The following is a 56,500-nucleotide window of genomic DNA, read 5'->3' on the forward strand; positions in this document are numbered from 1 at the left end:
TGGAACCCGCTGCGCCCGAGCTGGGGCGAGCCGTACCGCAGCATCGCCTCGCGCATGCGGCAGGCGATGGACGACGCGTGGGCGAACACGCGCGACGGCGACATCGTGATGGTCGCCCACCAGGCGCCGATCTGGATCGCGCACCTCGACATCGCGGGCCGGCCGCTCTTCCACAATCCCGCGAAGCGCCGCTGCGACCTGTCGAGCATCACGAGCTTCGAGAAGCGCGGCGAGCGCTGGTTCGAGGTCGACTACCGCAACCCGGCGGCGAGTCTGCTCGACGAGGCGAAGGACGTGGGGGCCGTATGAGGTCGCTGTTCCCGGCCTCGACAGGGATCGCTCCGCGTCGCCGCGCGTACATGCGCGTCGCGGCATGCATCGCCGCCCTCGGACTCGCATTCGGAGCGACCGCCTGCAGCAGCGCCGGCGCCGACGACCTGTCGCAGCAGTGGGAGGACGGCGGCGACAAGGGCTTCATCTCGGGCGACGGATCGTCGCTGAGCATCCCGGTCTCGGAGCGCACCGAGCCCGTCGAGTTCTCGGGCGCGACGGAGGACGGCAGCACCTTCGGGACCGACGACATCGCGGGCCGTGTGACGGTGGTCAACTTCTGGTATGCGGGCTGCCCGCCGTGCCGCGCCGAGGCGCCCGATCTCGTCGAGGTGTACGACGAGTTCGCGCCGCAGGGCGTCGCGTTCGTCGGAGTGAATACGCGCGATCAGGTCGCGCAGGCGCAGCAGTTCTCGGAGCAGTTCGGCATCGAGTACCCGTCGATCATGGATGTGGCGGGCGACCGCGAGGTGCAGCGCGCCTTCGCCGGGCAGGTGCCGCTCAACGCCGTGCCGACGACGCTCGTGCTCGACGCGCAGGGCCGCGTCGCCCACCGCGTGCTCGGCCAGCTCGCCGCGGCCTCGCAGCTGCGCACCCTGGTGGAGGAGACGCTGGCGGAAACCGGCGCGGAGCAGTAATCGGTGTCGCTGCAGGAACTGATCGGTGACGGGCAACTGCTCGTCGCCTCGCTGGTCGCCATCGCGGCCGGACTGATCTCGTTCCTCTCGCCCTGCGTGCTACCGCTCGTGCCCGGCTATCTCGCCTACGTGGGGTCGACCGCGAGCGCCGAGCCCGGCGATCGCGCGGCCCGCGGCCGCGTCGTGCTCGGCGCGCTGCTCTTCGTCGGCGGCTTCACGGTCGTGCTCGTCGCGTTCCTCGCGGCCGCCGGTACGGTCGGCGTCTGGCTGCTCGAATGGGAGGGGCTCATCACCCGTCTCATGGGCGTCTTCGTGATCGTCATGGGCCTCGTGTTCATGGGGCTCTTCGGGGCGATGCAGTCGACGAAGAAGCTGCGCGTCAAGCCCCGGTTCGGGCTCGTCGGCGCGCCGTTGCTCGGCGCGGTCTTCGCGATCGGATGGACCCCGTGCATGGGGCCGACGCTCACGGTGATCATGGGGCTGAGCCTGCAGCAGGGATCGGTGCCGCGCTCCATCGCGCTCGCGCTCGCCTACTGCATCGGTCTCGGCCTGCCCTTCGTGCTCGCCGCTTTCGGCTTCGGCTGGATGACGCGCACTATGACATTCTTCAAACGGCATATCCGTGCCGTGAACCTGATCGGCGGAGTTCTGCTGATTCTCATCGGTCTCCTCATGGTGACCGGACTCTGGAGTCGGATGATGTATGCACTGCAGGCGGTGATCGGCGGATATGTCACGCCCCTCTGATTACGACGACGGCTCGGGCGCAGCCCGTCCGGTGGAATCGCCCGAACTCGGCATCGTGGGCTGGGGTCGCTGGTTCTGGCGCCAGCTCACGAGTATGCGCGTCGCACTGATCCTCCTCCTCCTCCTCGCCGTCGCGGCGATCCCCGGCTCGCTGCTGCCCCAGCGCAGCGCCGACCCGAACGGCGTGGTCCAGTACCAGCTCGACCACCCGAAGCTCTTCCCCGTGCTCGATGCGTTCCCGATCCAGGCCTTCGACGTCTACGGGTCGGTCTGGTTCTCGGCCATCTACCTGCTGCTCTTCATCTCGCTCGTGGGCTGCGTGCTGCCCCGCATCGCGCACCACTGGAAGGCCTGGCGCGGCACGCCTCCGAAGACCCCCGCGCGCCTGCAGCGCATGGCGGGTTTCACCGAGGTGCGGGTCTCGAACCCCGACGCGAGCGATGCCGATCGCGCGCAGTTCGCCGAGCAGGCGGTGCAGACCGCTGCCGGAGTGCTGAAGCGCCTGCGCTACCGGGTCGAAGTGCAGCGGGCGTCCCGCCGCGGCGTCGACGAGGTCTCGGTGTCGGCCGAGCGCGGCTACCTGCGCGAGACGGGCAATCTGCTCTTCCACGGCGCCCTGCTCGGCGTGCTCATCAGCGTCGGCATCGGCGGCGTCTTCACCTTCAACGGGCAGAAGGTACTCGTCGTCGGCGAGACGATGATCAACCAGCTGATCGACTACGACACCGTGAACTCCGGCAACTCGTTCGACACGGAGAGCCTCGACCCGTTCGCGCTGACGCTCGACGATTTCGCGGTGACCTACGTCACCCCGGACGACGGCAATGCCGCGGCCATCGGGCAGGTCGAGGACTTCACGGCCTCCGTCACGCTCACGAACCCCGACGGCTCGCAGGAGGACCGGGTGATCCGCGTGAACCACCCGCTGCGCGTGCACGGCTCGCCCATCTATCTGATCGCGAACGGCTACGCGCCCCGGGTCACCATCCGGAACGCCGAGGGCACCGTCGTCTACAGCGAGGCGATGCCGTTCATTCCTCAGGATACGAATCTGACGTCGCTCGGCGTGATCAAGGTGCCCTACGGCATCGAAACCGAAACCGGCGCAGAGACGCAGCTCGGCCTGCGCGGCTTCTTCTACCCGACGAAGGCCGAACTCGAGTCGGGGGCCTTCACCTCGAGCTACCCCGATCTCGAGAACCCGCTGCTCACCCTCGACGTCTTCATCGGCGACCTCGGCATCGACGGCGGTATTCCGCAGTCGGTCTACTCGCTCGACACCGACCAGATGGAGCAGGTCGCCGGGCGCAACGTCGAGGGCAGCAAGTCGTTGCGGCTCACGCCGGGAGACACGGTCGACCTGCCGCGGGGGCTCGGCACCATCACGCTCGACGAGGTGCCCCGCTACGCCTCGTTCGATGTCATGCGCAATCCCGCCCAGACCTGGATCCTCGTCTTCGCCCTGCTCGCGATCGGCGGGCTGCTCTGGTCGCTCTTCGTGCCCCGGCGACGCATGTGGGTGAAGGCGATCGTCACCGACGACGGAGTCGCGCTGCAGTACGCGGCGCTCGCCCGCGGCGATGACCCGAATCTCGAACGCGCCGTCGAAGAACTGATCGCGGCGCACCGAGAGACCTTGTAGCGCCTCGCCGCGACCCCGAAGGACTACGGGGAATGCAATTGGGCTGCAATTGGTCTGCATTGGCGCACGCAAAGTGACTGATGGGCATTTCTCAAGGTGATCTCATAGCAAAGCATGGGTGCGCACAGCGGGTCCGTAGGGTGCTCACGGGGTGCGAGTGTGTCTGAAAAATTACTGAAAGTCGCCGTCTGATCAGGTCTTTTAGTCGTCTCTGTGGCGCTTATCTAACACCCCGAACCTTGCGCAAATTGGGAATGCCGGGCTACCTTGGCCGCGGCCGCTGGTGCGGATTTCCCGTTTCTTGAACCGAGCGACGGTGAAACCCAACGGGGCGTCGAGTCAATCGTCGTCCCGCAGCGCCGCGACATGCACGTTCGGTCGGATTTTCAGGCCACTACTCATTAGGGGATCATCAGTGACGAAACGTCGTCCGCTCGCGCTCGGCGCGGCAGCGGCGCTCGGGCTCGGCAGCCTCGTCATCGCCGCACCGGCGATGGCTGAAGATGCGGAGCCGCAGAGCGTCGAGAACACAGCACAGGTCGCCGAGGTCGCCTCGGCCGCTGCCATCTCGACCGAGGAGCGCATCGCCAAGGCGGCTGCTCTCAACGGAGTCGACGAGAGCATCATCGCTCAGCAGGTCCAGACGGGCGAGCTGCTCGTCTCGCCCAGCGGCAGCATCGCCGAGCTCGACCAGTGGGGCCCGGCAGAGGCGGCGCAGACCGAGATCGACGCCCTCTCGGCGCCGATCCCCGGTACTCCCGCCGGCGGGTCGCTCCCGGGTGCTCCCTTTACCGTCTACCTCGACTTCGACGGCTTCGAAGTCGTCGGCACCGAGTGGAATGAACTGCCCGGCTCGCAGCCCAGCTACTCGCTCGGCGCTTCCGCGATCGACCAGCAGCGCGTCTGGGCCTCGATCGCCGAGGACTACGCACCGTTCAACGTCAACGTCACGACGGCCGACCCCGGCACGGAAGCGCTGGTGAAGAGCTCGGCGGACGACGCGAACTACGGTACGCACCTCGTCATCACCGACACCCCGGTGCCCGACTTCGCCGCCGGCTCGGCCGGCATCGCCTTCCGCGGCAGCGCGGGCTCGAGCTGGGCCGCCCCCGCATTCGTGTTCGTGGGCGCCACCAACAACGACGCCGACGGCAACGAGAATCCCGCGACCGCGATCCCCGAGGTCGTCGGCATGGCGGGTTCGCACGAGGTCGGCCACACCCTCGGCCTGCAGCACGACGGCTTCGGCTCCGAGGAGTACTACAACCCGGACGGCGGCATCTGGGGGCCCGTGATGGGCGCTCCGTACCACGCACCGCTCGTGCAGTGGTCGAACGGCGATTACAACTCGGCCACCAACACCGAAGACGACTTCTCGGTGATGACCGACCGTACCCCCGGTAACCCCGACGGCACCGGCGGCGGCGCCGTCGATGTGCTCCTGGGCTGGACCTACCCGGACGGTACCTGGTTCGAGGGCACCTCGGTGACCTACTGCGATACCAACAGTGCAGACATCGGCAACCCGCAGCCCGGCGACTACATCGTCCTCGCGAACGACGCCGGCACCTGCGACCCGGTGGGCCCCACCATCACGGCTCAGTTCGACTTCCGCGACCGCGCGACCTTCGCGGCAGACGACCACGGGAACGACGCTGCGAGCGCCACCGCCCTCGACAACTCGAACGACACCTTCGAGGCCACGGGCATCATCGGCCAGACCGGCGAGAACGACGTCTTCTCGTTCACGACCGCAGGCGGCGACGTGCTCGCCGAGGTCGCGATCGCAGAGATCAGCCCGAACCTCGACGCGAAGCTCACGCTGACCGACTCGAACGGCACGGAGATCACCTCCGACGCCCCCGAGACCGTGCTGAACGGCAATACGCTCGACGGCCTCGACGCCTCGATCCAGGGCAACCTGACCGCGGGCACCTATTACCTCACCGTCACCGGTGTCGGCCAGGGCGACCCGGCTTCGGCATCGCTGGCCGCGGCGAACGGCTACTCGAACTACGGCAGCCTCGGCAACTACACGATCAGCGGCACCGCTCCCGCATCGGACGAGACGCCCGTCGTCGACGCACCGGCCATCACGAGCCCGGTCACCGGAGCGACCGTTCCCGGCGACGTGACTTTCAGCGGCCTCGGCGCCACGGGCGCGGAGCTGACCATCGTGGTCACTGCTGCCGACGGCACCGAGTACACCGCGACCACCACGGTCAGCAATGGCCAGTGGAGCGTGCAGCTGCCCGCAGAGCTCGCTGCAGGCGACTACACCGTCGTCGCGACCCAGGTGCTCGACGGCACCGAGTCGGCCCCCTCCGACGCGGTGACCTTCACGGTCGAGGCCGAGGATGCGGCCGACGCGGCGGATGCCGGCGCGACCACCGGTGCCGACGGCACCACGGCCGCGAACGGTGCTGATGGCGGTTCGGCCGCCGGCACCGGCGCTGACGGCACCACGGCTGCGAGCGGCGCCGACGGCACTTCCGCCGCAGCCGGCGCGGCAGCTGCCGCCAACGGCACCGCAGCGACGGGCGCCACTGCGAGCGCAGATCCCGGCACCGGGGGCGGCGGCCTGGCCCACACGGGCGGCGACTACGGCTTCGGCACCATGCTCAGCCTGATCACCGTCGCACTGCTCGTCTCGGGCGGCGTGGTCGCACTCGTCGCGATCCGCCAGCGCAAGCAGCAGGAGGAGATGGCCGCCTAACCGGCAGCCACCCCGGCCCGCTTTGCGGGCGATGGATCGGAGGGGCAGGGTTCGTGTGCACGAGCCCTGCCCCTTCGCGTTCTCACAAGAACACGGCATAGCCTGAGAGTCGACCGCTCATCAGACCCACGGAACCTCACCAGAACCACCCGAAGGGCGAAGACCATGCACGAACACGACGACACCCCGCGCCGCACCTCCCGGACCGCGGCGGTCGCGCTCGGCGCGGCAGCCCTGACGGTCGCCTTCGCCGCATCCGCCGTCGGTTGCGCGCCGCAAGGGGCGGAAGACGAGCACGGCGCGCCGACATCGACAGCGGAGGCCGGCAGCGAGGCGCAGGCGGGCTCCGGCGGGGATGCCGCGGGCGCGCAGGCCGAGTCGGGCGCGGGCGCACAGGCCTCGGGCGAGGCGCAAGCGGGTACGGTCGCTCCGCGAAAGGTGCTGCCGCGCGAGATGGGCGGCCAGGAGGCCATCGATGCGCTCGGCGATCGCATCGACCGAGTCGCGAGCCGCAACGCCCTGACGGTCGATGAGCTGAAGGATCTGCTGCTGCGCGACGCGAGCGCTTCGGTCACGCCGAGCGGGGACATCGTCTACCGCGACTGAGCGCGACGCCGGTACGTGCGCCACGCCCAGAACGCGGCCGCGGTGTAGAGCACCGTCGTGACGAGACTGCCTTCGAGTCCGAAGTCGCCTCCGGTGAGCAGTGCGTTCGAGTCGGGCTCCGGGGCGTAGTCGAAGAGCGACTCGCCGACGGTCGACCCCGAGACCGCGACTCCGTAGAGACCGCCCTGGGCCCAGTTCCACACCCCGTGGAAGGCGCAGATGCCCCAGAGGCTCCCGTCGGCCAGGGTGAGCATGGTCGCGAACACCGCGAACAGCACGAGGTTGATCACGGGCATGGGCCCCATGCCCGGATTGGCGCCGTGGATGGCCGCGAACAGCAGCGCCTGGGCGATGACGGCGGCGGTGAGTCCCCAGCGCCTCGCGACGACCTGCGTCAGGTAGCCGCGCGTGACGATCTCCTCGGTCGATCCCTGCAGCAGGAACCCGCCGAGCATCAGCGCGATGAAGCCGAGCGCTGAGGCATCGAGCTCCGGTGCGCGCCAGGCGAGCGCCGCGCCGCCGAGGGCCACCGGCACGAAGACGCAGATGGTGATCATCAGCAGGGCGGTGCCGGCGCCCCGGAGGGCCTGCGCCGCGACCGGCTTCGCGCCGCAGGGAGCGGTGAAGCCCAGTGTCGAAACCGTGCGGCGCTCCTTCGCGCGCACCCAGATGAAGATCAGTGCGGCACCGAACGCGAATGAGCAGAGCGAGAGCAGCAGGTCGGCGCGGGTGCTCGGCTCGATCGCGAACACCGGCTGCTCGCCGCCGAGGCCGAATGCGATGCCCTGCGCGATCGCCCTGAGGACCGGAAGTGCGCCGGTCACGAATATCGCGGTGAGCGTGATGATGAGTCCGACCACGATGCCGGTCGGTCGTTGCGCTTCGAGCATTCCGGCGACGGGGGCGGGGAGGCTCCGAGAGGGCACCGTGCGCTGCGTCATAAGTTTGGACTCTATCCAAATTTGAGTGCGCGGCGCAAGAGCTGCGCTACGTCGGGTCGACGAGGCGCCAGGCGAACGCGGGCAGCCGCAGCTCGACAGGGATCGCAATGCCGGGCACCGTCACGCGGAGTGTGCGTTCGCGATCGTCGAGGTTCGCCGTGACGATGCGCACGTCGGCGCTGGTCGTGCGAGCGCCGACGGCCCAGAGCAGCCCGTCCGGGCTCGGCCCCGCCAGCAGCTCGCCCCCGGCGAGCGCCGCGAGCGCGGCGATGGCCTCGGCGGCGGGGGTGGGCGCACCGTCGGAGGTGCGGATGCCGCGCGGTCCCCACTCCTCGAAATAGGCGAGCCCCGCGACGCCGGGCACCGAGAGCGCCGCGGCGCTCGCGATCGTCCATGCAGCGAGTTCGGGGGCCGCCTGGCGGGCATCGACGGCCCCGGTGAACTCGGTCCCCGTGCCCTCCGCGAGGTCGTGGCGGCCCGGCGTGGGCTGCGGGCGCGTCGCGACGTTGTTGAATCGGGGGCGCAGCGCGATCGGTCCGACGCGCACCGGGAGCCCGGCCGCGTAGTCGACGGTCTGCTGCGCGATGAGGCGCTGCATCGCGACCGACTCGATGAGCTGGGCGGTGCCGAGCGCATGGAACAGCGGCGTCGTCGCGGTGACGATGCCGTCCAGGCCGTCGGGGAGGCGATGCCGTTCGCGGTTCAGCTCGGTGAAGTGCGAACGGCTTCCGCCGATGACGGGCGCCGAGACGCCGGTGCGTGCAAGCGCATCGCGCAGGCGCGCGACCAGCGGGGCGTCCGAGACGTGCAGGGACGCGCTGAAGACCGCGATGCGGGCGAGTCTGCAACCCCGCAGGCGGGAGGCAAGCTCATCGAACCCGTCGACATCGTCCGGCGAGACGACGCGCGCATCGAGGGGAACGCCGCGTGCCGCGGCCCGCTGCAGCGCGGCTGGCCAGGCACGGGTGCGCAGGTCGAGCTCGACGAGCAGCTCGCCACCGGGCGGGGCCGTCAGCTCGGGCGCGGGATCGGGGGCCTCCGAGGCGGCGACTCCGATCGTCGGGAAGACGCCACCGGCTTCGAGCGCGATCGCGGCGACCTCGGCCCGCGTCGCGACGCCCGCGGCGCTGTGCGGCCGCACGTCGACCCGCACCGTCTGCCGCACGCGCTCGCCCTCCACGAGCCGGTACGGGAACGGGAGCGCGAGCGGGCGGCTGTAGGTCTTGTACGAGGCGTCGGTCCAGTTGCGCTGATCCTCCATCTCGAAGACGTCGCCCGCGAACGCGGTGGTGATCTCGAGGCCGTCGTGCTCCCAGGTGAGGGCCGCGATGTCCCGCACCGGCTGGTGGGGCGAGATCTCGCGAGGGAACGCGGTGCGCTCGACAGAGCCATCGGCATGCCGCACGCGCAGGTCGGCGCCCGCGGCGCCGGCCGGATGCAGCACGACGAGGCCCGTGCGGTTCGTCTCGTAGTCGATCTGCGAGACGGCCTCGAACGCGACGGTGAGTGCATCGCCGTCGGTCTCGATGGTCAGCCCGCCGACGAGGTCGCTGCCGAACCCCGTCGACCGCAGGGGAAGCCGCAGGCGCCGTGCGGAGCCGCCGGACCCGTCAGGCGCGGCCGGCTCGTCGATCGGCTCGCCGAGCGTCCAGCCTGCGGTGCTCCAGTCGCCGTCGCGCACGACCGCGCGGATGCTGCGCAGCACCGAACGACCGTCGTACGCAAGGTCGGCGACTTCGTCGTCGCGCAGCTCGAGCCTCCACGGGCCGGCCGTCCAGGCGATGCCCCCGTCTTCCCAGCGCTCCCCGGTCATGGGCTCGATCCTAGAGCGTCGTCATGCCGCCGTCGACGGCGAAGAGGGACCCGGTCGCGAAGGCCCCGTCCTCCGATGCGAGGAACACCATGATGCCCTCGATGTCGGTGGGGGAGCCGGCGCGGCCGAGCGGGATGCGCCCGATGATGGCGGCCCGCGCCTCGGGGTCGTCGCTGATCGTCGTGACGAGGCTCGTCTCGGTGTAGGCCGGCACGACCGTGTTCACGCGTATGCCGCGATCGGCATACGCGGCCGCGACGGTGCGCGCGAGCCCGTGGATGCCGGCCTTCGACGCGCTGTAGGCGGTGAAGTCCCTGCCCTCGCCGTTCAGCCCGGTCGGGCTGCCCGTGAGGATGATCGAGCCGCCCCCGTGCGCGAGCATCGAGCGCGTCGCGTGCTTCACGGTCAGGAAGGTGCCGGTCAGATTGATGTCGATGGTGCGGCGCCAGACGTCGAGGTCGAGGTCGGCGGCCTCCGCGTCCTGGCCGAAGAGCTGCACTCCGGCGTTCGCGACGACGACGTCGGGGGCCCAGCCCGCCGCTTCGACCTCCGCGAACGCGGTTTCGACCGACGCCTCGTCCGAGATGTCGACGGTGACCGCGCGGGCGGTGGCGCCGATCCCTGCCGCTGCCGCTGCCGCCGCTTCGGCGTCGCGGTCGGCGATCACGACGCGCGCTCCCTCGGCGGCGAAGCGGGCCGCGACTGCGTGGCCGATGCCGGTCGCGGATCCGGTGACGAGAGCCGTCTTCCCATGCAAGCGCGCCATCACTGCTCCTTCGTGCTCGAACCGGCCGTGCTCGAACCGGCCGCGGCGCCCGAGCGGTCGATGCCGTCGAGGTGCAGCATGCGCGCCAGGTTCTTGTCGAGCTCGTCGTCGCGGAAGATCTTCTTCCAATCGTCCTTGATGATGCTCTCACGGCCGTAGTCCATGGCGATGAGGCAGGCGTCGCTGAAGGGGTTGTCGCCGCGCAGTCCGTTCGCGAGGGCGACCTGCGTGTGACCGTAGAGAATGCTGCGAGCGGCATCGGCCGGTACGCCCATGGTATTGATCGTCTCTTCGAGCGCCTCGTTGAGCAGCGCGCCGATCATGCAGGCGACCGTCTCGACGAGCGTCGGCTCGAGCTGCGCGAGCTGCTTGATGGTGACCCAGTGCACGTCGATGACGGGGGCGTAGATGGCGCGCACGGTCGTCTCGACGATAGCCTGCTTCGCGGGGTCGTCAGACTCGACGGCCGCGATCGCATCCTGCGGGGCCGCGATGCCGCCGAAGGTGTCGGCCCACTCCTCGGGCGTCTGGCGCTGCAGGAAGATCGAGGGGTGGCACGGGTGCGCGACGGCCTGGATGACGTCGTCGCGAGTGGTGAGCAGACCTGCGTAGGCGGCGGCGGGGTCGAGCGTCAGCACGATGGCGCCCGGCTGCAGCTGCGGCACGATCTCGGCCGTCACGGCGGCCAGCGCGAGGTCGGGCACCGCGAGCACGGCGATGTCGGCGTCGGCGATTGCGGCGGCGAGATCGCTGAGCGCGCGGCCGGCCTCGCGGGTGCGCTCCTGGCCGGCGGGCGAGTTCTCGACGTAGCGCACGTCGTGCGCGGTGCGCGCGAGGTTGTTCGACACGCGCATGCCCATCTTGCCGCCCGCGCCGATGACGGCGATGCGGTACTGCTCGGTGTTCTCGGTCATTGCGTGCTCCTCAGATATTCGATGGTGCGCCTCGTCCACGCCCGTTCGGCGTCGACGGTGGTGCGGGGGTCGCCCTGCCAGGGCAGCCAGTGCTCGACGATCTCGTCGATGCCGCGCTCGCGCGGGCGTACGGTGCTCAGCAGATGCGGGTAGTCGTGCAGGCCGGCGCCCATGGGGGCGCCGCTGTAGGTGAAGCCCACCCAGCCGGCCTGGCGGTCGAAGTCGAAGTCCTTGACGTGCACGTTGCCCGTGAGTGCGGCGGCGGCCTCGACGCAGCTCCGCGGCGTTTCGAGGCGGGCGACGACGTTCGCGGGGTCGAGGCAGATCGCGAGACGGTCGCTGCCGATCGATTCGATGAGCGCGACGAGGTCGGCGGTGGCGACCTGCTCGTAGGTCTCGAGCGCGAGGGTGACTCCGGCCGCCTCGTATGCGGGCAGCGCCCGGCGCAGGCGGGCCTCGGCCTCGGCGAGCGTGGGGCGCGAGCCGGGGGAGAAGAGCATGCTGCGCACGAGGCGCGCGTCGTACCGTTTGGCGAGGGCGAGGTAGCGGGCGAGGTGCTCGGGGTCGACGCCCTTGGTGCCGAGCTGGATGGTGAGCCCCAGGTCGCGGGCTGCCGCCGCGCTCTCGTCGACCTCTCGATCGGTGAAGCCGTCGAGCGGCGCGTAGTCGCAGATCTGGAAGAGCTCGACGCCGAGGCTCCGGGTGGCTTCGAACGCGCCGCGCAGGCTCAGCGGGGCGTCGACCCGGTCGGAGTGCTGCCAGAAGAACGCGTAGCTGCCGAGTCCGATCATGCGCGCTGCTCCTGTCGACGGTCGTGCCGGGTCGGGGTGATCCCTGTCGAACATTATGGCAACCGGTTGACCAATTTTCAAGACTCGCGACAGGGATCGCCGACGCGCGCCGCCCGCGCGCTAGGTTGGTCGCATGCCGCAATTCCCGAGTGACCGAAGCGCCGACCTCGTCGCGGGTCTCGCGCCGATCCCCGGCGGCAGCCCGGTCTCCGAGGTCGCTCGACGCCTGCTCGACCTCTTCACCGGCGGCGACATCCTGCCGGGCACCCGCCTGCCTCCCGAACGGCAGCTCGCCGCGACCCTCGAGGTCGGGCGGTCGGCGGTGCGCGAGGCGCTCGCGGCCCTCGAGATCATCGGCATCGTCGACGTGCGCCCCGGGTCGGGCACCTACCTGCGCGGCACCGCGAGCGAACTGCTGCCGCAGACGCTGCGCTGGGGTCTGCTGATCGGGGAGCGCAGCACCTCCGACCTGCTCGAGCTGCGGTCGGGGCTCGAGATCTACGTGGCGCGCCTCGCGGCGGGGCGCGTGGGCGCCGTTCGCAGGGGCGCCGGTGCTGTCGGTGCGGAAAGCCCTGGCGCGGGAGGCCCGGAGGACGCGCTCGCCGCGCTGCGCGACAGCCTCGCCCGCATGGAGGGCGCCGACGGGAAGCCGCAGGCGTTCGTGCGGGCCGACAACGACTTCCACCTCGCGCTCTCGGCCGCCGCGGCGAACACCGCCCTCGCCGACCTGCTGCACGTGGTGCGTTCGCTGCTGCACGTCTACGACGACCGCGCCGTGCAGGGGATCGACGCTATGACGGCGGCGGTCGCCGAGCATCGCGCCGTGCTCACCGCGATCGAGGCCGGCGACGAAGACCAGGCGGCGTCGGCTATGGCGCTGCACATGGGCACCGCCTCAGCCCGACTGCGAGATGCGGCCGCCGGGGTCGGAGGCGCGCAGAGCTGGTAAAATCTGCCGCGTGAACGCAGCGCAGATTCCCACCGACCTCGCCGACCTCCTCGAACGCCCCCTCTACGGCACCCTCGCCGTCGTCGGTCGCAAGGGAGGCGCCCAGGCGAGCCCCATGTGGTTCGAGGTCGTCGACGGCACGCTCCGCTTCACCCACACCAGCTCCCGTGAGAAGTTCAAGGCCCTGCGGCTGAACCCGTCGATGAGCTTCGTCGTCTTCGACCCCGAGTCGCCGACCCGCTACGTCGAGGTGCGCGGCGAGCTCGTCGAGTCGATCGGCGACCCGACCGGAGGCTTCTACCAGCGGCTCGCGCGCCGCTACGGCCAGACCGACCCGGCGGCGCCCGCCGACGCGGCCGACCGCGTCATCCTCGTCATGTCGATCGATCGCGTGCTCGGTCACTGAGCGCGGTCGGTGGCCGAGCCCGAGGGCTCCGCGCGGTTCGGCGAGTTCCGGGCCGGGCTCAGGCTTTCTTCACCAGCGCCGACTTGAGCAGCATGGGGCCGAACCCCGTGATCTTGCAGTCGATATCGTGCCCGTTCACGGGGGCGATCAGCCGGATGGAGCGCACTTTGGTGCCCGCCTTGATGCCCTGGGGCGACCCTTTGACCTTGATCGTGGTCGTCACGACGACGGTATCTCCATCGGCGAGGATGTTGCCCACGGCATCCTTGACGATCGGGGCGGCTTCGCCGCCCGCCCCCGAATCGGCGTCGGGGTCGGCTCTGTCGGCGGCCGACCACTCGTGGCCGCACATCGGGCAGACGAGCAGTGCTCCCAGTTCGTAGGCGTGTTCGCTGGAGCATGCGGGGCAGAGGGGGATCGAGTGAGACATGTTCGTCAGTATATTGCGATATGATGAAATCATCATGCCGTCCGGGCTCGGACCGTCGAGGGAGTGTGAGAATCGTGCTGAGCGACCCGAATCGCCCGCTCTACGAGATCAAGGCTGGGCTGTTCAAAGGGCTCGCGCATCCGATCCGCATCCGGATCCTCGAGGTGCTCTCGGCGACGGACGAGGCTTCCGTGTCGGAGATGCTCGCCGAGATCGACCTGGAATCATCGCACGTTTCGCAGCACCTCGCCGTGCTGCGCCGCAACGGCCTCGTGGAGTCGGAGCGCCGCGGCAGCCTGGTCTACTACCGCCTCGCCCATCCGCAGGTCGCGGAGCTGCTCCGCGTCGCTCGCGCTCTGCTCGGCGAAGTGCTCGAAACGGTCGAGCAGCGGCTCGTCCGGCGCGCGGAGCTGCCGGCGATCCCCATGAGCGCTGCGGCCGCCGCAGACGAGGGGTGAGCGAGGCGATGGCGGGCCGCGTGCGCAGCTCGTTCAGATCACTGCTCCCGTCGCGGGCCGACTACCGGGAGGCGCGCAGCTCGTGGAGACCTGATCTGCTCGCCGGTGTGACGGTCGGCATCGTCGCGCTGCCGCTCGCGCTCGCCTTCGGTGTCAGTTCGGGCGCAGGGGCCGAGAGCGGAATCGTCACCGCGATCATCGCCGGCATCGTGGCTGCGATCTTCGGCGGCTCCCATGTGCAGGTCTCGGGCCCGACCGGTGCCATGGTGGTCGTGCTGGCGCCCATCATCGCCTCGCACGGTGCGGGTGCGCTCGCGCTCGTATGCCTCATGGCGGGGCTCATCGTGCTCGCGGCCGGGATGCTGCGGCTCGGACGCACGGTCTCGTACATCCCCTGGCCTGTCATCGAGGGGTTCACACTCGGCATCGCGATCATCATCTTCCTGCAGCAGGTTCCGCTGGCGACAGGCACCGAACCCGGCGACAGCACGAACGCCGCGGTCGCGGCCCTGCGCTCGGTGCAGGCTTCGGCCGAGCCGAAGACCGGTTGGTCGCTGCTGCTCGTCGCCATCGTCGTGATCATCATGCTGGTGGCGCTGCGCATCCGTCCTCGTTTCCCGGGCTCGCTCGTCGCCATCGTCGTCGCCACGCTCGTCTCCGTGCTCTGCGGGCTGCCCGTCGACACCATCGGCGAACTCCCCGCGGGGCTCCCGGCGCCGGCGTTGCCGCTGCTCGACCCGGTCACGGCGACCTCGCTCCTCGGCCCGGCATGCGCCGTGGCAGCGCTGGCCGCGATCGAATCGCTGCTGTCGGCTCGGGTCGCCGAGACCATCGCCGACACCGGCCCCGTCGACGCCGACCGCGAACTCGTCGGTCAGGGGCTCGCCTCCGTCGCCGCGGGGCTCTTCGGAGGCATGCCCGCAACCGGCGCCATCGCCCGCACCGCGGTGAGCGTACGCGCTGGCGCCCGCACGCGCATCGCCGCGATCGCCCACGGCCTGCTCCTCCTGCTGGTCGTGCTGATCGGCTCGGCCGTCGTCTCCCGGATTCCGCTCGCGGCGCTCGCAGGGGTGCTGATGGTCACCGCCTGCCGCATGATCGCGCCCCGCACCGTGCGCACGATCGTGCGCGCATCGAGATCCGACGCGATCGTCTTCACGCTCACCGCCATCGTGACGGTCAGCGTCGATCTGATCTACGCCGTGCTGGTCGGGCTGCTCGTCGCGGGGTTCTTCGCCCTGCGGCAGCTGGCCCGCACGAGCGGCGTGCATCGCGAGGACCTCCCGGGCCCCGCCGTGCCGGGCGACGAGCGCATCGCCGTGTTCAGGCTCGAGGGCGCGCTCTTCTTCGGCGCGGCCGAACGCACGCTCGAACGCGTCTCGAATCTGCGCGAAGTGGAGGTCGTCATCCTGCGCATGTCCGAACTGCAGCTGCTCGATGCGACCGGGGCGCAGGTCATCACCGAGCTCATCGGCGCACTCGAGCGGCGAGGGGACACAGTGCTCATCGCAGGGATCCGCCCCGACCACAGGGGCATGGCCGAACGAGTCGGCGTGCTCTCGTCGCTGCGGCACCAGAAGCATCTCTTCGAAGAGCTGGACCCAGCGGCCGAGCACGCGCGCAGCCACATCGTGCGGTCCTCGAGACGTCGCGGATGAACGCTGAGCAGCGATCCGCCGCGGGAACGGGCCCGTGACGCAGGATAGGGTGGGGAACCGTGAGCGCATCGGGGCCTCACGAATCGTCGAAGGGGTGTCACCGTGAGCGATGCATCCGTCCAGTACGTCACCGGCAGGTTCATCCGCACCGACCTCGACTGCGTGCCCGCGCCGGAGCGCGGCGCCGACCCCGCATCGGCATGCGAGGCGATGCTCATCGAAGGCGGCCGTATCGTCGCGATCGGCTCGCGCGCAGAGATCTCGGCGCCCGCCGGTGCCGAGAAGGTCGACCTCGGCGAGGGCTGGGCGATCCCCGGCCTCATCGAACCCCATGGGCATCCGTCGGAGTCGGCGGCTCTCATGGGCGACGGCGTCATCGATATCCGCCCGGTGACGCTCGGCGGCGCAGACGAGGTGTGGGGCGCCATCCGGTCGGCGATCACAGCGCGGCCCCGCACGGCACGGGTCGTCGCGAACGGGTGGGATCCGCTGCTGCAGCTCGGCCTCGTGCCGCCGAGCATCGACGAACTCGACGCGCTCGCGGGCGACCTGCCGCTCGTGATCGTGCACAATTCGCTCCACTCCGCGTACTTCAACTCGGCCGCTGCGCGAGAGGCCGGCGTCGACCGGGGCACCCCCGACCCCGCCGGCGCCTCGTTCGCGCACGACGCCTCGGGCGAGCTCACCGGGCTGGCGCTCGAAGCCGGCGCGGTGTCGATGATCGTCGCGCCGGCGCTCGCCGCGGCCGAAGCGGAGATGCCCGAGCGCCTCGCCGCCCACCTCGCGGAGCTGCGCCGTGAACGGGGCATCACGACCATCGCCGACCTCACCTGGACGCACGACCTGCACCGTCTCGCGACCGGGATGACCGCGGCCGGGACGCTGCCCGTGCGCCTGCGCGGCTACGAGATGTCGCGCCCCGGGGCGAGCGCCTCGGTGCCGCGCGAGAACGGCGACGCGCGGTACCGGCAGGTCGGCATCAAGATCTGGTCGGACGGCTCGCCCTGGGTCGGCAACATCGCGACATCGTTCCCGTACCTCGACACTGCCGCGACCCGTGCGCTGGGCTTCGCGCCGGGGCACATCGGTCACGCGAACTACACGACCGATCAGCTCATCGACATCGGCTCGCAGTACGCGGGCGAGGGCTGGCAGTTCGCCTGCCACTCGCACGGCGATGTCGCCATCGACAGCACCCTCGACGCCTATGAAGCGCTCATTCGGCGCTTCGGCCTCACCGACCACCGCTTCAGGATCGAGCACTGCGGTCTCATGACGCCCGAGCAGTTCAGGCGGGCGGCAGACCTCGGGGCGACCGTGAGCCTGTTCGTCGACCACATCACCTATTGGGGCGACGTGATCATCGACGACCTCTTCGGCGAGCGCGGCGAGGGGTGGGCCGACGCCGGTGCCGCCTTCGCGGCGGGCCATCGCGCGACCTTCCACAACGACGGCACCGTCACCCCGTGCGAGCCGCTGCGCAACATGGCCGTCGCCGAGACGCGCGTCTCCCGCACCGGGCGGCAGCTCGGAGGCGCGGGGGCCTCGCGTCTCGACGCACTGCGGGCGCACACTTCGCACGCGGCCTGGCAGCTGCGCAGCGAGCACGAGATCGGGGCCCTCGCGCCGGGCCTGCGCGCCGATTTCGCGGTGCTCGACATCGACCCGCGCACGGCCGAGCCCGAGGCGCTCGCGAATGCGCGCGTGCTCGCGACCGCGGTGGACGGGGTGCTCGAGGGGTGAGCGGGCGGGTGCGCCGGGGCGCCGTAACCGCCGGTCAGGGCCACCGGGTCGGGGGACGAAAAACCCCCGCCGCTCTCGCGACGGGGGTGTGATCGTGCGCCCCAAGGGATTCGAACCCCTGACCTTCTGATCCGTAGTCAGATGCTCTATCCAGCTGAGCTAGGGGCGCAATGTTGATCTCTCAACTCGAAAAACTATACATGAGGCGCCTGGAAAACAAAAATCGCGCCGGAATGCCCGCGCGCGTCGCCGCCGGGAGGAGCAAGCGGGGCGGGCGCGCGGGGCGCGGAACGCATGCGGGTACCCTGGAACGCGTGTCTGAAACGATGAACGAGCACCCCGAAACTGCGTCGAGCACCGGCCTGTCCCCGGAGCTCGCGCGAGCCGAATCGCTGATCCGCGAGATCCCCGACTACCCCATCGAGGGCGTGCTGTTCCGCGACATCACCCCGCTGCTCGCCGACCATCCGGCGCTCGAGGCCACGGTCGACGCCCTGGTCGCGCCCTTCGCGGGCGAGTACGACGTCATCGCCGGGCTCGAGGCCCGCGGGTTCCTGCTCGCCAGCGCCGCCGCCTATGCGGCGGGCGTCGGCCTCATGCCGATCCGCAAGGCGGGCAAGCTCCCGCTGCCGGCGGCGCAGATCGGCTACGACCTCGAGTACGGCACCGCCGAGATCGAAGCGCACGCCGACTTTCCCCGCGGCAGCCGCGTGCTGCTCATCGACGACGTGCTCGCGACCGGCGGCACGCTCGCGGCCTCGAAGCGTCTGCTGACGGCACTCGGCTACGAGCACGCCGGCACGGCGGTGCTGTTCGAGATCGACGGGCTCGGCGGCCGCGAGGCGCTGCGCGATCCGCGTCTGCACACCGTGTTCACGAGCTGAGCGGGCGCGCTGTCATTTAGCGTCACGGGATTGGCCGCGCGTGATCGCCCGCGGGTAGTTTCGCACTCATGACGACTATCGAGACGACCACAGCCGGAAGCCTGCCGCGCACGCAGGCGCTCATCGACGCCAATCAGGCCCGCACGTTCGCCGACGACGGCTTCACGCTGCAGTCGACGCCCGAGTTCGACGCGCTCGTCGCAGAGGCCGTGCGCGACGTCGTGGAGCGCCAGCGCGAGGCAGGCATCACGCAGCCCGGCGACGGCGAGTTCGGCAAGGCGATGTCGAACGCGGTCGACTACGGAGCCTGGTGGACCTACTCGTTCCAGCGCAACTCGGGCCTCTCCGTCACCGAGCGCAACATCTTCACCCAGGAGCCCGTGCGCTCGGCCCCCGGCGACGTGCGCCTCACCTCCTTCCCCGACCGCCGCGACTGGACCCTCTTCGCCGAGGCGTACCAGGATCCCGAGAGCGGCATCAGCGTCGGCAAGAACGCGACCGCGTTCCCGACCACCACCGGTCCGATCGCGTACACCGGCCAGGAGGCCATCGCCGCAGACACCCGCAATCTCTCGGCCGCGCTGCAGAGCGGCGAGCAGGGCTTCCTCACCGCGATCGCCCCGGGTTCGGCCGCCCGCATCGAGAACGACTTCTACGCGAGCGAGCAGGAGCACATCGACGCATGGGTCGCGGCCCTCCGCGAGGAGTACCGGGCCGTGACCGACGCCGGGCTCATCCTGCAGCTCGATGACCCGTCGCTCGCCGAGAACTGGGATCAGATCAACCCCGAGCCGAGCGTCGAGGACTATCTCGCGTTCACTCAGATCCGCATCGATGCGATCAACGAGGCGATCAAGGGCCTGCCGAAGGAGCAGGTGCGCCTGCACCTGTGCTGGGGCTCGTGGCACGGCCCGCACACCACCGACGTCGAGCTGAAGCACATCCTGAAGACCGTGCTCGGCGCGAACGTCGGCCAGATCTCGTTCGAGGCCGCGAACGCGCGCCACGAGCACGAGTGGACTGTGTGGGAGGAGAATAAGAGCATCATCCCCGACGATCTGATCCTCGTTCCCGGCGTCATCGGCCACTCGACGAACCTCGTCGAGCACCCCGACCTCGTCTCGCAGCGCATCGAGCGCTTCGCGAAGATCGTCGGCCCCGAGCGCGTCATCGCCGCGACCGACTGCGGCCTCGGCGGCCGTGTGCACCCGCAGATCGCGTGGGCGAAGCTCGAGGCGCTCGGCGAGGGCGCCCGCCGCGCCGCCCAGCGCGTCTAGCTCTTTCCGCCCCTCCGCGTCGACGGGGTGCCATGCACCTCGCGACCGGAAGCAGCGGGCCCGGGGAGCGACCGGTGTCGCTTTTGCGATGGAGCTCCGTGATATTCCATCACGGGGCGAGAGCGCAACGTCGCGATGCCGGTCGCTCCCCGGGCCTGCTGCGTCTACGACTGCACCAGCGCGTGGCACCGCATTACGCGCTCCCGCCACCAGGTCTCGCGATCGGGGGCGGCGCGGTACTGCTCGATCCGTGCGGCATCGGGCTCGGGCCGCTCGACAGGGATCCCCCCGCCCATGGGCACCAACGGCTTCCGGGCGACGTCGCCCTCGAGCAGCGCGACCGTGCCGAGCCCGCAGGCCCCGGCGAGCAAGCCGTCCGGGAGCGCCGCGGCGAGACGCGCGCCCATCGCGATGCCCACGGAGGTGTCGAGCGCGCTCGAGACGACGACCGGCAGCCCCGCCTGCTCGACGATGCCGAGAGCGCGGCGGATGCCGCCGAGCGGCTGCGCCTTGATGACGAGCAGGTCGGCCGCGCCGGCGCGCGCGACCGCGAGGGGATCGCTCGCCTTGCGCACGCTCTCGTCGGCCGCGATGCGCACGCTGCCCGCGAGGCGCCCGCGCAGCTCCACCAGCTCCGCGACCGAGGCGCACGGCTGTTCCGCGTAGTCGAGGTCGAACTCCGCCAGGGCGTGCAGCGCGGCCTCCGCCTCGTCGACGGCCCAGCCGCCGTTCGCGTCGACGCGCACCTTCGCGTCGGGGCCCATCGCCGCGCGCACCGCACGCACGCGGGCGACGTCGTCGGCGAGCGACTGGCCGCGTTCGGCGACCTTCACCTTCGCGGTGCGGCAGCCGGGGAAGCGCGCGAGTATCTCGGGTACCGCGCCCGCCGCGACCGCGGGAACCGTCGCGTTCACCTCGATGCGATCGCGCAGCGCCCGGGGCTGCGCGCGCCAGCCGAAGTCGAGCGCCGCCGCGAGCCATGCCGACGCCTCGGTGTCGCCGTACTCGGGGAACGCCGAGAACTCGCTCGCGCCCTCGGGCCCTGCGAGGATCGCGGCCTCTCGCACCGAGATGCCGCGGAACCGGGTGCGCGTCGGAATCGCGACGATCTGCAGCGACGCGAGCACCTCGTCGAGGGAAGGCGCGGGAAGACGGTCGGGGAGCGGGGCGGGCATGCCACGATCATGGCACGTCGGCCTCCGGTAGGAGAGGATTGCAGCATGGAAGCAGAACCGACCGCCACCGGCGCCGACACCGATACCGGCACCGCGCAGCCGCACGAACCCCACGACGCGCGCATCGGCCAGAAGCTCAACTGGCTGCGAGCCGGCGTGCTGGGGGCGAACGACGGCATCGTCTCGACCGCGGGCGTCGTCATCGGCGTCGCCGCCGCCACTCCGGGCAACGTCGTCGCCATCGCGACCGCGGGCCTCGCGGCGCTCGTCGCGGGTGCATTCTCGATGGCGGGCGGCGAGTACGTCTCGGTCAGCACGCAGCGCGACACCGAACGCGCCATGATCGAGCAGGAGAAGCGTGAGCTGCGCGAGCAGCCCGAGGAGGAGCTCGCCGAGCTCGCCGGCTTCTACCGCGACCGAGGGCTGTCGCCCGAGCTCGCCGACCGGGTCGCCGCCGAGCTCACCGCGCACGACGCGCTCGCCGCCCATGCCGAGATCGAGCTCGGCATCGACCCCGACGAGCTCACGAGCCCGTGGGCCGCGGCCGTGTCGTCGTTCGTCGCCTTCACGGTCGGCGCGCTCATCCCGCTCATCATGATCCTGCTGCCGTTCGACGGCAACCGGGTCTGGGTCGCGGCGCTCGCCGTCGTCATCGGGCTGCTGCTCACCGGGTGGATCAGCGCCACCCTCGGCCGGGCGCCGCGATTCAGGGCGATCGTGCGCAACGTCGCGATGGGGTCGGCCACGATGGCGGCGACGTACCTCATCGGCCTGCTCTTCGGGGTCGCCGTCTCGTAGGCTTGAAGGCATGACGCACGATGCACAGCCGGCCGTACCGCCGCGCAAGGTCTCCGACATCTTCGACCCGGCCGAATGGCGGATCGCCCCCGGCGCCGAGGGCTATACCGACATCACCGCGCACCTGAGCCTCGACGGCCGCATCGCTCGCATCGCCTTCGACCGCCCCGAGGTGCGCAACGCCTTCCGCCCGCACACGGTCGACGAACTCTCCGACGCCCTCGAACGGGTGCGCGTCAACGGCGAGGTCGGCGTCGTGCTGCTCACCGGCAACGGTCCCTCCCCGCGCGACGGCGGCTGGGCGTTCTGCTCGGGCGGAGACCAGCGCATCCGCGGCCGCGACGGGTACCAGTACTCCGACTCCGAGACGACCGTGGGCGCTGCCGCGCAGGCCCGGGCCGGCCGCCTGCACATCCTCGAGGTGCAGCGGCTCATCCGTTTCATGCCGAAGGTCGTCATCGCGCTCGTGCCCGGCTGGGCGGCGGGCGGCGGGCACTCGCTGAACGTGGTCTGCGACCTCACCATCGCCTCGCGCGAGCACGCGAAGTTCAAGCAGACCGATGCCGATGTGGGCTCGTTCGACGCCGGCTACGGCAGCGCCTACTTCGCGCGCCAGGTCGGCCAGAAGTTCGCGCGCGAGATCTTCTTCCTCGCCGATACCTACGACGCCGAGCGGGCGCGCGAGATCGGCGCCGTGAACGAGGTCGTCGCGCACGAGGACCTCGAGCAGACCGGCATCGCATGGGCGCGCACGATCCTCGGCAAGTCGCCGACCGCGATCCGCATGCTCAAGTACGCGATGAACGCGGTCGACGACGGCATCGTCGGCCAGCAGCTGTTCGCCGGCGAGACGACGCGCCTCGCATACGGCACCGACGAAGCGGTCGAGGGGCGCGACTCGTTCCTCGAGAAGCGCGACCCCGACTGGAGCCCGTTCCCGTACTACTACTGAGCCTGAGCGGCCCACGGTGCCCCGTCGTGCCCCGTGCGGGGAGCGGGATGGGTTTGGTGCACTATCTGGTCTGAATAGTGCACCAAACCCATCCCGCTCTGCGCGTACGGCAGGGCGCGCAGCGGTGCGCCGCCGCGCTACGCGGCTGCGGCGGCCTGCTGCGCCTTCTTCTCGCGGCGCAGCTCGTGCAGAATGGGCTCGGTGTAGCCGGAGGGCTGCGACGCCCCCTCGACGATGAGCCTGCGTGCCGCGGTGAAGGCGAGGCCGGGGGTCTCGCCGTCGGCGCCGAGCAGCGCCTCGTAGAGCGGGTCGCCCGCGTTCTGCCGGTCGACCACGGCCGAGTAGGCGCGCAGCGCCTCGTCGACCTGCGCTTCCGTGATGACGCCGTGCAGCAGCCAGTTGGCGAGCAGTTGCGACGAGATGCGCAGCGTCGCGCGGTCCTCCATGAGGGCGACGTCGTGGATGTCGGGCACCTTCGAGCAGCCGACGCCCTGGTCGATCCAGCGCACCACGTAGCCGAGGATCGACTGGCAGTTGTTCTCGAGCTCGGTCCGCACGACCTCGGGGGAGAGGTCGCCCGGGCCGGCGAGCGGGATGCTGAGCAGCTCGTCGAGGCTCTGCTGCGCTGCGGCCGACCCCGGTTCGAGGGAGGGCAGCGCGGCGCGCGCAGCGAAGGCGTCGGCCCGGTGGTAGTGGATGGCGTGCAGCGTCGCCGCGGTCGGCGACGGCACCCACGCGGTCGAGGCGCCCGAGCGCACGTGACCGATCTTCTGCTCGAGCATGTCGGCCATGAGGTCGGGCATCGCCCACATGCCCTTGCCGATCTGGGCGCGGCCGTCGAGGCCGCAGGCGACGCCGATCTCGACGTTGCGCGCCTCGTAGGCGGAGAGCCACGGCTGCGTACGGATGGCGCCCTTCGGCAGGAAGGGGCCCGCGTGCATCGAGGTGTGGATCTCGTCGCCGGTGCGGTCGAGGAAGCCGGTGTTGATGAACACGACGCGATCCGCCGCGGCGGCGATGCAGGCCGCGAGGTTCGCCGACGTGCGCCGCTCCTCGTCCATGATGCCGACCTTGAGGGTGCCGCCGGGCAGTCCGAGCAGCGCTTCGACGCGGCCGAACAGCTCGACGGTGAACGCGACCTCGTCGGGCCCGTGCATCTTGGGCTTCACGATGTACATCGAGGGCGTGCGCGAGTTGGCCTGCGCGCCGCGGATGTCGTCCAGCGACCCGAGGGCCGTCATGATCGCGTCGACGATGCCGTCGGGCGTCTCGGCGTCGGTGCGGTCGAGGATCGAGTCGCCCGTCATGAGGTGGCCGACGTTGCGCACGAACAGTACGGAGCGGCCGGGCAGCACGATCTCGCCGCCGTCGGGCGCGGTGAACACGCGGTCTGCGTTCAGTTCGCGGGTGAACGTCTCGCCGCCCTTCGAGACCTCCTCGGTGAGGGTACCGTCCATGAGACCTCGCCAGTTGCGGTAGCCGAGCGCCTTGTCCTCGGCGTCGACGGCGGCGATCGAATCCTCGAGGTCCATGATGGTGCTGAGCGCGGACTCGAGCACGATGTCCTGCACGCCGGCCGCGTCGGTGCGGCCGATGGCGCCGGCGCGGTCGATGACGATGACGAGATGAATGCCGTGGTGCACGAGCAGCACGCTGTCCGGGGTCTCGGGGGAGCCCGTGTAGCCGGCGAAGCCCGCGGCGTCGGCGAGACCGGTCTCGGCGCCGCTTCCGAGGGTCGCGACGAGCGCGCCGCCCCGAACGATGTAGCCGGTGACGTCGGCGTGCGATCCGTGGCCCAGCGGTGCCGCGGTGTCGAGCAGCTCGCGGCCGCGCGCGATCACGGCCGCGCCGCGCTCGGCGTTGTAACCGGCGCCGGGGGCGAGGTCGCCCTGCTGCGAGATCGCGTCGGTGCCGTAGAGCGCGTCGTAGAGGGAGCCCCAGCGCGCGTTCGCGGCGTTGAGCGCGAAGCGGGCATTGAGAATGGGCACCACCAGCTGCGGGCCGGCGAGCGACGCGACCTCCGGGGCGACGTTCTCGGTGCCGACGGCGATGTCCTCGGGCTCGGGGGCGAGGTAGCCGATCTCGGTGAGGAACGCGCGATAGGCCTCGGGGTCGGGGCGGCCCGGGTGCTCGCGGTGATACGCGTCGAGGCTCGCCTGCAGCGCGTCGCGCCGGGCGAGCAACTGCGCGTTCTTCGGCGCGAGCTCGTGCACGAGGCCGCTGACGCCCTGCCAGAACGCGTGGGCGTCGAGGCCGTGCCGTGCGAGCGACTCCTCGGCGAAGTCGACGATCGGCAGGGCCACGGAGAGGTCTGCGCGGGCGGCGTAGTCGGTCATGTCGGGCTCCAATGCTGGTCGAGCGATCTGGTTCCACGATAGAAGCGATTCTGTACTTCGAAATCATAATTCCGTATTGTGAAATTCATGACGTCAGGGATCGCCTCGGAACCTCCACTCGCCGAATCGCCCCAGCCGCCCGGCCGGGTGCAGTCGGTCGCCCGCGCCTTCGGCCTGCTCGAGCTGCTCGCCCGCGCGGAGACCCCGCTGCCGCTCGCCGACATCGCCGCCGAGGCGGGCCTCGCCCAGCCGACCGCGCACCGGCTGCTGCGCACCCTGCTCGAGCTCGGCTACGCCCGGCAGCTCGACAGCCGCCGCTACGCCCTCGGGCCGGGCCTCATCGGCCTCGGCGAGGCCGCGACGCCCGTGCTCGCCGAGCACGCCCGCGCGAAGCTCGTCGGCCTCGAAGCCGCGGCGCAGGAGACGGCGAACCTCGCCATCCTCGACGGCGACCTCGTCACCTACATCGCGCAGGTGCCGTCGCGGCACCGCATGCGCATGTTCACCGAGGTCGGCCGCCGGGTGCTGCCGCACGCGAGCGGCGTCGGCAAGGCGATGCTCGCGACGCTGCCCGATGCCCGCGTGCGATCGCTCGTCGTCCGCACCGGGCTGCCGCGATTCACGCCGACCACGCTCACGTCGGCGGACGCCCTGCTCGCCGACCTGCGCGAGACCCGTCGGCGCGGCTTCGCGATCGACGACGGGGAGCAGGAGGTCGGCGTCAGGTGCATCGCCGTGACGATCCCTGGAGCCGAGCCGCCCGCCGCCGTCTCGATCTCGGGGCCCGCGACCCGCATGACCGATGAGATCGTCGCGACCGCGGTCGACGAGCTGCTGCGCGCCGCCGACGGGCTGCGGGTGGCGCCGGAGATTCGGCACCCGGGCCGACCGAGTACCCTGGACGGGTGACTCCGACAGGCGGCCTCCGTGCCATCCCGACCGCTGACCGCGCCTGGCTGATCGCAGCCCTCGGCGACGCGCTGAACGGCGGCGCCCCCGTGCTGCCCGTGTCGGGCGATGCCGATGAGACGGTGATCGCGGCGCTGCAGGCGGCCCCGCTTCCGACCGGCACCGCGCTCGTGCTGCGCACCTCCGGGTCGACCGGCGTGCCGAAGGCCGTCGCGCTCTCCGCAGGTGCGCTGCGGGCGAGCGCCGAGGCCACCCACGAGCGCCTCGGCGGCCCCGGCCAGTGGCTCGTCGCCCTGCCCGCGCATCTCATCTCGGGGCTGCAGATGCTCGTGCGCAGCGCGCTCTCGGGCATCGACCCCGTGTTCTACGACGGGCCGTTCGACCCCGCCGGCCTGCTGCGGGCGGCCGAGAAGATGGAGGCCGAGCGCCGCTACGTCTCGCTCGTGCCGGTGCAGCTGTCGCGGCTGCTCGACCTCGCCGAGCGCGACTCCGACGCGGCCGATGCGCTGCGCGCGTTCGACGCGGTGCTCGTCGGCGGCCAGGCCGTCTCGCTCCAGCTGCGGCGCCGCTGCCACGATCTCGGCGTCGCGCTGAAGCGCAGCTACGGCATGAGCGAGACCGCGGGCGGCTGCGTCTACGACGGCGTCGAGATCGGCGATACCCGCGTGCGCATCCGCGAGGGCGAGGTGCAGCTCGCCGGCCCGTCGCTCGCCCTCGGCTACGTCGGCGACGCCGCGCTCACCGCCGACCGCTTCGTGCTGCACGAGAACCGCGACGGAACCCTCACCCGCTGGTACCGCACGGGCGACGCCGGCGAGCTGCTGGGCGGCATGCTCACGGTGACGGGCCGGCTCGACCGCGTGATCGTGTCGGGAGGCGTCAACGTCTCGCTCGACGAGGTCGAGCGCGTCGTGCGCGAAGCGGCCGGTATCGAGTCCGTCGTCGCCGTCGGCGCTCCGCACCCGGAGTGGGGCGAGCGCGTCGTGCTCGTCGTCGAGGCAGCGACGCCTCCCGCCGCCGTGCCGGCCGTGGAGGCCGCCCGCGCCGCGCTGCGCGAGCGCCTCGGCGCCGCCGCCGTGCCCGACCGGGTAGTCGAAATGGAACAGCTGCCGCGCCTCGCGGGCGGCAAGGTCGATCTGCGCGCGCTCGCGGAGTCCGTGCGCGCGCACGAAGGAGCACACGAATGAACGCGAAGGATCTGCGCCGCTCGGGCAACCCGGCCCGCCGCGCCGCCGCCGAACGGCAGGCCTCGGTCGGCGCGGCCCCGCGCATCACCTGGCGCAGCTGGGTCGGCGGCGCGCGCCTGCGCACTCTCCCGCTCGCCGTCGCCCCGGTCGCCGCGGGCGCCGGCATCGCGCACATGGTGCACGGCTTCTCGTGGACGCTGACGCTGCTCGCGCTCGCCGTCGCCGTGCTGCTGCAGATCGGCGTCAACTACTCGAACGACTACTCCGACGGGGTGCGCGGCACCGACGAGTTCCGCGTCGGCCCCGCCCGCCTCACCGGGTCGGGGCTCGTGAACCCGAAGAGAGTGCTCGCGACGGCGCTCGTATTCTTCGGCCTCGCGGCCGTCGCCGGCCTCGTCGCGGTCGTGCTCAGCGGGCGCTGGTGGTTCCTCGCGCTCGGCGCGGTCGCGATCGTCGCGGCCTGGTTCTACACGGGCGGCAAACGCCCCTACGGCTATGCGGGGCTCGGCGAGGTGATGGTGTTCATCTTCTTCGGCATCGTCGCGACCGTCGGCACCGTGTACCTCCAGACCGACGTGCAGACGCAGGAGATGTGGTGGGCGGGCGCGGGCGTCGGCCTGTTCGCCGTCGCGGTGCTCGTCGTGAACAACCTGCGCGACATCCCCACCGACCGGCTCGCGGGCAAGAAGACGCTCGCCGTGCGCATGGGCGACCGCGCGTCGCGAGCGCTCTACATCGCGTGCGTCGTGCTGCCGTTCGGGGTGCCCGCGTTCTTCGGCCTCGTGTACCCGGGCATGCTGCTCGTCTGGTTCGTGCTGCTCGCCGTCGCGCCGTGCATCCTCATCGTCATCACGGCGAAGACCGCGCGCGAGCTCATCCTCGTGCTGCAGCTCACGAGCCTCGCGGCACTCGCCTACGGCGTGCTGCTCGGCTGCGCCTTCGCGTTCTAGTTCGCGGGGCCGGCGCTCGGCGATCCCTGGCCGGGATCTGCCGCCGGAGTCTCGGTCTCGGGAGTCTCCGCCGCATCGACCGCGTCGTCCTCGACCAGGGCGTCGGCCCGGCCGTGGTCGCGGGTGCGCCACTCGTAGATGCTCTCGGACGCGACGGAGCGCTGCTTCGACAGCAGCAGCACCGATAGCGCGACGCCGATGAGCGCCGCGAAGACGGCGGCGAGCCAGACGCGCACGCCGATGACGTACATCAGACCGAACGGCACTGCGAAGAACAGCAGGCGCAGCACGATGTAGACGGTCCAGGCGTTACGGGTCTTGCTCATTCCCCCGAGTGTAGCCGTGCGGGCTGGGTCGAATCCGGGTGCGCGGGCGCGGCCGGAGCCGAGGCTCGCGCGGCATCCTGTACTCCAGCAATGTGTCAGCGCTGCGGGCTAGCATGGGGGTATGGTGCGGGTTGTGATCATCGGAATCGTCGTAGCCGTCGCATTCACGCTGTATGCGTTGGTCGATGCGGCTATGACCGAGGGGGCTCGGGCGCGCGGCGTCAGCAAGCCTGTTTGGGTGGTGCTGGTCGTGCTGCTGCCGGTGATCGGCGGGGTGCTCTGGTTCATGATCGGCAAGGGATCGATGCCCGAGCCCGAGCCGGTGCCCGCCGATGACGACCCGCGGTTCTCGGGCGCCCGCATGTCGCGCGACGACCTCGACGCGCACATGCGCGTGCTCGAGGAGCAGCTGAAGGCGCTCGACGACGAGGTGTACCCGGGCGAGGACGGCGGGAGCGGCGAACTCGGCCCCGACGCCCCGAAGCCCGACGACACCGAACCGCCGAAGCCGTGACGGCCCGACCGGCCGCGGCGACCGTCTTCGCGGTCGAGCTGCTCGGCGAGCTGATCCGCCGGGGCGTGCGCGACATCGTCGTCTGCCCCGGGTCGCGCTCGCAGGCGCTCGCCCTGGCCGCGGCGGCGGCGGAGCGCGCCGATGCCATCCGGCTGCACGTGCGCGTCGACGAGCGCTCGGCCGGCTTCTTCGCGCTCGGCATCGCCCGCGAGACGGGCCTGCCTGCCCCGGTGGTCGTGACCAGCGGTACGGCGGTCGCGAACCTCGCCCCCGCCGTGCTCGAAGCGCACGAGGCCCGCGTGCCGATGCTCGTGCTCACCGCCGACCGGCCTGACGAGCTGCGGGGCATCCGCAGCAACCAGACCACGCGGCAGCTCGGCCTCCTCGGCGGCGGCCTGCGCCTCGCCCTCGACGTGCCCGCGCCCGAATACGCCGAGAACGGTGACATCGTGCGCTCGGCCGCGCTCGCCCGCGGCGTGACGAACGACCCCGGGCGCCTCGCCGCCGCTGCGCTCGCCGCATCTCTCGGCCGCCCGGGCGGGCTGCCCGCGGGCCCGGTGCAGCTGAACCTCGCCTTCCGCGATCCGCTCTCGGGCGTCGCCGGTTTCGACGCGATGATCGCGGGCGGCTTCGAGGCCGCCGCGCTCGAAGCGGATGAGCTGCGGGCCGCCGGTGCCGCTGCGGATCCGGAAGCGACCACCGGGGCCGGCCCGGACGCCGCCGCCCCGGCTCCGGGCGCGTACGTGCACGACGGCGACGCGCTCGCGGTCGTGATCGCGGGCGACGGCGCGGGAACCGAGGCCGAGGCGTTCGCGCAGGCGGCCGGCCTGCCGCTGCTCGCCGAGGCCGTGAGCGGGTCGCGCTTCGGCCGCGAGGCCATCACCGCCTACCAGACGCTCATCGACGACCCCGAGATCGGCGGGCTCATCGAGCGCGCGATCGTGTTCGGCCACCCGACGCTCACCCGCCAGGTGCCCGCGCTGGCGAAGCGCGACGACGTCGAGGTCGTCGTCGTCGACCCGCACGCGGGCGTCGACCACTACCTGCCGTCGCCCGACGTGCGCGTGGTGCCGGCGGCCGTGGTGGCACCCGGGCACGACGCGCGGCGCATGCGGCGCTGGCTCGGCGCCTGGGTCGTCGCCGACCGCGCCCTGCAGCGCGAGCGCAGCACCGTGCACGAGCCCGACTTCGATGCGGCGGTCGCCACCGAGTACAAGGCGCGCAACGAGTACGCGCGCACCGAACTCGCCGCTATGCGCGAACCGGTGACCCGCGAACTGCTCACGGAATCGGTGTGGCGCGCGACGTGGCCGCACGACCGGCTCGTCGTCGCCGCCTCGCGCCTCGTGCGCGTGCTCGACTCGCTCGCGCCGTCGCGCCGCGTCGAGGTGCACGCGAACCGCGGGCTCTCGGGCATCGACGGCACCGTCGCGACCGCGCTCGGCATCGCCGCGGCGAGCCAGGGCGCCGACGACCCCGCCCGCGCCGCCGGCACGACGCGCGTGCTCATCGGCGACCTCGCCCTGCTGCACGACGCCGGGTCGCTGCTCCTGCCCGAGGCCGAGGAGCGCCCGCGCATTCAGCTCTTCGTCGGCAACGACGGCGGCGGCACCATCTTCGACGGGCTCGAGGTCGCCGGCTCGGCTCCAGCCGACGACTTCGTCCGGGTGATGACGACACCGCACGGCGTGACGCTCGAGTCGCTCGCCGCGGCCTACGGCTGGGAGTACCGCAGAGTCGCCACCCGGAATGAGCTCGAGCGCATGCTCACCGAGCCCGCAACGGGCCCGATGCTCGTCGAGGTGCCCCTGGCGTAGTGCCACTGGCCGAGAAGCCGTTTCACCGCTATTCGAGGCCCGATGCGCTCAGCTGCGTCGCCCCCTCCAGGCATTCTGCTCAGGTGAGCAAACTGACTCTCAAGTGTTGTTCTGTGTTCTCGGCTTTCCTAGCCTGATTACCGGGTGCGCAAGGCACTACGTCGAAGCGGTCACCGCACCGCGAAAGGGAGGAACCGCCGCATGGATGGCAAGATGAAGGCCGCAGTACTATATGAGCCGGGCGACATCCGTGTGGAGGAGGTCCCCGTTCCCGCCATCGCTCAGAACGAGTTGCTGGTCGAAGTGGCCGCATGCGGCGTATGCGGATCCGATATTCCGCGCATGATGGTCAATGGCGCGTACTACTCGCCCATCATCTGCGGCCACGAGTTCGCCGGGCACGTCGTGGAGATCGGCGACGCAGTCACTGCTTTCAAGGCCGGCGATCTGGTCACCGTGCCCCCGTTGCTGCCATGCCGCACGTGCGAGAGCTGCTCCGAAGGGCATTTCAGTCTCTGCGAGGACTACGACTACTTCGGCAGCCGCCGCAGCGGGGCCTACGCCCGTTACGTCAATGTGCCCGAAGACAACGCGCTGCTCGTCCCGGAAGATCTCGACCCCCGTGCAGCGGCCATGATCGATCCCGCGGCGATCGCGCTGCACGCCATACTGAAGACCGACCTGCGCGAGGGGCAGCGGGTCGCGGTGCTGGGCGCGGGCCCCATCGGGCTCTTCGCCATCGAGTGGGCGCTCCTCTACGGTGCGAGTGAGGTGCTCGCCCTGGATGTGAACGAGGAGAAGGCGGCGATGGCTCGCCAGGCTGGAGCGACGCTCACCGCGACGAATGCCGAGGAGGCGTTGACGCTCGCCGGGAGCGGGTTCGACGTGCTGATCGAGACCGCCGGAGTCCCTCCGACCATCGCACTCGCGCCCAATCTGCTGGCGCGCCACGGTCATGCCGCATTCATCGGGATCCCGAATCATCCGATCGAACTCGACAAGAAGACGTTCTCCAACTTCCTCCGACGAGAGATTACTCTGCATGGCAGCTGGAACTCCTTCTCGGCTCCGTTCCCCGGCCGCGAATGGACCGAGTCCGCGCGGCGGCTCGCCGATGGCAGCCTCGGGTGGGAGTTCATGATCACGCACGAGCTCGGCCTCGACGCGCTTCCTGAGACGATGCGACAGCTCGCGGATCGGTCCGTATTCTCCTCGAAAGTACTCTTTATCCCGACCAAGTCCTAGGCTGACGAGCATGAACGATGACGATGAATTGCTCGCGGTCAAGGCTGCTGAGCTCTACTACAACGAGGACAAGACGCAAGGTGAAATCGGCGCTCTGCTGCAGATCACCCGGTGGAAAGTCGGTCGTCTCATCGTTCATGCCAAGGAAGCGGGATACGTCCGCATCGAGATCGTCCACCCGCGGGCGCGTCGGGGGCACCTCGAACGCGATCTCTGCGAGCGGTTCTCGCTGCAGGACGCCGTCGTGGTGCCGAGCCTCGATCAGAACGATCCGATCGCCCTCCGACAGCGGGTCGCCGAGGCCGCGGCCGAGTACCTGACCAGCATGCGCCCGGTGACGAAACTGCTCGGGATCAGCTGGGGGCGCACGTTGCACGATGTCGCTTCAGCATTGCGACAGGATTGGGCGCGGGGAGTGCACGTCGTGCAGATCAATGGCGGAGTGAGCCTGAACCGGCGTGCGAGTTCGGCAGCTGATACGGCGGCGATGATCGCGCGAAAGGGGCATGGTTCGGCCTCGATGCTGCCGAGCCCGGCGATTCTCGAGCGCGTCGAGACGAAGATCGCGATCGAGAACGACCGCACCGTGGCCGGTGTGCTCGACAGCGGTCGCCATGCCGATACCTGCCTCTTCAGCGCCGGCCCGGCCGACCTCGGGTCGGTGCTATCGGAGAGCGGGTATCTCTCGCAGAATGATCTCCTGGTGCTCCGCAGTCGAGGCGCAGTGGGCGATGTGCTGGGACGCTTCATCGATGCGAACGGGTACCCCGTCGATCCCGAACTCGATGAGCGAACGGTCGGGCTCGGCCTCGACGACCTGCGCAACGCCCAACGATCCATCGCGGTGATTTCGGGCGAAGCCAAGCACGATGTGTGTCGAACCGTCGTATCGTCGGGTCTGTGCACCGTGCTGATCACGGACGAGATCACCGCGCAGCATCTGCTCGACGAATCGCTGTGCAAATAGTCAGATGTTCATCCGAAGAAAGGATCAAGGATGACCCAAGGTAAAGAAGCGGTAACCGCAGTTGCGACTGCGGACCGGGCCGCCGACGCGGTCGATGTTCTCGGGGGCGCCGCGAGCGAGGTGAACCTCCGCCGTTTCCTCCACGGTCTCCCCGGTGTCGATGGTGTCGGGCTCAGCGCTCGCGCCGCCGGCCTCGGCACCCGCTCGATCAAGACGACGTCGAAAGCCTGGGCGCTCGACCGCACCATCGGTCTGATCGACCTGACCACGCTCGAAGGCGCAGACACCCCGGGCAAGGTGCGCTCCCTCGTCGCGAAGGCGAAGACGCCCGACCCCGCAGACCCCACCTGCCCGCAGGTCGCCGCGGTGTGCGTCTACGGCGACCTCGTCGACGTCGCCATCGAGGCGCTCGGCGACGACCATGTCTCGCGCGGCGGCTCCATCACCGTGGCCGCCGTCGCCACTGCTTTCCCGAGCGGCCGCGCGTCGCGCGAGGTGAAGCTCGCCGACGTGCGCGACGCCGTGAGCGCGGGCGCCGACGAGATCGATATGGTCATCGACCGCGGCGCCTTCCTCGCCGGGCGCTACGGCGAGGTCTACGACGAGATCGTCGCGGTCAAGGATGCGTGCCGTCGCCACGATGGCCCCGACGCCCACCTCAAGGTGATCATGGAGACGGGCGAGCTCAAGACCTACGACAATGTGCGCCGTGCCTCCTGGCTGTCGATCCTGGGCGGCGGCGACTTCATCAAGACCTCCACGGGCAAGGTATCACCTGCGGCAACGCTGCCCGTGACCCTGCTGATGCTCGAGGCCGTGCGCGACTGGTATCTGCTGACCGGTGAAAGGATCGGCGTGAAGCCGGCGGGCGGTATCCGCTCGTCGAAGGACGCGATCAAGTACCTCGTCACCGTCGCCGAAACCGCCGGCGAGGAGTGGCTCGTGCCCGAGCTCTTCCGCTTCGGCGCCTCGAGCCTGCTGAACGACGTACTGCTGCAGCGCCAGAAGATCTCGTCGGGCCGGTACTCCGGCGGCGACTACGTGACCATCGACTGACCACACGGATTACGGAGCACACATGTCATTCCTCGAATACGCCCCGGCCCCCGAGTCGCGGTCGATTCTCAGCCTGCAGGACGAATACGGCCTGTTCATCGATGGCGAGTTCGTCGAGGGGCGCGGCACGCCCTTCGAGACGATCTCGCCCGCCGACGGTACCCGCCTCGCGATGATGTCGGCCGGCGACGATAGCGACGTCGACCGCGCAGTGATGGCCGCCCGCCGAGCCTACGAGCGCACCTGGTCGAAGCTCTCGGGCGCCGACCGCGGCAAGTACCTCTTCCGCATCGCTCGCCTGGTGCAGGAGCGCTCTCGCGAGCTTGCCGTCGCCGAGAGCCTCGACAACGGGAAGCCCATCAAGGAGACCCGCGACTTCGACATCCCGACCGTGGCTGCGTGGTTCTTCTACTACGCCGGCTGGGCGGACAAGCTCGAATACGCGGGTCTTCGAAACCCCCGGCCCCTCGGCGTCGCCGCCCAGGTGATCCCGTGGAATTTCCCGCTCATGATGCTCGCGTGGAAGATCGCGCCCGCGCTCGCCGCAGGCAACACGGTCGTGCTGAAGCCCGCGTCGACGACCCCGCTCACGGCGATCCTCTTCGCCGACATCCTGCAGCAGGCCGACCTGCCGCCGGGCGTGGTGAACATCATCACCGGCCCGGGCAGTATGGGCAACGCGCTCGTGACCCACCCCGAGGTCGACAAGGTCGCCTTCACCGGATCGACGGCGGTCGGGCAGCACATCTCGCGCGCGATCTCGGGCACCCGCAAGCGGCTGACGCTCGAGCTCGGCGGCAAGGGCGCGAACATCGTGTTCGACGACGCCCCGGTCGACCAGGCCATCGAGGGCGTCGTGAACGGCATCTTCTTCAATCAGGGCCAGGTCTGCTGCGCCGGTTCGCGGCTGCTCGTGCAGGAGTCGATCCATGACGAGTTCGTCGACCGGCTCAAGCAGCGCATGTCGACTCTGCGTGTCGGAGACCCCCTCGACAAGAACACCGACATCGGTGCGATCAACTCGGCAGCGCAGCTGCAGACGATCACCGAGCTCTCGGAGGCCGGCGTCGCCGAGGGCGCCGAGATGTGGGCGCCCGATTGCCCGCTGCCCGATCGCGGCTTCTTCGCCCGCCCGACGATCTTCACCGGCGTCTCGACGAGCCACCGCATCGCGCGCGAAGAGATCTTCGGCCCCGTGCTGAGCATCCTCACCTTCCGCACCCCCGAAGAGGCCGTGGCGAAGGCGAACAACACCCCGTACGGTCTGTCGGCAGGAATCTGGAGCGACAAGGGCTCCCGGGTGCTCGCCGTCGCCGATCGCCTGCGCGCCGGCGTCATCTGGACCAATACGTTCAACCGCTTCGATCCGGCATCGCCGTTCGGCGGATATCGCGAATCCGGGTACGGCCGCGAGGGCGGCCGCCCGGGACTCACCTCGTACCTCGCCGACGCGGCGAGCGATCAGATCTCGCAGAAGGGGGCCGACCAGTGACGAGGCTCGCCATTCCCAAGACCTACAAGCTGTTCATCGGCGGGAAGTTCCCCCGCAGCGAATCGGGGCGCTCGTACCGGGTGCTCTCGAAGAAGGGAGCCTTCGTGGCGAACGCAGCGCAGGGATCGCGGAAGGATGCACGCGACGCGGTCGTCGCCGCGCGTGCGGCCTTCGCCGGCTGGTCGGGCGCCACCGCATACAACCGCGGGCAGATCCTCTACCGCATCGCCGAGATGCTCGAGGGTCGTCGGGCGCAGTTCGCCGACGAGATCCAGTCGCTCGAGGGCGGCACCGCCCAGGCGGCGAAGCAGCAGGTGGATCATGCGATCGACCTCTGGGTCTGGTACGCAGGCTGGGCCGACAAGTACGCCCAGGTCGCGGGCAGCGCGAACCCCGTCGCGGGCCCCTACTTCAACCTTTCGGTACCCGAGCCGACCGGCGTCGTCGCGGCGATCGCGCCGCAGACGGGCGGCAGCCTGCTCGGCCTCGTGAGCGTCATCGCCCCGGCGATCGTCTCGGGCAACACCGTCGTCGCAGTCGCGCACGAGGCCGCTCCGCTGCCGGCGATCTCGCTCGCCGAGGTGCTCGCCACCAGCGACCTGCCGGGCGGCGTCGTCAATATCCTCAGCGGCTCGCCCGCCGAGATCGCGCCGTGGCTCGCGGGCCACGCCGACGTCAACGCGATCGACCTCGCCGGATGCGGCGATCTCGACTGGCCCGAGCTCGAGCGCACCGCTTCGGATACCGTGAAACGCGTCGTGTTCCCGATCGCGGGCGACAGCGCGGCTGCCTCGCTCGAGCGCATCCTGTCGCTCGTCGAGATCAAGACGGTCTGGCATACCAAGGCCGTCCTCTAGAGTCCGACAGGAACCCGATCTTCGCCGCTTGGCCGGCGAGGATCGGGTTTTCTGTGTCTCAAATCGTTATGTATGTGCTCACTTGAGCGGCCCGTGTCGTCATCTGCGCGGATGTGTGGATCGCGTTGACCCTGCGGGCACGAGCTTATTGACTGAAAGAGTTCGGAAGCGCGAGTGCGCAACCGCCAAGTATCGACAATGGAGTTATTGATGATTGGACTGGAGTTCCACTCTCCCGATGCACTGCGCATCGCGGACCTGGAGCGCCCTTCGGCCAGCGACGGCGAGATGGTGATCGATATGGTCGCAGTCGGCATCTGCGGCACGGACCTCAAGATCGCCCGCGGGGAGCATCGGTTCTTCCCGCCGGGCACCGTCCGAGTTCCGGGACATGAGGTCGTCGGTCGCGTGCGCGAGAACCGATCGGCGTGCAACGACCTGAAGGTCGGAGACCTCGTGGCGGTCGCCCCGAATGTCGCCTGCGGAACCTGCAACTCCTGCCGACGTGGCCACCCGAATCTTTGCGAGCAGTACGAGGCGATCGGACTGACCTTCAACGGGGGTCTTGCGGAGTCCATGCTGCTCCCGAGCCGCGCGGTCGAACAGGGCAATGCGATCCCTGTCCCAGCGCATATGGACCCGCTGGATGCAGTGCTCATGGAGCCGCTGGCCGCCGTACTGCGCGGCCTGCGTGCGATCGACTTCACTGCGGGAGATTCCCTCGTGGTCATCGGAGCCGGCCCGATCGGACTCATCGCGGTCAAACTCGCCCGCCAGCTCGGCGCTGCGAAGATCATCGTCTCGCAGACCTCGACGGCCCGTCGCGAACTGGCGCGTACCTTCGGCGCCGACAACACCGTCGACCCGCGGTCCGAGGATATCGTCGAGGCGGTGCGACGGCATACCGGGGGAGCGGGCGCTGATTGCGTGCTCGTCGCGACGCCGATCCCCGAAGTGTTCCGCAGCTCGTTCGAGCTGGCCGCCGTCGGCGGCCGGATCAACTTCTTCGCAGGGCTCCCGAGCGGCAAGGGCGAGACTGTGCTCGACGCCAATCTCGTCCACTATCGCGAGCTCACGGTGACTGGATCGACGGCGAACTCAACCGAAGACTGCGTCGCAGCCCTCGATATCCTTGCCGAACACGCCGAAGACTATCGGCAGTTGATCACCCATACCGTGCCGCTGGTACGCGCCGCCGAGGCATTCGAGACCGCGGCCACCGGGACTGCGTTGAAGGTGGTGGTGACACCATGAGCGAACCAGTCTTCGTGGCCTGCGACATGGGCACGACGCTGATCAAAGCCGCTGTCGTCGACCTGTCCGGGAACGTGCTGGCTGCGGCTTCGGTACCATCGCGCCTCGACCGTCCCGCACCGGGCGTGATCGAGCAGGATCTGCTCGAGATCGAGCAGCAGGCGTATACAGCGATCGGGAAAGCGGTTTCGGCCTCCGAGCGCTCATCAGATATCGCCGGTGTTTCGTTCTCGAGCCAGATGGCAGGAATCGGCGCGGTCGGCGAAGATTTCGGGCCAGCGGCGCCGTTCGATTCCTGGCTCGATTCCCGCTGCAGTCGTGATATCTACGAGATGGAACCGATGGCGCGCCGGGTCACGCAGATCGCCGGCTGCCCGCCCTCGTACTCCCACGGCACGAAGATCCGATGGATGCAGCGGGAGCGACCGGCGGAGTACGCTCGTACCGTCGCCTTCCAAGTGCCCGGGCCGTATGTGGCGGCGCGTCTGGCCGGGCTGGGGGCGGCGGGTGCATTCATCGACCGCCCGAACCTCTGCTTCTCGAACCTCTCCGACACCGACCGAGGCATGTGGTCGGAAGAGCTCGTCGGTCTCTTCGGCATCGACGGATCCAAGCTGCCGCGTATCGTCGAGGCGACCGACATCATCGGCACCGTGAGTCGTGAGGCCTCGGCCGCGACGGGAGTTCCGGAGGGCGTGCCGATCGCCGCGGGCGGCGGCGATCAAGTGATCGCGGCTCTCGGGGCGGGCGTCGTGGCGCCGGGCCGGGCGTCCGACAGCGCGGGCACTGCGAGCCTGTTCTCGATGGGCCTCGATCGTTGGGCGCCGGATACCGAACGGATGGCGATGGTCACCGCGACCTCCGTGATTCCCGGGCTCTACCTCTCGTTCTCGTTCGTGAACGGCGGCGGCCTCGGGCCCGAGTGGGTGCGCGGCACGATCGTCGACCACCCGGGCATGGCGGACGAGGCATTTGCCGACCTCGAGCACCTCGCGAACCAGGTGCCCCCGGGCTCGGAGGGTCTGATCTGGCTGCCGCATTTCCAGGGCGGCGTGCTGCCGCCGAAGCCGTATCTGCGCAGCGGTTGGGTCGGCCTCACCTCGGGGCATGGCCGCGGCCACCTCTACCGCTCGGTGCTCGAGGGCATCGCCTACCAGTACGCCGAGTGGGCGGATCGCGCCCCGGCGATCACGGGCGAGCAGCTCACCGAGGTACGGGCGATGGGCGGCGGAGCGAAGTCCGATCTCTGGGTATCGATCAAGGCAGACGTGCTGGGAGTGCCGGTCGTGCGCATGCAGAAGTCGGAGTGCGCGCTGCTCGGGAATGCGCTCGTCGCGGCTGCGGCGACCGGGCACGTGACGGACATCGCGACGACCATCGATTCCTGGCACGACCTCGGGGAACCGGTGCGCCCCGATCCCGCACGCCATTCGACCTACCGACGCTACCTCGAGGTGTTCAACGAACTCTCAGACCAGGTCGACCCCACTTTCCGCCGGCTGCAGGAGATTGCGGACGGGGTCGCGGGCTAGGACGAATCCGCCCGGCGACCCGATCAGACCTATAGACCCACTACCCACATCCAATCTAGAGAAAGAAACCATCATGGCCAAAGCTGTCCATCACATTCCTCGGGCGCTGACGTTCACCGCGCTGGCTACCGCACTCGTACTCGGGGCAACCGGCTGCGCCGGATCGGGATCGGATTCCGGCTCCGGAGAGGGCGGTGGCACGAAGATGGGCGTCACCGTCTCGAACAGTACGAATCCCTTCTTCGTCATGGAATCGCGCACGGCCGAAGAGGCCGGCAAAGAGGCGGGGTTCGAAGTGATCTCGCAGGAAGCTGGTGAGGATGTCCAGACTCAGAGCGACCAGATCGATCAGTTCATCACCTCGCAGGTGAGCTTCATCGTGATCGATCCGGTCGACTCCGACGGAGTCGGCCCCGCGGTCAAGCGCGCTGTCGAAGCCGGTATTCCGGTCGTCGGGATCGACTCCGTCACCAAGAACGCCAATGTCTCGGTGACCACCAACAACGTCCAGGCCGGAGAGATCAGCTGCACCTCTCTTGCGGAGCAGCTCGGCGGTACGGGCAAGATCGCCATCCTCGACGGCACTCCCATCTCGGCCGTCTCCGACCGCGTGGTCGGCTGCAAGAACGTGCTCGAGGGATACCCCGACATCGAAGTCGTGGCCGAGCAGCGCGGCGATAACAGCCGCGACAAGGCGCTGCCGGTGGCGACCGACATCTTGACCGCGAACCCCGACATCGACGGCATCTTCGCGATCAACGACCCGACCGCCGCAGGTGTCGAGCTCGCTGCCAAGCAGAAGGGCATGAAGATCATCATCACTTCGGTCGATGGCGCCCAGTCGGCGGTGGACTCCATCCTCGGCGAGGGCATGATCACCGCCACTGCGGCTCAGGATCCGGCGGCTCTCGCCCGCAAGGGTGTCGAACTCGGCGCACAGCTCGCGAAGGGCGAGAAGGTCGAGGACGACCTGATCGAGCTTCCGACCGAGCTCGTCGACGCGGATACGGCCAAGAACTACACTCCCTGGGGGTGAGTGATGACGCAGGTCGAAAACGATCCCGTCCCGATCGTGAGGTTGCGGCGGATCGTCAAGAGGTTCGCCGGCGTCACCGTCGTCGACGGTGTCGATCTCGACTTCTTCCCCGGCCAGGTGCACGTCCTGGCCGGGGAGAACGGCGCCGGTAAATCGACGCTGATGAAAGTGCTCGCCGGCATCCACCAGCCGGACGCAGGTACCATCGAGATCGAAGGGCGGGAACGGCAGCTCGATGTGGCGAGCGCCAAGGAAGCCGGCATCGCGATCGTGCACCAGGAGCTGCTCATCGCCCCGAACCTCTCCGTCGCCGACAATCTGGCGATGGGGCGCGAGTACCGCGGCCGTTTCGGCGGCCTGAGCCTGAAGCGCACCCGCGAGGCGGCCGAACGGCAGCTCGAACGAGTCGGCGTCGACTTTTCTTCTTCGACGCAGGCCGGGAAGCTGAGCACCGGCAAGCAGCAGCTCGTCGAGATCGCCCGGGCGGTGTCGGGCGACCCGAAGGTTCTGATCTTCGACGAGCCGACGGCCGCGCTCTCGACGCGTGAGGTGCGCAAGCTGTTCCAGATCATCGACGAGCTGCGCGGTCGCGGTTGCGCGATCGTGTACATCACTCACCGCATGGACGAGATCGAGGAGCTTGCCGATGTGGTGACGGTGCTGCGCGACGGAAAGTTCGTCGCGACGATGCCCAAGGCCGAGGCCACCCCAGAGACGATCGTGACCAGAATGGTCGGACGTGCGGTCGAATCGCTCTTCCCCGATCGCTCCGCGCAGCTCGGCGAAGTGCGGCTGTCGGTACGGGATCTGGGAGACGGCGATTGGATCGGCCCAGTCGGATTCGATGTCAGAGCCGGCGAGATCGTCGGCGTCGCCGGTCTCGTGGGCTCGGGCCGCTCGGAGATGGCCCGTCTCATTTTCGGTGCTGACCGCGCCGCGACGGGCACTGTCTCGGTTGATGGACATCGTGCGGCCGCGTCCAGGTCTCCCATCGGCGCGATGCGGAACGGCATCGCGCTGGTGCCCGAGAGCCGCAAAGAGCAGGGCCTCGTGCTGGGGCGGAGCGTGAGTGACAACATTGTGATGGCGTCGTACCGCAAGGTCTCGCGCGGAGGGGTCATCCAGCGGCATTCCGTCCGCTCGACCGCCGAGGAGCAGAAGAGGTCGCTCGGTATCAAGGTCGCGAACCTCGATCAGCGCGTTCGCGAGCTTTCGGGCGGCAACCAGCAGAAAGTGCTGCTTTCCAAATGGCTCGAGACGGATCCGAAAGTGCTGATCCTCGATGAGCCGACCCGGGGCGTCGACGTCGGGGCGAAAGCCGACATCTACAAGATCATCGAGGCGGCGGCGCAGCAGGGGACGGCGGTGATCGTCATCTCGTCAGAGCTGCCGGAGGTGCTGGGGCTCGCGGACCGCGTGCTCGTCATGCGCCAGGGCGACATCGTCGCTGATCTCCCCAATGAGGGGCTGACCGAGGAAACGGTTATGGAGCATGCCTTCGGGTTGGCTCAGCGCCCAATTCACAACATCAGGAAGGAAGCTTCGGCATGAGCGCTGTAGACACATCGGTGAAGACCTCGCGAAACGGGGGTCGGGGCACCGTTCGGGAGTTCTTCGATCGGAACGAGCAGCTCGGTGTCGGACTCGCATTGGTCGCGCTGGTCGTGCTCATGGCGTTCATCGCACCCTACTTCATGACCACGAACAACCTCATCGAGGTGATGCGCCAGGTATCGGCGATCGCCATCCTCGCTGCGGGCGGTACCTTCGTGATCCTCACCGCGGGCATCGACTTGTCGGTCGGCTCGGCGCTCGGTGTCACCGCCATGGTCGCGATCGTCTGCGCGAACGCGGGCCTGCCAGCGATCGTCGCAATCGTCTGCGCCCTCGCCGCAGGTACCGTGATCGGCGCGATCAACGGCGTCTTCATTGCCCGCTTCGCGCTCCCGGCGTTCATCGTCACACTCGCGGCGCTCACTTACCTCCGCGGCGTAGTGTACGTCGGCACCGGTGGAACGACGCTGATCCCTGCGCAAGTCGACTACGCCTGGATCGGTCAGAGCTCGTTGCTCGGCATCCCCTACGCCGTACTCATCATGCTGGCCGTCTACGTCGGCGGCTGGTTCCTCCTGAACCGCACGGTATTCGGACGCCAGGTCTATGCGATCGGCGGCAATATGGAGGCTGCGCGCCTCTCGGGCATCCCCGTCCGCCGAGTGATCATGCTGACCTATGTCATCTCGGGCGTGACCGCCGGCATCGCGGGCCTGATCCTCGCCTCCCGTCTGGAGAGCGCAGTCCCCGACCTCGGCTCGGGCTACGAACTCAACGCGATCGCCGCGATCGTGCTGGGCGGTACCTCGCTCATGGGAGGCCGGGGCTCGCTCGTCGGCACTTTCATCGGGGCGCTCTTCATCGCCGTCCTCTCGAACGGCATGACTCTGATGAACGTCGAGTCGTTCTATCAGCAGATCATCATGGGCGTCGTGATTCTCCTCGCGGTGCTGATCGATCGCCTGCGCAGAGGGCAGTCGGCCGACTAGGCGCACGCGCGACCACTCTCGGCCCCGGATTCAGGGCGCTCATGCCGCGTCCGAAATCCGGGGCCGTCTGCGTTGCACTGTTCTTCGAGGCCGCGCGTTTGCTCGCATATGTCTCAATCGGCGACCTCACTGGCGCGATTCTTAACAGAAACAATGCTCATATGAGCATAAGTTTGCGAAACAGTTGGCTTGTGCGATCTGCGCCGGTACGTTATCAAGCGGTCCCGTCACCCTGCGAACGGTGGGCTTGGGGTCACGTCGGAATACACGAGGAGGTGGATGGTGGGGCGATATCTCGGCGTCGATGTTGGGACGGAGAGCGTGCGGGCCTCGCTCTTCGACGAGCAGGGCGACACGCTCGGTACCCATCGGTCGGCGCTCCGCACGGTGTTCCCGCGCCCGGCTTGGGCGGAGCAGGATCCCGAGGAATGGTGGAGTGCGGCTGTCGAAGCCGTGACCGGTGCGCTCGCCGCCGCCGGGACGGCCTCCGTCGACACCATCGCCGTAGCGACCACCTCCTCTTCGGTCGCATTCCTCGACGAGGCCGGGGTGCCGGTGCATCCCGCACTCCTCTGGATGGATCAGCGTGCTGCCGACGAAGCGGCGCTTTCTGCGCGGACTGAACATCCGAACCTAGCGTTCGCCGGCGGCGGCAACAGCGCGGAATGGCTGGTGACGAAGGCAGCCTGGATGGCGCGCAACCGGCCCGAGGTATGGGCCCGCACGGCCAAAGTGAGAGAGTGCCACGACTATCTGGTGGAGCGCCTCACCGGTCGGGCGTTCGCTTCACGCATGATGGCGGCCTGCAAATGGAATCTCGTCGGCGATCACTACCCGACTGATTTATACGCAGACCTCGGCGCCCCAGGACTTTCGGAGAAGCTGCCGTCGACGGTGTTGCCGGTAGGCGCTGCGGCCGCGGAGATCCACCCTGCCATCGCCCGGGAGCTCGGCATCTCCGGGAGTCCCGTCGTCGGCATCGGAGGTATCGATGCGCACCTCTCGCTCGTGTCACTGGGCGAGCTCGAGCAGGGCAGCGATGGTCCGCTCTACTCGATGGTCGCCGGCACATCAAACGCGCTCACTCTGGAGATCGAGGACACGATCTTCGATTCCCGCTTCTGGGGGCCGTATCCAGATGCGTTGCATTCCGGCCGTTACCTCGTCGAGGCCGGCCAGGTGACCACGGGCTCCGTGCTGAGCTGGGCGGCCGAGCGGCTGTTCGGTGTCGAGCGCGCGGATCTACCATCGCTGCTCGCACAGGCCGATCGCATTCCGACGGCCTCCCACGGCATCATCGCCCTGGACACCTTCATGGGCGGTCGTACACCGTGGAGGGACGCGATGATGCGCGGCGGCGTGCATGGGCTCTCCTTCCAAACCGGTCCGGCTGAACTCTATCGGGCGCTCGCAGAAGCCGTAGCCCTCGGTTCGAAGGCCGTGGTCGCGGGCCTCACCGAGGCCGGTATCCCGGAGCCCGGGGTGTTCGCGGTCTCCGGCGGCATTACACGCAACCCGCTCTGGCTGCAGCTCACCGTCGATGCGGTCGACCGCGAGATCGCAGTCGTGCGCGATGACAATCTGACGCTCAGGTCGTGCGCGCTGATCGGCCATCGTCTGGAGACCGGCGCCGCATCGGCCGCCCAGTTCGCCCCGCCGATCGAGATGCTCCAGCCGAGGCCCGCCGATGCCGCGGCGCTCGGACTGGCATACGAGGACTACCTCGACGCGCAGGAGAGCGCGGCGCAGCTGCGCGCCAGGGTCTCGGCCCGCCGCTCCAGTTCCGAATCCCAAGTACGCGAGGAGACGAAATGACGACCGAAGCATTGCTCGACGAGAACGGGCGCGAGATCGCCTTCTCGATCGAGGACGTCAGCATGGTGTTCCCCGGCGTGCGAGCGCTCTCCGGAGTCTCACTATTCGGCTATCCCGGAGAGGTGCTCGCGATCTGCGGGGCGAACGGCGCAGGAAAGTCCACGCTTGCGGGGGTGCTCGCCGGTCAGACCGTGCCGACCGAGGGGCGGGTGCGCATCGCCGGCTACGCGGGAGAGATCACCTCTCCGTCCGATGCCGAGGATGCGGGCATCTTGCTCATGCATCAGGAGCCTCTGGTGATCGACACCTTCACCGTTCAGGAGAACGTGTGGCTCAAGCAGCTCAGCGGTTCGGGCGGGTCGCGCGGCTGGAAACGCGTGAAGACCGATGCCGTCGGCGCACGCAAGGCGCTAGACGCCGTGGGCCTCACGGACGTACCGCTGAAGCAGTCGGCGAGCTCGTTGCCCCCGGGGCTTCGGCAGATGCTCGCCTTGTCGCGTACTCAGGTCGTGCCACACCGCATCCTCCTGCTCGACGAGACCACGGCATCGACGACGGAGGAGCATTTCCAGGATGTCCTGCAGCTCGTCGCCGCCGAGCGGGCAGCAGGCACGAGCATCATTTTCGTCTCGCACCGCATGCAGGAGGTCTTCTCGATGGCCGACCGCATCGCCGTGCTGCGCAACGGCCGCCTCGTCGGAATCCGAGAGACTGCGAGCACCGATCACGACGAGATCCTGACCATGATGGTCGGCGAGCGCGTCGCCGCGATCGAGCCTCCCGAGAACGCTCCGGGGCCTGAAATCGAACCGCTCGTTCGCGTCGAGGGACTCGCTGCGGGGTCGGCCCATGACATCTCCTTCACCATCAGACCCGGCGAGATCCTCGGCATGTACGGACTCGTCGGGAGCGGACGCAGCTCCATCGCGCGGGCGATCTCGGGGCAGCAGGAAAGGTACGCGGGCACTGTGACGATCGGTGGCCGCGAGACACATGCGAGAACGCCCTTTCACGCTCTCGACGACGGGGTCGTCTACGTCTCGGAGGACCGCCGCAAAGAAGGGTTCCTGCCCGATTTCAGCAACGGGCAGAACATGACGATCTCGACGCTCGGGCGGTACTCCAAGGGAGGAGTGCTGAAGCTCCGGGAGGAGCGGGCCGAGGTCGATCGGCTCATCACCGAATACCAGGTGAAGGGCACCGGCAGCACACTGACGCGCACCCTTTCGGGCGGCAATCAGCAGAAGGTATGCCTGGCCAAATGGCTCGAGGCCGAGCCCGAGTTCGTCATCCTCGACGAGCCGACGAAAGGCATCGACATCGCTGCCCGCATGAACATCTATCAGATCATCCGTCGCCTGGCCGACGCCGGCAAAGCCGTGCTCGTCGTATCGAGCGAAGCGGAAGAGGCGACCGCTCTCTGCCACAGGATCCTGATCGCGCGCGATGGCGAGATCGTCGCAGAGATGCATCCCCATACCGACACCGCGGATGACGTCATCCGCGCCTCACTGGGAGGAAAAGCCGCATGAGCGCCCCACCAACCACCGAGACCGTATCCGTGAACGCGGTCGATTCTGATAAGAAGCCCTTGCCCCCGTTCCTCGGATGGCTGAAGGAGCAGTACCCGCTGTTCATCCTCATCGGTCTCCTGATCGTGGCCGCCTTCTCCACCGATGCGTTCTTCACGACCCGCAATCTGACGAATCTACTGCTGCAGGTATCGGTCATCGGCATCGTGTCGTTGGCGCAGTTCCTGATCATCCTCACGGGCGGCATCGATATCAGCGTCGGCTCGGTGCTCGCGCTCGCGGGTGTCCTCTGCGCCGGCCTGCTGAACGGCCAGAGCGTACTTCTTGCGGCCGTGGTCGCGATCGCCGTCGGCCTGCTCTTCGGCATTCTGACGGGATACCTCGTCGCGTTCCGGGGGCTCGAACCGTTCATCGTGACCCTGGGTATCATGGCGCTCGCCCGAGGCCTCGTCTACGCCTACACCGAGGGTGTTCCGGTCAAGCCCGCCGCTGAGGACTTCCGCGCGATCGCGACGACGACCGTCGCCGGAATTCCTGTGCTCGGCCTCATCTGGCTGGGGCTTGCGGCGCTCATCTGGTTCGTGACGACGCGCACGGTCTTCGGCCGGCGCATCTACGCGATCGGCAGCAATAAGCATGCCGCGTACGCGTCGGGTGTTCCGGTGCGGCGCACCCTGATCACGGTGTACATCTTCGCTGGCATTCTCGTCGGCCTCGCCGGCTTCCTGCTGACGGCTCGCATCGGCGCCGCGACTCCGACCGCCGGCAGCCTGTACGAGCTCGACGCCATCGCGGCCGTCGTGATCGGCGGCGCGAGCCTGGCCGGTGGCAAGGGACGCCTCTCGGGGGCCCTCTTCGGCACGCTGATCCTCGGCGTGATCGCCAACCTGCTCGTGCTGCTCAACGTCTCCGCATATCTGCAGGATGCGTTCCGCGGCGCGTTGATCCTGTTCGCGATCGTCTTCACCACCATCTCCGTCAGCAAGAAGTTCTCGAAGAACTGACGTTCAACACCCATCCAAGAGAGGAACACTCATGAAGAAACTCACACGGCTCGCGGCAGGTGTCGCAGCGGCCGGCCTGGCGATGTTCGGGCTCGCTGCCTGCGGCAGCACTGAAGGCGGCGGCAACGATGCCACCGGCGAGGCGCGCAATGTCGAAGACCTGAAAGTCGGTTTCCTGATCCGTCAGCTGGATGCACCGTACTTCGCGGCGATGCAGAAGGAAGCCGAGGACCTGGCGGCCGAGCAGGGTTTCGAACTGCTGGTGCAGGATGCGGGCGGTGACGCGGTGAAGCAGCTCGATCAGGCCAACACCATGGTGACCCAGGGCGTCGACGTGCTGCTCATCAACGCGACCAGCCAGGACACGCAGCGCGATCAGCTCGAGCAGCTCGCGAACGATGTGCCGATCATCTTCGTCGATTACGGAGTGCCGGATGTCGGCGTGACCACTGTGCAGTCAGCGAACGAGGAGATCGGTCGCCTGTCGGGAGCTCTCACCGGCGAACGCGTCGGCGAAGGCGCCGACATCACCGTCGGCGTGCTGACCGGTCCGCCCGAGGACGACATCGTCGGGCCGCAGCGGCAGGGAGGCTTCCTCAAGGGCCTCGAGGAAGCCGGCGTGAAGTACGACATCGTCGCGGAGGCCCCCGCGGGCTGGGCGCAGGATCAGGCGGTGCCGGCGACCGAGTCGATCCTCGCGGCGAACCCCGACCTCGACCTGCTGCTCGGACTGAACGACTCGATGGCCCTCGGCGGCCTGACCGTCCTCGAAGACCAGGGCAACACGACGACTCTCGTCGCCGCGGCATCCGATGGTCAGAAGGAAGCGCTGAAGCTGATCCAGGACGGAGGGTGCGATGGCCGTTACATCTCGACGGGCTTGAACTCGCCGAGTCTCGCCGTCAACCGTGCGGTGGAGATCGGTCTCGAGATCGGTACTGGCAAGGCGTCGGCCGATGACTTCGAGCCCCTGGAGTACACCGAGGCCGCGGGCATCAACTGCGAGAACGTGGCAGAGTTCTACGACGAGAACAGCGTCTTCTAACGTTCTTCGGTTGGGCGTCCGGGCCGTGGCCCGGACGCCCAACCGCTCCTGCTCGATACCACTGAAAGGAACGCCATGCAGATTCCCGACACCATGGACACCAGCGTCCTGATCGAACCGCACCGCATCGAGCTGCAGCAGCGGCCGGTGCCGACTCCCGCGGCGAACGAAGTGCTCATCCGTGTCGACGTCATCGGCGTCTGCGGTTCGGACACCCACTTCTACGAATCGGGCGCGGTAGGCGATATCGTCGTGCAGAGCCCCGTCGTCCTCGGGCACGAGACCTCGGGCACCATCGTCGCGGTCGGCGCCGACGTCGACGAGGGCCGCATCGGCGAACTCGTCGCGATCGAACCGCAACGGCCGTGCCGCGTCTGCGAGCTCTGCAAGAGCGCTCAGTACCATCTGTGCCGCGATATGCGGTTCTACGGCGCTTGGCCAGTCGACGGTTCGTTCTCGGAGTACGTGACCATCGAGGCCGATTTCGCATTCCCGGTGCCCGAGGGCATGACTGCTGAGGAGGCCGCGCTCGTCGAACCTGTTTCGGTCGCTCTGCACGCCTGCCGTCGAGCCGGAGTGTTCCCCGGAGCGAGGGTGCTCATCTCAGGGGCCGGACCGATCGGTATTCTGACGGCACAGGTGGCGCGATCCTTCGGGGCGACTGAGCTCGTCGTCAGCGACCCGCTCGAGCATCGGCGGCAGTTCGTGCTCGAACACGGCGCGACGAAGACCATCGATCCGTTGAACGGGGGGCTCGTGGGCTACGACGAGCACTTCGACGTGTACATCGACGCCTCGGGCAACGGCAGGGCGATCCAGGCCGCGTTCCCCGCGATCAAGCGCGGTGGCATGGCGTGCCTCGTCGGTATGGGGTCCGACAGCCTCGATATCCCGATCGCCATGCTGCAGCATCGCGAGATCACGCTGACCGGCACCTTCAGGTACGTGAACACCTGGGCGACGGCCATCGACCTCATCGCCTCCGGCCGCGTCGACGCTTCGCCGATCATCACTGGGCAGTACGGGCTCGATGATGTCGAAGGCGCGCTGATGAAGGCGAAGACCGACCCTCTTGCCATCAAGACGGTCATCCTCCCCTCGATCAAGGCCGCTCGTTGACGCAGAGGAAGCCGGACGGCCCGGGAGCATCGGCGCGGCCGACGATCGCGCTGCGAGCCGATGCCCTCCTGTTCGACATGGACGGCACGATCGCGGACTCGGTCGAGGCCGTTGAGCGCACCTGGTCGGCCTGGGCGCGCGAATTCGGGGTCGAGGCGCCCGACCTCGCCCGGTACCACGGTCGCACTGCTGCTTCGATCGCGGCGTCAGTGCTGGAGGACGGTTATGTCGAGGAGGCTCTCCGACGCATCGAAGAGCTCGAATCGGATCCTTCGCTGCCATGTTCGCCCACTCCGGGCGCGCTCGAACTGATCTCGTCGCTGCCCGCCGATCGGTGGGGCGTCGTCACCTCGGCGGTCAGATCCGTCGCGCTCAGCAGGCTCGCGAACGCCGGCTTCGGCGTACCGCCCGTGTTCGTCAACGGTGAAGACGTGAGCCGCGGGAAGCCCGACCCCGAACCGTTTGCCCTCGGCCGGGAACGCATCGGATATCTGCTGCGGGAGGGCACGACGGTGATCGCCTTCGAGGACACAGCCGTAGGCCTGCGTTCGGCGCGGGGAGCGGGGTGTCTCGCGATCGGGATCATCGGGACCGAGGATATCTCTTCGCTCCGCGCCCACGCCGACCACATCGTCTCTGCGTTGACCGACGTCCGTGTCGACAGCGTCGATTCCGATGGCGTGCATCTGCTGATCGCGCCGCATGGCGTCTGAGCGAGGAGCCGACGATTGAACGCAGAGAACCCGGAAGCCGCGATCGCCCGAGTACGGGGCGAGGTTGCCGAGCTGCACGCGGAGCTCGTGAAATACGGCCTAGTCGTATGGACGGGCGGGAACGTATCTGGTCGCGTGCCCGGAACCGAGCTGTTCGTGATCAAGCCGTCGGGCATCGCCTACGAGGATCTGGCGCCCGAGAACATGATCGTGTGCGACCTTGAAGGTCGGCCGGTTCCGGGAACGCAGGGGAGCGAACGAAGCCCCTCCAGCGATACTGTCGCGCATGCCTACGTCTACCGGCATATGCCCGACGTCGGCGGGGTCGTGCACACGCACTCCGCATTCGCCACCGCCTGGGCCGCGAGAGGCGAGGAGATCCCGTGCGTGATCACCGCCATGGCCGATGAATTCGGCGGCCCGATTCCGGTCGGCCCATTCGCGGTGATCGGTGACGATTCGATCGGTCAGGGCATCGTGGAGACGCTCCGCGGGCATCGCTCCCGGGCGGTACTCATGCAGAATCACGGCCCGTTCACCATCGGCGTCTCGGCGAAGGATGCGGTGAAGGCCGCCGTCATGGTCGAGGATGTCGCCCGTACCGTGCATTACGCCCGCGAGGCCGGGGAGCCAATCCCGATTCCCCAGGACCGTATCGATGCACTCTACGCCCGGTATCAAAACGTGTACGGGCAGGACGGAGACGAGCGACGATGAGTCTCATCTCGGACGGAGGGACGGTTCTCGGCATCGAGCTCGGCTCCACTCGTATCAAGGCCTGCCTCATCGATCCCTCCGACGCGCGAGTGCTCGCGACCGGTAGCCATGTCTGGGAGAGCCGACTCGTCGACGGCCACTGGAGCTACGGGGTCGACGAGATCTGGGCCGGACTGCGGAGCGCATACGCGAGTCTGATCGAGAACGTGGCACGAAGCGAGGGGACTATGCCTGCGCGCTATCGGGCGATCGGGGTCTCGGCGATGATGCACGGCTACCTGGCGTTCGATACGGCAGGCGAGCTTCTCGTGCCGTTCCGCACCTGGCGCAACACCAATACGGGGCCGGCAGCGCAGAGGTTGACGGCAGCGTTCGGCGAGAACGTTCCGCTGCGATGGTCGAGCGCGCATCTGCTGCAGGCGATCCTCGATGAAGAACCGCATGTCTCGAGCATCGACCATTTGACGACGTTGGCCGGCTATGTGCATTGGAAACTGACTGGCAGGCGCGTGCTCGGAGTCGGCGATGCCTCCGGCATGTTCTCCCTCGCGGTGAGCGGGGACGCCTTCGACATGGAGAAGCTCGGGAAGTTCGATTCGCTGGCTGGTGGCGCGCTCGGGAGGCCGGTGAGCGGTGTGCTCCCCGAGGTGCTTCCTGCTGGCCGTGCCGCCGGTGCCCTGACTCGTGCCGGAGCAGCACTTCTCGATCCGAGCGGACGCCTGGAATCGGGCATCCCGCTGTGCCCGCCCGAGGGCGACGCCGGCACGGGAATGGTGGCGACCGGCGCCGTGAGCCCGCGTACGGGGAATGTGAGCGCGGGCACCAGTATCTTTGCAATGGTGGTGCTCGAGCGGCCGCTCGAACAAGTGCATATGGAGATCGACGTCGTCGCCACCCCGGCCGGCGATCCGGTAGCGATGGTGCATTGCAACAACGGCGCGAATGAGATCGGCGCCTGGGGCGCGATGTTCGCCCGGTTCGCAGAAGCGCTCGGGACGCAGGTCAACGGCGACCGCATATTCCAGGTCCTCTTCGATGAAGCCTTGCGGGGCGCTCCCGATGCCGGGGGCGTCGTCGCGTACAATTTCCTCGCCGGTGAACCGGTCGTGGAGATCTCAGACGGCCGCCCTCTCGTGGTCCGTTCGCCCGATAGCGAATTCACGCTCGCGAACTTCATGCGGTCGCAGCTGTACGGCGCGTTCGGAGCTCTGGCGATCGGCATGGAGGCGCTCGATGGCGAGGGCGTCGCGATCGACCGGCTGCTGGCTCACGGGGGGATCTTCCGTACGGCCGAGGTCGCCCAACGTTTCCTCGCAGCGGCGCTCGATACGCCGGTGACGGTGGGAGAGACTGCGGCCGAGGGCGGCGCATGGGGAATTGCGGTGCTCGCCGCCTACCTCGAGCATGCGGAAGCGATCGAGCTCGGCAGCTACCTCCGCGAGCATGTCTTCTCGCAGAGCGCATGCGAGACTCGGGTCCCCGAACCCGAAGCCGTGCGCGGCTATCGGGTGTTTCTCGAGAACTACCGCGCAGCACTCCCTGCGGTACGGGCTGCGGCTGTGGAGCGAAGCGCGACGGCGCCTGCCCTACAGTAGGAGCACACGAGCTGAGGAGGGCGCATGGCGCGCGAGTTCTGGAACGCGGATGTCACCGGCCTGCTCCGTGCGGGGGAGGGGTTCCGCCTGAGCGATGTCGACCCCGACGCGCACCCGGGCACGGATGGCGGGAAGTCGGAGGCCGAGCAGGAGCTCGCGCGGGCGGCCGAAGAACTGCGGCTGCTGCAGGAGAAGCTGTTCGCCCAGAGCCGGGAGGGCGCCGAAGGGCGGCTGCTCGTCGTGCTGCAGGCCATGGACGCCGCAGGCAAAGGCGGCATCGTCAACCACGTCTTCTCGCAGGCCGACCCGTACGGACTCTCGGTCTCGGCGTTCAAAGCGCCGACCGCTGAGGAACGGGCGCACGACTTCCTGTGGCGCATCGAACCGCGCGTTCCCGGCCCGGGCGTGATCGGCGTCTTTGACCGATCGCACTACGAGGACGTGCTGATCCAGCGCGTGCGCGAGTTCGCTCCGCCCGAGGAGATCGAGCGCCGCTACGGCGCGATCGCCGATTTCGAGAAGCGCATCGCCGACGACGGCGTGCGCATCGTGAAGATCATGCTGCACATCTCGCCGGAGGAGCAGGCCGAGCGCCTGCTCGCCCGCCTCGACGACCCCGAGAAGCACTGGAAGTACAACCCGGGCGACGTCGACGAACGCCTGCTCTGGCCGCAGTACATGGAGTCGTTCCAGATCGCGATCGAGCGCACCGATGCCCCGCACGCGCCCTGGTACGTCATCCCGGCGAACTCGAAGCGCTACGCTCGCGTCGCAGTGCAGCGCATCGTGATCGAGGCGCTCGAGAGCATGCAGCCCGGCTGGCCTCCCGCCGCTTTCGACATCGCGGCCGAACGGGCGCGCGTCGTGGAGTCCGCGGGGATGCTCTGGCCGTAGGGCGCCGGGGCGCCGGGGCGGTGCGCTACTCGGCGAACGCCTCGGTGATGGGGCGCAGCTTCGACACGGTCTCGCCGAGCTCGTGCGCGGGGTCGGAGCCCTCAACGATGCCGCCGCCGGCGCTCGCGACGACGGGCCGGTCGCCGGTCTCGGGGTCGGCCGCGCCGATCTGGGCGCAGCGCAGCGCGATCACCCACTCGCCATCGCCCGCCGCGTCGATCCACCCGACCGCGCCCGAATAGCGCTCGCGATCGAACGGTTCGAGCTCCGCGATCATCGCGACCGCATCGGCCGTCGGGGTGCCGGCGACCGCCGCCGTCGGGTGCAGCGCGCCCACCAGCTCGAGCGCCGAGCTCTCCTCGCCGAGGGCGGCGCCGAGATCGGTCGCGAGATGCCACACGTTCGGCAGCTTCAGCGCGAACGGTTCGTCGCTCGTGCGCAGCTCGCGCACATGGGGCGACAGCGCGGTCACGACGCTCTGCACCGCGAACGCGTGCTCGTGCTGCTCTTTCGCGCTCGTGAGCAGCTCGTCGCGGGCCCGGGCGTCGCGCGCGTCGTTCTCGGCGTGGCGGCCGCGGGTGCCCGCGAGCACGCGGGCCGAGACGGCACCGCTCGTCGACCGGATGAGCGTCTCGGGGCTCGCGCCGACGAGCCCGTCGACCGCGAAGGTCCAGCAGTCGAGGTAGCGCTCGGCGAGGCGGCCGAGCGGCACGCGCAGGTCGGCGCCCGCAGCGACCGTGCCGCGCACCTGCCGGGCGAGCACGATCTTCTCGAGCGCGCCGCGCCCCACCCGCGCCGTCGCCTCGCGCACGCCGCCGAGATAGGCGTCCAGGGTGTGCGGGGCGGGGGCGAAGCCCGTGCCGGGCCAGGGGCCCGCGGGGGAGGCCCCGGGCAGGCGCGCTGCGGGATCCCTGTCGAGAAGATCGCTATCGCGCTCGCCGAGAGCATCGTCCTCGCCGAGCGCCGAGATCTCGGTGACCCACGCGGCGCCGCGGTGCCGCGCGATGAGCAGCCGCGGCACGACGAGCACGCTCTTCGCCCCGCTCGCATCGTCGAACGCGAAGGTGCCGAGCGCGACGAGGCCCGTGCCGGGCAGCCGCACCGCGTCGTCGATCTCGGCGAGCGCCGCGACTCTGCGCCAGTGCTCCGCCGCCCGCTCGAAGCGGTCGGGGCCCGAGAACTCGAGCCGCAGCACCTCGCCGACGCCGACGCAGCCGCGGTCGTCGCGCAGCCACAGGAGCGGCTGCGCGGGGTCGGCGAATGCGACGAGATCGGGGGTCGCCGCAAGGGGGCGCGTGACCGCGCGAAGGCGCGGGGCCGCTGGGGTGCTCATCACCCGCTCCAATCTACCCGGTCGCATTCGAGAGCCCGGTGGGTGCCCGGGCCGGGGTCAGGTCGAGGCGCTCTGCATGCGGCAGCGGCCGCCTCGCACCGCGCGCTCAGCAAGGCCCAGGACGAGCGGAGCGCAGGACGGCTACGATGGAACGGTGATCCGACCCGACACCTCCACCAAGCGCGCGACCGACGTCTCCGCGATGTTCGACGAGGTCTCCCCGAGCTACGACCTCATCAACGACGTGCTCACGGTCGGCAACGACCGCCTGTGGCGGATCGCCACCACGCGCGCCGTCGACCCGCGGCCCGGTATGCGCGTGCTCGACATCGCCGCCGGCACCGGCACCTCCTCCGCCGCGCTCGCCGCGCAGGGCGCCCACGTCGTCGCCGCCGACTTCTCGGAGGGCATGCTCGCCGAGGGGCGCAAGCGCCAGGCCGGCAACGACCGCGTCGAGTTCGTGCAGGCCGACGCGATGGATCTGCCGTTCCGCGACGACGAGTTCGACGCCGCCACCATCTCGTACGGCCTGCGCAACATCGCCGACCCCCGCAAGGCGCTCGCCGAGATGCTGCGCGTCGTGCGCCCCGGCGGTCGCGTCGTCATCAACGAGTTCTCGACGCCCCCGCTGCCGTTCGTGCGCGTGCCGTACCAGCTGTACGGCCGCTACGTGCTGCCGCGCGTCGCCGGCCTCATCAACCGCAAGGCGGCCGAGGCGTACGAGTACCTGAACGAGTCGATCGAGCAGTGGCCGGCGCAGGAGGAGCTCGCGGAGTGGATGCGCGAGGTCGGGTTCGAACGCGTCGCCTACCGCAACCTCACCTTCGGCATCGTCGCGCTGCACCGCGGCTTCGTGCCCGAGGGCCCGAAGACCGAGACCCCGAAGACCGGAGACACGCAGTGAGTCGTCCCCTAGCCGAAGACACGGCGACCCAGGCGCTGCCGATGCGCCTGTTCCAGGGCGCGCAGGAGCGCCGTCAGGCGAAGGCGATCCAGGAGCAGCTCGAGATCATCGAGCAGGCTCTCGCGCAGCAGCTCGAGTTCGCCTCGCCCGTCGCCGACGCCCCTGCCCGCTACCTCATGGAGGCCGGCGGCAAGCGCATCAGGCCCGTGCTGACGCTGCTCGCCAGCTCGCTCGGCGACGGCCCGAACGATCGCGTGCGCCGTGCCGCGCAGGCGATCGAGCTCACCCACCTCGCCTCGCTCTACCACGACGACGTCATGGACGACGCGAACCTGCGCCGCGGGGTGCCCGCCGCGCAGACCGTGTGGTCGAACTCGGTCGCGATCCTCGCCGGCGATCTGCTGTTCGCTCGCGCCTCGAGCCTCGTCTCGGGCATGGGCGAGGAGGCCATCCTGCTGCAGGCGCGCACCTTCGAACGCCTCTGCCTCGGCCAGCTGCACGAGACCGTAGGCCCCGGCCCCGACGACGAGCCGATCGCGCACTACATCCAGGTGCTCGCCGACAAGACGGGCGCCCTCATCGCGACGGCCGCCCGCATGGGCATCATGTTCAGCGGTGCGCCCGGGGCGTACGCCGACCCGGTCACCGAGTACGGCGAGCGCATCGGCGTCGCCTTCCAGCTCGTCGACGACGTCATCGATCTGTCGCCGAAGAAGGAGCAGACCGGTAAGAAGGCGGGCACCGACCTGCGGGCCGGCGTCGCGACGCTGCCGCTGCTGCTGCTGCGCGAGCGCGCAGCAGCAGGCGACGCCGCCGCTTCCGATCTGCTGCGACGCATCGACGAGGGCGTCGCGGCGATCGGGCAGGGCGCCGACGCGGGCCTGCTCGACCCCGAGGTCGAAGAGCTGCGCGCCCACGAGGTGACGCGCGAGACCGAGGCGACGGCCCGCCGCTGGGCCGAAGACGCGAAGGCGGCGCTCGCGCCGCTGCCGAAATCGTCGGTGAAGCGCGCCCTCGAGCGCATGGCCGACTCCATCGTGAACCGGGAAGGCTGAACCGCGCCTCGGCGCAGTGCACAAGATGAGCAAGATGAGACTCGCGATCGTCGGGGCCGGCCCGGCCGGCATCTACACCGCTGACCTGCTGCTGAAGGCCGAACGCGACTTCGACGTCG

General features: G+C 69.4%; 52 protein-coding genes and 1 tRNA gene (2 of these 53 cut by a window edge). 42 read left to right on the plus strand and 11 right to left on the minus strand.

Going from position 1 to position 56,500, the window contains the following annotated elements:
* The 6 genes from NHL51_RS08655 to NHL51_RS08680 all read left to right on the plus strand — a co-directional run.
* Positions 1–309: the 3' portion of a histidine phosphatase family protein gene (locus NHL51_RS08655; protein WP_434143085.1), read on the plus strand. 336 nt of this gene lie to the left of the window's left edge; only the last 309 of its 645 coding nucleotides appear in the window; the start codon falls outside the window, past its left edge; it ends in the stop codon at positions 307–309.
* On the plus strand, positions 306–968 hold the full coding sequence (locus tag NHL51_RS08660; RefSeq protein WP_434143086.1) for a TlpA family protein disulfide reductase: 663 nt from the start codon (positions 306–308) through the stop codon (positions 966–968). The genes NHL51_RS08655 and NHL51_RS08660 overlap by 4 nt, the downstream gene beginning before the upstream one ends.
* Positions 969–971: 3 nt before the next feature.
* Complete coding sequence (locus tag NHL51_RS08665; protein WP_434143087.1) at positions 972–1,715, plus strand: cytochrome c biogenesis CcdA family protein; 744 nt, start codon at positions 972–974, stop codon at positions 1,713–1,715.
* A complete protein-coding gene (gene resB, locus NHL51_RS08670) occupies positions 1,699–3,357 on the plus strand; it encodes a cytochrome c biogenesis protein ResB (RefSeq protein ID WP_434143088.1) in 1,659 nt (552 codons plus the stop codon). The genes NHL51_RS08665 and resB overlap by 17 nt, the downstream gene beginning before the upstream one ends.
* A 415-nt stretch (positions 3,358–3,772) precedes the next feature.
* The gene (locus NHL51_RS08675; RefSeq protein WP_434143089.1) at positions 3,773–6,073 is read left to right on the plus strand and encodes an Ig-like domain-containing protein; all 2,301 of its coding nucleotides are present in this window, start codon (positions 3,773–3,775) and stop codon (positions 6,071–6,073) included.
* A 165-nt stretch (positions 6,074–6,238) separates the two neighbouring features.
* A complete protein-coding gene (locus NHL51_RS08680; protein WP_434143090.1) occupies positions 6,239–6,679 on the plus strand; it encodes a hypothetical protein in 441 nt (146 codons plus the stop codon).
* Here NHL51_RS08680 and NHL51_RS08685 read toward each other — a convergent pair.
* Genes NHL51_RS08685 through NHL51_RS08705 form a run of 5 tightly spaced genes read right to left on the minus strand, consistent with a single transcriptional unit; the run spans position 6,667 to position 11,904 of the window.
* A complete protein-coding gene (locus NHL51_RS08685) occupies positions 6,667–7,620 on the minus strand; it encodes a lysostaphin resistance A-like protein (RefSeq protein WP_434143091.1) in 954 nt (317 codons plus the stop codon). The two genes, NHL51_RS08680 and NHL51_RS08685, sit on opposite strands and share 13 nt — an antisense overlap.
* Positions 7,621–7,666: 46 nt before the next feature.
* The gene (locus NHL51_RS08690; RefSeq protein WP_434143092.1) at positions 7,667–9,433 is read right to left on the minus strand and encodes a hypothetical protein; all 1,767 of its coding nucleotides are present in this window, start codon (positions 9,431–9,433) and stop codon (positions 7,667–7,669) included.
* Positions 9,434–9,443: 10 nt separating this feature from the next.
* Entirely contained in the window at positions 9,444–10,199 is a 756-nt protein-coding gene (locus tag NHL51_RS08695) for an SDR family NAD(P)-dependent oxidoreductase (protein ID WP_434143093.1), read from the minus strand.
* Complete coding sequence (locus NHL51_RS08700) at positions 10,199–11,113, minus strand: phosphogluconate dehydrogenase C-terminal domain-containing protein (RefSeq protein WP_434143094.1); 915 nt, start codon at positions 11,111–11,113, stop codon at positions 10,199–10,201. The genes NHL51_RS08695 and NHL51_RS08700 overlap by 1 nt, the downstream gene beginning before the upstream one ends.
* Positions 11,110–11,904, minus strand: coding sequence for a sugar phosphate isomerase/epimerase family protein (locus NHL51_RS08705; RefSeq protein ID WP_434143095.1), 795 nt, complete (start codon positions 11,902–11,904; stop codon positions 11,110–11,112). Before NHL51_RS08705 ends, NHL51_RS08700 begins: the two co-directional genes overlap by 4 nt.
* Before the next feature lie 133 nt (positions 11,905–12,037).
* Between NHL51_RS08705 and NHL51_RS08710 the strand changes: the two genes are divergently transcribed.
* Together NHL51_RS08710 and NHL51_RS08715 are read left to right on the plus strand one after the other, a co-directional pair.
* On the plus strand, positions 12,038–12,853 hold the full coding sequence (locus NHL51_RS08710; protein WP_434143096.1) for a FadR/GntR family transcriptional regulator: 816 nt from the start codon (positions 12,038–12,040) through the stop codon (positions 12,851–12,853).
* A 10-nt stretch (positions 12,854–12,863) separates the two neighbouring features.
* The gene (locus NHL51_RS08715) at positions 12,864–13,259 is read left to right on the plus strand and encodes a pyridoxamine 5'-phosphate oxidase family protein (RefSeq protein WP_434143097.1); all 396 of its coding nucleotides are present in this window, start codon (positions 12,864–12,866) and stop codon (positions 13,257–13,259) included.
* 58 nt (positions 13,260–13,317) lie between these two features.
* On the opposite strand, the gene NHL51_RS08720 is transcribed toward NHL51_RS08715, so the two are convergent.
* Complete coding sequence (locus tag NHL51_RS08720; RefSeq protein ID WP_434143098.1) at positions 13,318–13,689, minus strand: zinc ribbon domain-containing protein YjdM; 372 nt, start codon at positions 13,687–13,689, stop codon at positions 13,318–13,320.
* Between the two features lie 71 nt (positions 13,690–13,760).
* Here NHL51_RS08720 and NHL51_RS08725 point away from each other — a divergent pair, with 71 nt between their 5' ends.
* The 3 genes from NHL51_RS08725 to NHL51_RS08735 all read left to right on the plus strand — a co-directional run bounded on the left by NHL51_RS08725 (position 13,761) and on the right by NHL51_RS08735 (position 17,548).
* The gene (locus NHL51_RS08725; protein ID WP_434143208.1) at positions 13,761–14,147 is read left to right on the plus strand and encodes an ArsR/SmtB family transcription factor; all 387 of its coding nucleotides are present in this window, start codon (positions 13,761–13,763) and stop codon (positions 14,145–14,147) included.
* A gap of 8 nt (positions 14,148–14,155) precedes the next feature.
* Positions 14,156–15,805, plus strand: coding sequence for a SulP family inorganic anion transporter (locus NHL51_RS08730; RefSeq protein ID WP_434143209.1), 1,650 nt, complete (start codon positions 14,156–14,158; stop codon positions 15,803–15,805).
* Between the two features lie 102 nt (positions 15,806–15,907).
* Positions 15,908–17,548 (plus strand): amidohydrolase, encoded by a 1,641-nt coding sequence (locus NHL51_RS08735; protein WP_434143099.1) that lies wholly within the window; start codon positions 15,908–15,910, stop codon positions 17,546–17,548.
* Positions 17,549–17,643: 95 nt separating this feature from the next.
* Here NHL51_RS08735 and NHL51_RS08740 read toward each other — a convergent pair.
* A tRNA-Arg gene (locus NHL51_RS08740) sits at positions 17,644–17,717 on the minus strand.
* A gap of 157 nt (positions 17,718–17,874) precedes the next feature.
* On the opposite strand from NHL51_RS08740, the gene NHL51_RS08745 reads away from it, so the two are divergent.
* Positions 17,875–18,432, plus strand: a complete 558-nt coding sequence (locus tag NHL51_RS08745; RefSeq protein ID WP_434143210.1) for an adenine phosphoribosyltransferase — start codon at positions 17,875–17,877, stop codon at positions 18,430–18,432.
* A gap of 68 nt (positions 18,433–18,500) precedes the next feature.
* Complete coding sequence (locus NHL51_RS08750; protein ID WP_434143100.1) at positions 18,501–19,709, plus strand: cobalamin-independent methionine synthase II family protein; 1,209 nt, start codon at positions 18,501–18,503, stop codon at positions 19,707–19,709.
* A gap of 164 nt (positions 19,710–19,873) precedes the next feature.
* On the opposite strand, the gene NHL51_RS08755 is transcribed toward NHL51_RS08750, so the two are convergent.
* Positions 19,874–20,884 (minus strand): o-succinylbenzoate synthase, encoded by a 1,011-nt coding sequence (locus NHL51_RS08755; protein ID WP_434143101.1) that lies wholly within the window; start codon positions 20,882–20,884, stop codon positions 19,874–19,876.
* Positions 20,885–20,929: 45 nt separating this feature from the next.
* Between NHL51_RS08755 and NHL51_RS08760 the strand changes: the two genes are divergently transcribed.
* Positions 20,930–21,682 carry a VIT1/CCC1 transporter family protein gene (locus tag NHL51_RS08760; protein ID WP_434143102.1) on the plus strand — a complete coding sequence of 251 codons (753 nt, stop codon included), beginning with the start codon at positions 20,930–20,932 and terminating at the stop codon, positions 21,680–21,682.
* A 10-nt stretch (positions 21,683–21,692) separates the two neighbouring features.
* Positions 21,693–22,634: a 1,4-dihydroxy-2-naphthoyl-CoA synthase gene (locus NHL51_RS08765; RefSeq protein ID WP_434143103.1), complete on the plus strand. Its 942-nt coding sequence runs from the start codon at positions 21,693–21,695 to the stop codon at positions 22,632–22,634.
* A 137-nt stretch (positions 22,635–22,771) separates the two neighbouring features.
* Here the strand turns inward: NHL51_RS08765 and NHL51_RS08770 are convergent, their stop codons facing one another.
* Complete coding sequence (locus tag NHL51_RS08770) at positions 22,772–24,970, minus strand: malate synthase G (protein WP_434143104.1); 2,199 nt, start codon at positions 24,968–24,970, stop codon at positions 22,772–22,774.
* A gap of 87 nt (positions 24,971–25,057) precedes the next feature.
* Between NHL51_RS08770 and NHL51_RS08775 the strand changes: the two genes are divergently transcribed.
* The 3 genes from NHL51_RS08775 to NHL51_RS08785 are packed head-to-tail and all read left to right on the plus strand — an operon-like array spanning position 25,058 to position 28,016.
* Complete coding sequence (locus tag NHL51_RS08775; RefSeq protein ID WP_434143105.1) at positions 25,058–25,879, plus strand: IclR family transcriptional regulator; 822 nt, start codon at positions 25,058–25,060, stop codon at positions 25,877–25,879.
* Positions 25,876–27,066 (plus strand): AMP-binding protein, encoded by a 1,191-nt coding sequence (locus tag NHL51_RS08780; protein ID WP_434143106.1) that lies wholly within the window; start codon positions 25,876–25,878, stop codon positions 27,064–27,066. The genes NHL51_RS08775 and NHL51_RS08780 overlap by 4 nt, the downstream gene beginning before the upstream one ends.
* Positions 27,063–28,016 (plus strand): 1,4-dihydroxy-2-naphthoate polyprenyltransferase, encoded by a 954-nt coding sequence (locus tag NHL51_RS08785; protein WP_434143107.1) that lies wholly within the window; start codon positions 27,063–27,065, stop codon positions 28,014–28,016. The genes NHL51_RS08780 and NHL51_RS08785 overlap by 4 nt, the downstream gene beginning before the upstream one ends.
* Here the strand turns inward: NHL51_RS08785 and NHL51_RS08790 are convergent.
* Positions 28,013–28,342, minus strand: coding sequence for a DUF4229 domain-containing protein (locus tag NHL51_RS08790; protein ID WP_434143108.1), 330 nt, complete (start codon positions 28,340–28,342; stop codon positions 28,013–28,015). The genes NHL51_RS08785 and NHL51_RS08790 overlap by 4 nt on opposite strands.
* Before the next feature lie 121 nt (positions 28,343–28,463).
* Between NHL51_RS08790 and NHL51_RS08795 the strand changes: the two genes are divergently transcribed.
* The 21 genes from NHL51_RS08795 to NHL51_RS08895 all read left to right on the plus strand — a co-directional run bounded on the left by NHL51_RS08795 (position 28,464) and on the right by NHL51_RS08895 (position 53,089).
* Positions 28,464–28,856 carry a PLDc N-terminal domain-containing protein gene (locus tag NHL51_RS08795; RefSeq protein WP_434143109.1) on the plus strand — a complete coding sequence of 131 codons (393 nt, stop codon included), beginning with the start codon at positions 28,464–28,466 and terminating at the stop codon, positions 28,854–28,856.
* Complete coding sequence (menD, locus tag NHL51_RS08800; RefSeq protein ID WP_434143110.1) at positions 28,853–30,673, plus strand: 2-succinyl-5-enolpyruvyl-6-hydroxy-3-cyclohexene-1-carboxylic-acid synthase; 1,821 nt, start codon at positions 28,853–28,855, stop codon at positions 30,671–30,673. The genes NHL51_RS08795 and menD overlap by 4 nt, the downstream gene beginning before the upstream one ends.
* A 201-nt stretch (positions 30,674–30,874) precedes the next feature.
* Positions 30,875–31,918: a galactitol-1-phosphate 5-dehydrogenase gene (locus tag NHL51_RS08805; protein ID WP_434143111.1), complete on the plus strand. Its 1,044-nt coding sequence runs from the start codon at positions 30,875–30,877 to the stop codon at positions 31,916–31,918.
* A gap of 10 nt (positions 31,919–31,928) precedes the next feature.
* Entirely contained in the window at positions 31,929–32,885 is a 957-nt protein-coding gene (locus NHL51_RS08810; RefSeq protein WP_434143112.1) for a sugar-binding transcriptional regulator, read from the plus strand.
* A gap of 30 nt (positions 32,886–32,915) precedes the next feature.
* Positions 32,916–33,941, plus strand: coding sequence for a deoxyribose-phosphate aldolase (gene deoC, locus NHL51_RS08815; protein WP_434143113.1), 1,026 nt, complete (start codon positions 32,916–32,918; stop codon positions 33,939–33,941).
* A 22-nt stretch (positions 33,942–33,963) separates the two neighbouring features.
* Positions 33,964–35,433, plus strand: coding sequence for an aldehyde dehydrogenase family protein (locus NHL51_RS08820; protein ID WP_434143114.1), 1,470 nt, complete (start codon positions 33,964–33,966; stop codon positions 35,431–35,433).
* On the plus strand, positions 35,430–36,290 hold the full coding sequence (locus tag NHL51_RS08825) for an aldehyde dehydrogenase family protein (RefSeq protein ID WP_434143115.1): 861 nt from the start codon (positions 35,430–35,432) through the stop codon (positions 36,288–36,290). Before NHL51_RS08820 ends, NHL51_RS08825 begins: the two co-directional genes overlap by 4 nt.
* Positions 36,291–36,500: 210 nt before the next feature.
* Positions 36,501–37,544, plus strand: coding sequence for a zinc-binding dehydrogenase (locus tag NHL51_RS08830; RefSeq protein WP_434143116.1), 1,044 nt, complete (start codon positions 36,501–36,503; stop codon positions 37,542–37,544).
* The gene (locus NHL51_RS08835; RefSeq protein ID WP_434143117.1) at positions 37,541–39,076 is read left to right on the plus strand and encodes a xylulokinase; all 1,536 of its coding nucleotides are present in this window, start codon (positions 37,541–37,543) and stop codon (positions 39,074–39,076) included. Before NHL51_RS08830 ends, NHL51_RS08835 begins: the two co-directional genes overlap by 4 nt.
* Before the next feature lie 73 nt (positions 39,077–39,149).
* Complete coding sequence (locus NHL51_RS08840; RefSeq protein WP_434143118.1) at positions 39,150–40,112, plus strand: substrate-binding domain-containing protein; 963 nt, start codon at positions 39,150–39,152, stop codon at positions 40,110–40,112.
* A 3-nt stretch (positions 40,113–40,115) separates the two neighbouring features.
* Entirely contained in the window at positions 40,116–41,663 is a 1,548-nt protein-coding gene (locus tag NHL51_RS08845; RefSeq protein WP_434143119.1) for a sugar ABC transporter ATP-binding protein, read from the plus strand.
* On the plus strand, positions 41,660–42,655 hold the full coding sequence (locus NHL51_RS08850) for an ABC transporter permease subunit (protein WP_434143120.1): 996 nt from the start codon (positions 41,660–41,662) through the stop codon (positions 42,653–42,655). Before NHL51_RS08845 ends, NHL51_RS08850 begins: the two co-directional genes overlap by 4 nt.
* 279 nt (positions 42,656–42,934) lie before the next feature.
* Positions 42,935–44,470, plus strand: coding sequence for an FGGY family carbohydrate kinase (locus NHL51_RS08855; RefSeq protein WP_434143121.1), 1,536 nt, complete (start codon positions 42,935–42,937; stop codon positions 44,468–44,470).
* Entirely contained in the window at positions 44,467–46,002 is a 1,536-nt protein-coding gene (locus tag NHL51_RS08860; RefSeq protein WP_434143122.1) for a sugar ABC transporter ATP-binding protein, read from the plus strand. Before NHL51_RS08855 ends, NHL51_RS08860 begins: the two co-directional genes overlap by 4 nt.
* Positions 45,999–47,006, plus strand: coding sequence for an ABC transporter permease (locus tag NHL51_RS08865; RefSeq protein WP_434143123.1), 1,008 nt, complete (start codon positions 45,999–46,001; stop codon positions 47,004–47,006). Before NHL51_RS08860 ends, NHL51_RS08865 begins: the two co-directional genes overlap by 4 nt.
* 31 nt (positions 47,007–47,037) lie before the next feature.
* Positions 47,038–48,051, plus strand: a complete 1,014-nt coding sequence (locus NHL51_RS08870; RefSeq protein WP_434143124.1) for a substrate-binding domain-containing protein — start codon at positions 47,038–47,040, stop codon at positions 48,049–48,051.
* 75 nt (positions 48,052–48,126) lie between these two features.
* Positions 48,127–49,170 (plus strand): NAD(P)-dependent alcohol dehydrogenase, encoded by a 1,044-nt coding sequence (locus NHL51_RS08875; protein ID WP_434143125.1) that lies wholly within the window; start codon positions 48,127–48,129, stop codon positions 49,168–49,170.
* Entirely contained in the window at positions 49,167–49,883 is a 717-nt protein-coding gene (locus NHL51_RS08880) for an HAD-IA family hydrolase (RefSeq protein WP_434143126.1), read from the plus strand. Before NHL51_RS08875 ends, NHL51_RS08880 begins: the two co-directional genes overlap by 4 nt.
* 15 nt (positions 49,884–49,898) lie before the next feature.
* Positions 49,899–50,600, plus strand: coding sequence for an L-ribulose-5-phosphate 4-epimerase (locus NHL51_RS08885; protein WP_434143127.1), 702 nt, complete (start codon positions 49,899–49,901; stop codon positions 50,598–50,600).
* The gene (locus tag NHL51_RS08890) at positions 50,597–52,195 is read left to right on the plus strand and encodes a xylulokinase (RefSeq protein ID WP_434143128.1); all 1,599 of its coding nucleotides are present in this window, start codon (positions 50,597–50,599) and stop codon (positions 52,193–52,195) included. The genes NHL51_RS08885 and NHL51_RS08890 overlap by 4 nt, the downstream gene beginning before the upstream one ends.
* Before the next feature lie 24 nt (positions 52,196–52,219).
* The gene (locus NHL51_RS08895; protein ID WP_434143129.1) at positions 52,220–53,089 is read left to right on the plus strand and encodes a PPK2 family polyphosphate kinase; all 870 of its coding nucleotides are present in this window, start codon (positions 52,220–52,222) and stop codon (positions 53,087–53,089) included.
* 25 nt (positions 53,090–53,114) lie between these two features.
* Here NHL51_RS08895 and NHL51_RS08900 read toward each other — a convergent pair whose 3' ends face one another.
* Positions 53,115–54,422 (minus strand): isochorismate synthase, encoded by a 1,308-nt coding sequence (locus NHL51_RS08900; protein WP_434143130.1) that lies wholly within the window; start codon positions 54,420–54,422, stop codon positions 53,115–53,117.
* Between the two features lie 154 nt (positions 54,423–54,576).
* On the opposite strand from NHL51_RS08900, the gene ubiE reads away from it, so the two are divergent.
* The 3 genes in view from ubiE to NHL51_RS08915 are tightly spaced (at most 41 nt apart) and all read left to right on the plus strand, a layout consistent with a single transcriptional unit that may run on beyond the window.
* Positions 54,577–55,326 carry a bifunctional demethylmenaquinone methyltransferase/2-methoxy-6-polyprenyl-1,4-benzoquinol methylase UbiE gene (gene ubiE / locus NHL51_RS08905; protein WP_434143131.1) on the plus strand — a complete coding sequence of 250 codons (750 nt, stop codon included), beginning with the start codon at positions 54,577–54,579 and terminating at the stop codon, positions 55,324–55,326.
* A 41-nt stretch (positions 55,327–55,367) separates the two neighbouring features.
* A complete protein-coding gene (locus tag NHL51_RS08910; protein ID WP_434143211.1) occupies positions 55,368–56,381 on the plus strand; it encodes a polyprenyl synthetase family protein in 1,014 nt (337 codons plus the stop codon).
* Between the two features lie 25 nt (positions 56,382–56,406).
* A protein-coding gene (locus NHL51_RS08915) for a pyridine nucleotide-disulfide oxidoreductase (RefSeq protein WP_434143132.1) crosses the window boundary here: on the plus strand, positions 56,407–56,500 show its start. It continues 1,283 nt past the right edge of the window; only the first 94 of its 1,377 coding nucleotides appear in the window; it begins with the start codon at positions 56,407–56,409; its stop codon lies beyond the right edge, outside the window.

It is taken from the genome of Leucobacter sp. gxy201, assembly GCF_051043335.1.
Lineage (GTDB): Bacteria > Actinomycetota > Actinomycetes > Actinomycetales > Microbacteriaceae > Leucobacter.

Excerpts from the sequence above, each read along its gene's own strand:
- NHL51_RS08660 (WP_434143086.1), top strand. The coding sequence starts at position 306 with ATGAGGTCGCTGTTCCCGGCCTCGACAGGGATCGCTCCGCGTCGCCGC.
- resB (WP_434143088.1), top strand. The coding sequence starts at position 1,699 with ATGTCACGCCCCTCTGATTACGACGACGGCTCGGGCGCAGCCCGTCCG.
- NHL51_RS08680 (WP_434143090.1), top strand. The coding sequence starts at position 6,239 with ATGCACGAACACGACGACACCCCGCGCCGCACCTCCCGGACCGCGGCG.
- NHL51_RS08685 (WP_434143091.1), bottom strand. The coding sequence starts at position 7,620 with ATGACGCAGCGCACGGTGCCCTCTCGGAGCCTCCCCGCCCCCGTCGCC.
- NHL51_RS08690 (WP_434143092.1), bottom strand. The coding sequence starts at position 9,433 with ATGACCGGGGAGCGCTGGGAAGACGGGGGCATCGCCTGGACGGCCGGC.
- NHL51_RS08695 (WP_434143093.1), bottom strand. The coding sequence starts at position 10,199 with ATGGCGCGCTTGCATGGGAAGACGGCTCTCGTCACCGGATCCGCGACC.
- NHL51_RS08700 (WP_434143094.1), bottom strand. The coding sequence starts at position 11,113 with ATGACCGAGAACACCGAGCAGTACCGCATCGCCGTCATCGGCGCGGGC.
- NHL51_RS08705 (WP_434143095.1), bottom strand. The coding sequence starts at position 11,904 with ATGATCGGACTCGGCAGCTACGCGTTCTTCTGGCAGCACTCCGACCGG.
- NHL51_RS08710 (WP_434143096.1), top strand. The coding sequence starts at position 12,038 with ATGCCGCAATTCCCGAGTGACCGAAGCGCCGACCTCGTCGCGGGTCTC.
- NHL51_RS08720 (WP_434143098.1), bottom strand. The coding sequence starts at position 13,689 with ATGTCTCACTCGATCCCCCTCTGCCCCGCATGCTCCAGCGAACACGCC.
- NHL51_RS08730 (WP_434143209.1), top strand. The coding sequence starts at position 14,156 with ATGGCGGGCCGCGTGCGCAGCTCGTTCAGATCACTGCTCCCGTCGCGG.
- NHL51_RS08745 (WP_434143210.1), top strand. The coding sequence starts at position 17,875 with ATGAACGAGCACCCCGAAACTGCGTCGAGCACCGGCCTGTCCCCGGAG.
- NHL51_RS08750 (WP_434143100.1), top strand. The coding sequence starts at position 18,501 with ATGACGACTATCGAGACGACCACAGCCGGAAGCCTGCCGCGCACGCAG.
- NHL51_RS08755 (WP_434143101.1), bottom strand. The coding sequence starts at position 20,884 with ATGCCCGCCCCGCTCCCCGACCGTCTTCCCGCGCCTTCCCTCGACGAG.
- NHL51_RS08760 (WP_434143102.1), top strand. The coding sequence starts at position 20,930 with ATGGAAGCAGAACCGACCGCCACCGGCGCCGACACCGATACCGGCACC.
- NHL51_RS08765 (WP_434143103.1), top strand. The coding sequence starts at position 21,693 with ATGACGCACGATGCACAGCCGGCCGTACCGCCGCGCAAGGTCTCCGAC.
- NHL51_RS08770 (WP_434143104.1), bottom strand. The coding sequence starts at position 24,970 with ATGACCGACTACGCCGCCCGCGCAGACCTCTCCGTGGCCCTGCCGATC.
- NHL51_RS08775 (WP_434143105.1), top strand. The coding sequence starts at position 25,058 with ATGACGTCAGGGATCGCCTCGGAACCTCCACTCGCCGAATCGCCCCAG.
- NHL51_RS08785 (WP_434143107.1), top strand. The coding sequence starts at position 27,063 with ATGAACGCGAAGGATCTGCGCCGCTCGGGCAACCCGGCCCGCCGCGCC.
- NHL51_RS08790 (WP_434143108.1), bottom strand. The coding sequence starts at position 28,342 with ATGAGCAAGACCCGTAACGCCTGGACCGTCTACATCGTGCTGCGCCTG.
- NHL51_RS08795 (WP_434143109.1), top strand. The coding sequence starts at position 28,464 with ATGGTGCGGGTTGTGATCATCGGAATCGTCGTAGCCGTCGCATTCACG.
- NHL51_RS08805 (WP_434143111.1), top strand. The coding sequence starts at position 30,875 with ATGGATGGCAAGATGAAGGCCGCAGTACTATATGAGCCGGGCGACATC.
- NHL51_RS08810 (WP_434143112.1), top strand. The coding sequence starts at position 31,929 with ATGAACGATGACGATGAATTGCTCGCGGTCAAGGCTGCTGAGCTCTAC.
- deoC (WP_434143113.1), top strand. The coding sequence starts at position 32,916 with ATGACCCAAGGTAAAGAAGCGGTAACCGCAGTTGCGACTGCGGACCGG.
- NHL51_RS08820 (WP_434143114.1), top strand. The coding sequence starts at position 33,964 with ATGTCATTCCTCGAATACGCCCCGGCCCCCGAGTCGCGGTCGATTCTC.
- NHL51_RS08830 (WP_434143116.1), top strand. The coding sequence starts at position 36,501 with ATGATTGGACTGGAGTTCCACTCTCCCGATGCACTGCGCATCGCGGAC.
- NHL51_RS08835 (WP_434143117.1), top strand. The coding sequence starts at position 37,541 with ATGAGCGAACCAGTCTTCGTGGCCTGCGACATGGGCACGACGCTGATC.
- NHL51_RS08840 (WP_434143118.1), top strand. The coding sequence starts at position 39,150 with ATGGCCAAAGCTGTCCATCACATTCCTCGGGCGCTGACGTTCACCGCG.
- NHL51_RS08845 (WP_434143119.1), top strand. The coding sequence starts at position 40,116 with ATGACGCAGGTCGAAAACGATCCCGTCCCGATCGTGAGGTTGCGGCGG.
- NHL51_RS08850 (WP_434143120.1), top strand. The coding sequence starts at position 41,660 with ATGAGCGCTGTAGACACATCGGTGAAGACCTCGCGAAACGGGGGTCGG.
- NHL51_RS08855 (WP_434143121.1), top strand. The coding sequence starts at position 42,935 with ATGGTGGGGCGATATCTCGGCGTCGATGTTGGGACGGAGAGCGTGCGG.
- NHL51_RS08860 (WP_434143122.1), top strand. The coding sequence starts at position 44,467 with ATGACGACCGAAGCATTGCTCGACGAGAACGGGCGCGAGATCGCCTTC.
- NHL51_RS08865 (WP_434143123.1), top strand. The coding sequence starts at position 45,999 with ATGAGCGCCCCACCAACCACCGAGACCGTATCCGTGAACGCGGTCGAT.
- NHL51_RS08870 (WP_434143124.1), top strand. The coding sequence starts at position 47,038 with ATGAAGAAACTCACACGGCTCGCGGCAGGTGTCGCAGCGGCCGGCCTG.
- NHL51_RS08875 (WP_434143125.1), top strand. The coding sequence starts at position 48,127 with ATGCAGATTCCCGACACCATGGACACCAGCGTCCTGATCGAACCGCAC.
- NHL51_RS08890 (WP_434143128.1), top strand. The coding sequence starts at position 50,597 with ATGAGTCTCATCTCGGACGGAGGGACGGTTCTCGGCATCGAGCTCGGC.
- NHL51_RS08895 (WP_434143129.1), top strand. The coding sequence starts at position 52,220 with ATGGCGCGCGAGTTCTGGAACGCGGATGTCACCGGCCTGCTCCGTGCG.
- NHL51_RS08900 (WP_434143130.1), bottom strand. The coding sequence starts at position 54,422 with ATGAGCACCCCAGCGGCCCCGCGCCTTCGCGCGGTCACGCGCCCCCTT.
- NHL51_RS08910 (WP_434143211.1), top strand. The coding sequence starts at position 55,368 with ATGCGCCTGTTCCAGGGCGCGCAGGAGCGCCGTCAGGCGAAGGCGATC.